This is a genomic window from Streptomyces sp. NPDC041713 (assembly GCF_055591085.1).
Genome location: NZ_JBVIZY010000003.1, coordinates 733003 through 790042 on the forward strand (window position 1 = coordinate 733003; position 57040 = coordinate 790042).

Genomic DNA, 57040 nt, shown 5'->3' on the forward strand with positions numbered 1-57040 from the left:
AGCCGCCCCGGATGAGTTCGATGACGGAGGAGAGGGGGAGCAGCTCGCAGACGGAGGCCAGCTTGTCGGGCATGACCTCGAGGGGGACGAAGAGCCCGGACCCGAGCATCGACACGAAGATCAGCGGCAGGCTCATGACCTGCGCGGACTCCGTCGACCTGCTGAAGCTCGCGGTGACGGCGGCCAGCGCGGTGAACATGACGAGGCCCATGAGGATGCCGAGGACGACGAGATGGGGCGCGCTGGGGGCACCGGCGTCCAGGAGCACGGCGCAGCCCACGGCGAGGACCAGGCTCTGCACGATGCCGATGGAGACCGACGGCAGCGCGGCGCCCGCGAGGATCTCCGGGTCGCGCAGCTCGCCGGTGCGCAGCCGCTTCAGGACGAGCTCCTCGCGCCGTGCGGTGTAGACGGCGGTCAGCGCGGAGTAGACGGCGAAGAGCAGGGAGAAGCCGAGGGCGGCCGGCAGGACGACGGTCCCGACGTCGAGCCCGGTGCCTTCCAGGTCCATGTCGGTGGCGGTCTGCTTCATGGTGACGGGAATGATGAACGGCACGAACAGCGCCGCGAACAGCGTCCCCTTGCTGCGCAGGAGCAGGGTGAGCTCGGCGCGGGCCAGCGCCCGCATCCGCTGCGCCGGGGTGGTCGGGGCCGGGGTGGTCGCGGCCGGGGTGGTCGCCGTGAGGGTGCTCATACCGTCATCTCCTTCATCTCCTTCTCGCCGGTGCCGTGCTCCGCGTCGCGGGCGATGCGCAGGAACGCCTCCTCCAGGGAGGCGGCCCGTACGTCGAGCCCGGCCAGTTCGACGCGTGCGTCCCTGGCCCACAGCAGCAGTTCGGTGGCGGTGCGCTGCAGTTCGCCGGTGCGCATCCGGATGCGGCGTCCGGTGACCTCGTGCCCGCTCACGCCGAGTGCGGCGAGCGGCGGCAGGTCGCCGGGGAGGTATCCCTCGGGCAGTTCGAAGGAGACGTGCGAGGGCTGGGCGGCGACGACGTCGGCGACGCGTCCCTCGGCGGCGATGCGCCCCTCGTGCAGGATCGCGAGCCGGTCGGCGAGCTCCTCGGCCTCTTCGAGGTAGTGCGTGGTGAGCAGGACGGTCGTGCCGTTGTCGCGCAGTTCCCTGACCAACTCCCAGGTCTCGCGGCGCCCTTCGGCGTCGAGTCCGGTGGTGGGTTCGTCGAGGAAGAGCACCTCGGGGCGGCCGATGAGGGCCAGCGCGAGGTCGAGCCGCCGCTTCTCGCCGCCGGAGAGCTGCTTCACGCGGACGCCGGCCCGCCTGCCCATCCCGACGGCCTCCAGGGCCTCGGCGGCGGGCCGGGCCCCGCTGGTGCAGCCCGCCCACATCCGTACGGTCTCCGCCACGGTCAACTCGGCGGGGAAGCCGCCCTCTTGGAGCATGACGCCGATGCGCGGGCGCACCGCGGCCCGTTCGGTGTACGGGTCGTGTCCGAGCACCCGCACCCGGCCGCCGGCGGGCGCCGCGAGTCCTTCGAGGAGTTCCACGGTGGACGTCTTGCCGGCGCCGTTGGTGCCGAGCAGCGCGAAGAGCTCGCCCTGTCCCACGGAGAAGGAGACCCCTCGTACCGCCTCGAACCCGCCCCCGTACACGCGCCGGAGGTCGGTCACGTCGATCACTTGGTCCGTCATGTGTCCAGCGTCGCCGGGCCGTGGGGGCGTCGGCAGTGCGCGGTGTCACCGGCCCGCATGACAAATGTCAGACGTCGCGCCCGCGGTACGCGGGGACATGAAGAAGGCCCCGGTCGATTCGACCGGGGCCTCTCATCTGGAGCGAACGACGAGGTTCGAACTCGCGACCTCAACCTTGGCAAGGTTGCGCTCTACCAACTGAGCTACGTTCGCATTGCCTCCGACCAGCTCTCACTGATCGGCGCGTGCATCAGCTTACCGCAACCGGAGGACCGGTCCGTGAGCGATGCAGAGCGGGTGACAGGAATTGCACACTGCGCCTTCCCCCTGGAAGGGGGATGTTCTACTACTGAACTACACCCGCAAGACTCCGTGAGGTCCGACCCTTCGGCCGCGCCCCTCGGCGTGCTCCAGACTTTAGCCGACCGGGAGGGGTGCAGCGCAAGTCGGTTGCCGCCGGGGGCGCGGGCGGGGTGGCCGGCGGGGTCAGTTGGCGGCCTCGAAGGCCTCGTAGACCTTCTTCGGGATGCGGCCGCGGGGCGGCACGTTCATCTGGTGCGACCGGGCCCAGGCGCGGACCGCCGACGGGTCGGGGGAGATCGCCGTGTGCCGGAACGCGATCCCGGACCTGGACTGCTTGCGGGCCGCCTCCAGGTACGGGGCGAGGGCCGTGCGCAGTTTCTTCGCATTGGTTTGGCTGAGGTCGATCTCGTACGACGTTCCGTCAAGACCGAACGCGACCGTTTCCGCCGCTTCCCCGCCGTCGATGTCGTCAAAGAGAGTGACCACGACACGTTGCGCCACGAATATCGGTCCCTTCGCGCGGCTCTACCGCCTTGACATGCGGTGATGCCGACTGCACGGATGTTTTGGGCAAAGTATCGACTATTGCCATTTCCTTTGTACAGTGCCCGGCATTGCATTGTGAAGCCTGTCCTAATACCTCCGCGTGTCAGGCTCCAATGACGAGGCGTGATCTTTCATGGATTCATCGTGAAGGTTCTCGCTTCGAAACCGGTTCTGATGCCGGAACGTGACCGTCATCTCGTAGGTTGCTACGAATCTACGCGAGTAGAAATTTTGTGCCGGTAGTCTGAAGGAACCTGCTCAGCGCCTTGCGGCAGCACACGCCAGCACCACACACCGGGAGTGCCAGTGGCACGCGTCGTAGTCGACGTCATGCTCAAGCCGGAGATCCTCGACCCCCAGGGCCAGGCGGTGCAGCGTGCACTGCCGCGCCTCGGTTTCCAGGGGATCTCCGACGTACGTCAGGGAAAGCGCTTCGAACTCGAGGTGGCGGGGCCGGTCGACGCCCCCACCCTCGCCCGTATCCACGAGTTGGCGGAAACCTTCCTCGCCAACACCGTGATCGAGGACTTCGTCGTAAAGGTCGAAGAAGCGGAGAAGGCCGAGGAGGCCGCGAAGTGACTGCTCGAATTGGAGTCGTCACTTTCCCCGGAACCCTCGACGACCGCGACACCCAGCGCGCCGTCCGCGTCGCCGGCGCCGAAGCCGTGCCGCTGTGGCACAAGGACAAGGATCTCAAGCAGGTCGACGCGGTGGTGCTGCCGGGCGGGTTCTCCTACGGCGACTATCTGCGGGCCGGTGCCATCTCGCGTTTCTCCCCGGTGATGGAGTCCGTCATCGAGCAGGCGAAGGCCGGAATGCCGGTGCTCGGCATCTGCAACGGCTTCCAGGTGCTCACCGAGACGCACCTGCTGCCCGGCGCGATGCTGCGCAACAACCACCTGCACTTCATCTGCCGCGAGCAGAAGCTGCGGGTGGAGAACGGATCGACCGCCTGGACCGCCGACTACACGGCGGGTCAGGAGATCCTGATCCCGCTGAAGAACATCGACGGGCAGTACACCGCCGACGAGCGGACCCTGGACATGCTGGAGGCCGAGGGCCGCGTCGCCTTCCGCTACCTCGACGGCAACCCCAACGGCTCGCTCCGTGACATCGCCGGCATCACCAACGAGGCGGGCAACGTCGTCGGCCTCATGCCGCACCCCGAGCACGCGGTCGAGCCGCTGATCGGGACCGGCCGCACCGACGGCCTGGGATTCTTCACCTCGATCCTGAAGAAGCTGGTCAACGCATGACTCTGGACACCGTCAAGCACGCGGCCGAGACGCCCGACGTCAAGCTCCCCTGGGCCGAACTGGGCCTGAAGGAGGACGAGTACGAGCGCGTCCGCGAGATCCTCGGCCGCCGCCCGACCGGCGCCGAGCTCGCCATGTACTCCGTCATGTGGTCCGAGCACTGCTCGTACAAGAGCAGCAAGGTCCACCTGCGCCAGTTCGGCGAGAAGGTCCCCGAGAACGACGCGATGCTCGTCGGCATCGGCGAGAACGCCGGCGTCGTCGACGTCGGCCAGGGGTACGCCGTCACCTTCAAGGTCGAGTCGCACAACCACCCCTCCTACGTCGAGCCCTACCAGGGCGCGGCCACCGGTGTCGGCGGCATCGTGCGCGACATCATCGCGATGGGCGCCCGCCCGGTCGCGGTCGTGGACCCGCTGCGGATGGGCGCGGCCGACCACCCCGACACCAAGCGGGTGCTGCCCGGCGTCGTCGCGGGCATCGGCGGCTACGGCAACTGTCTGGGCCTGCCCAACATCGGCGGCGAGCTCGTCTTCGACGCCTGCTACCAGGGCAACCCGCTGGTCAACGCCGGTGCCATCGGCGTGATGCGGCACGAGGACATCCACCTCGCGAAGGCCTCGGGCCCCGGCAACAAGGTCATCCTGTACGGGGCGAGGACCGGCGGCGACGGCATCGGCGGCGCCTCGATCCTGGCCTCCGAGACCTTCGACGACAGCAAGCCGAGCAAGCGCCCGGCCGTGCAGGTCGGCGACCCCTTCCAGGAGAAGCTCCTCATCGAGTGCACCCTGGAGGCCTTCGCCGAGAAGCTCGTCGTCGGCATCCAGGACCTGGGGGCCGCCGGACTCTCCTGTGCCACCAGCGAGTTGGCGTCCAACGGCTCCGGCGGCATGCGCGTCGAGCTGGACGACGTGCCGCTGCGCGACTCCACGCTCACCCCTGAGGAGATCCTCATGAGTGAGTCGCAGGAGCGCATGTGCGCGGTGGTCGAGCCGGAGAAGGTCGAGCGCTTCCTCGCGATCTGCGAGAAGTGGGACGTCATCGCCACCGTCGTCGGCGAGGTCACCGACGGCGACCGCCTGGAGATCTTCTGGCACGGCGAGAAGATCGTCGACGTCGACCCGCGCACGGTCGCGCACGACGGCCCGGTCTACGAGCGCCCGTACGCCCGCCCGTCCTGGCAGGACGCCCTCCAGGCCGACGACGCGAACAAGCTGGCCCGCCCGGCGAGCGCGGCCGAGCTGCGCGAGCAGGTCCTCAAGCTGGTCGCCGCCCCGAACCAGGCCGCCAAGTCCTGGGTCACCGACCAGTACGACCGCTTCGTGCAGGGCAACACCGTGCTCGCGCAGCCCGAGGACTCCGGGATGATCCGGATCAACGAGGAGACGGGGCTCGGCGTCGCCATCGCCACCGACGGCAACGGCCGGTTCGCGAAGCTCGACCCGTACAAGGGCGCGCAGCTCGCGCTCGCCGAGTCGTACCGCAACGTCGCCGCGTCCGGCGCCAAGCCGCTCGCGATCTCGGACTGCCTGAACTTCGGTTCGCCCGAGGACCCGGACGTCATGTGGCAGTTCGCCGAGGCCATCCGCGGCCTCGCGGACGGCTGCCTGGAGCTGGGCACCCCGGTCACCGGCGGCAACGTCTCGCTCTACAACCAGACCGGTGAGGCGGCGATCCACCCGACGCCGGTCGTCGCCGTGCTCGGCGTGATCGACGACGTGGCCCGGCGCACGCCGATGGCGTTCAAGGAAGAGGGCCAGCTCCTCTACCTGCTCGGTGACACGCGCGAGGAGTTCGGCGGTTCGGCCTGGTCGCAGGTGGTCCACGGGCACCTCGGCGGGCTTCCGCCTGAGGTCGACCTTGCGCGCGAGAAGCTGCTCGCCGAGATCCTCATCTCGGCCTCGCGCGACGGCATGATCGACGCCGCGCACGACCTGTCCGACGGCGGTCTGGTGCAGGCCGTCACCGAGTCGTGCCTGCGCGGCGGGAAGGGCGCGCGCCTCGTCGTGCCGGACGGCCTGGACGCGTTCACCTTCCTGTTCTCCGAGTCGGCGGGGCGCGCGGTCGTCGCCGTGCCGCGGAGCGAGGAGCTGCGCTTCACCGACATGTGCGGGGCGCGGGGTCTGCCGGTGCGCCGCATCGGTGTGGTCGACGGTGACGCCGTCGACGTGCAGGGCGAGTTCACGCTGCCGCTGAGCGAGCTGCGCGCGGCGCACGAGGAGACGATCCCCGGGCTCTTCGCCTGACGGTTCACCGTCGTGGCCCCCGTTCGGACCTGGTCCGGGCGGGGGCTTCGACGTTTCCGGGCGCCGGGGGGGGCAGTGGGGCTTGCACGAGATTACGTAATTACGTAATCTCGCACTCATGGATCTGGAAGAGCGCGTCGCCGAGCTCGAACGGCGCATGGCGGAGCTGGAGAGCGCGGGTCCGGCCGCGCCCGCCGTGGGCGAGGGCGACTTCTGGGCCCTCGAGGCCCTGAAGGCCCGGCACCCGGTGACCGACGACGCCGACGGCGCCGTCCTGTTCACCGGCTCGGTGCGGGTGCCGACGGGGCATCGGTACGACTGGCAGTACGGGCAGCTCACGGAGGCGCTGTTCGAGGGCGAGTGGTCGGACGCCGCCGAGTCGTTCGCCGCGCTCGGCCATCCCGTACGGCTGCGGCTGTTGCGGGAGATCCTCGGCGGACTGCGCACCGCCGCCGAACTGGCCGCGCTCGACGACGTCGGCACCACCGGCCAGATCTACCACCACCTGCGCCAACTGACCGCCGCCGGCTGGCTGCACACCACCGAGCGCGGGCGGTACGAGGTCCCGGCGGGACGGGTGGTGCCGCTGCTCGTGGTGCTCACGGCCGCGCGCCCCGTCACCTGACCGCCGTCACCTGATCACCGTTTCCTGATCACCGTTGTACGAGCCTGATCACCGTTGTACGAGGGGGAAGTCATGTCAGAAGGACGCCGCAAGCTCGCCGCAGTGGCCCAGCACGCGCTGTGGGTGGTCTTCTTCGTCCAGATCGTCGTCAGGTTCGTCGCGGACCTGCCGTACGGCTACTGGGTGAGCTGGCTGCCCGCGATCGGCGCGATCGCCATCGGCCTCGTGAACTCCCGCGCCGCCCGCCGCCGCATCGACCGCGCGCCCCGGACCCCGGTCGAGGTCGAGCCCCCGGTCACCGGCCGCTGGTCCGCGCTCAACAGCCCCGCCGACAAGGTGCCGAGCCACGGCACGCACAACTTCGGGCAGAGCTACGCCATCGACATCACGGCCGAGCCCGCGGAAGGCCCGGCCCGGCCCGTCCCCGTCTGGTTCTGGCCCGTCGCCCGGCGCGGCGCGGCGTACCCGGCGTTCGGGGCGCCGCTGTACGCGGTGGCCGACGCCACGGTCGTGCACGCCGAGGACCGCCAGCGCGACCACCTCAGCCGCAGCTCTCTCCTCGGGGTGCTGTACTTCTGGCTGGTCGAGAGCATCGGGCGGACCGTCGGCGGGCCGCGCCGCGTCGTCGGCAACCACGTCATGCTCGACCTCGGCGAGGGCACGTACGCGGTGTACGCCCACGTCCGGCAGGGCTCGCTCGCGGTACGGGCGGGGGACGAGGTCGTCGCCGGGCAGCGCATCGGCCACTGCGGGAACTCCGGCAATTCCACCGAACCGCACCTGCACTTCCAGCTGATGGACGGCCCCGACCTGGCCACCGCGCGGGGCGTGCCCTTCACCTGGCGCGGGGTCGGGGTGCCCGCGAGCGGCGAGGTGTTCACCGTTGCCGGGGAAGCCGCAGCGCGAGAGCGGTCCCGAGCAGCATGACCCCGGCGCCGCACAGGAACACGGTGTCGGTGGCGTCGACGTAGGCCCGTACGGCGGCGGCGTGGGCGCTCCCGGTCAGGCCGGGCAGGGCGCCGATGTCGCCGCCGGGGCCGTTCGCCGCGTACAGGCGGAGCAGGACCGTGCCGAACAGGGCGGTGCCGATCGCGTTCCCGAGGGTCTGGAAGAAGCGGATGGCCGTCGTCGCGACGCCCAGCTGGTGGGGCGGGGCGGAGTCCTGGGCGAGCTGGATGAGCTGTCCGATCAGCTGGCCGAACCCGGCGCCGGCCAGCAGGAGTTCGGCGCGGATCAGCCAGAGCGAGGTGTCCGGGCCCACGGTCGCGAGGAGCCCGAAGGCCACGGCGGCGGTCGCCGTGCCGCTGACGGTGAACGTCCGCGCGGACCAGCCGCGCGCGGCGAGCCGGCCCGAGAGCAGTCCGACGGCGGTCATGCCGGCGGCCATCGGCAGCAGATAGAGCCCGGCCGACGAGCTGGACACGCCCCGGGCGATCTGCAGGTAGACCAGCACGTAATAGATGACGCACATCATGGCGGCGCCGGTCAGGCCCTGGATGGCGAAGCCCCGGCGCAGCTGCGGGATGCGGAACAGGGAGAGCGGAAGCACCGGTTCGGCGGCCCTGGACTGCCGCCACAGGAACAGCGCGAGGGTGGCCGCGGTCGCGGCGAGCAGGCCGACGACGACGGGCGAGGACCAGGCGTACTGCTTGCCGCCCCAGTCGGTGACCAGGAGCAGCGCCACGGAGAAGGCGGCGGCGAGCGCGGCCCCCGGGTAGTCGACGGCGCGGCGCACGGCGGGGCGGCGCGGCAGCCGCAGGACGACGGCGGACGCGGCGAGGACCGCGATGCCGACGGGCAGGTTGACGTAGAAGATCCAGCGCCAGTTCGCGTGGTCGGCGAGGAGGCCGCCGAGCCACGGGCCGAGCGCCATGCCGCCGCCCGCGACGACACCGCCGAAGCTGCCGCTCTTCGTGGATTTGCCGTCGGGCCCCTTGAGCTGGGCGAGCACCACCATCGTGACGCTCATCAGGCCGCCGCCCCCGACGCCCTGCGCGGCGCGGGCCGCGATGAGCTGGGGCATCGACTGGGCGGCGCCGCAGAGCGCGGAACCGATGAGGAAGACGGTGACGGCGGCGACGAAGATCCGTTCGGCGCCGAGCACGTCGCAGAGCTTGCCGTACAGCGGGAGCATCGCGGCGCCGGCCAGGGCGTAGGCGCTGACCAGCCAGGGGATCGCGTCGACGCCGTGGACGGGGTCGAGGTCGCGGACGATCGGCACGGTCGCGGCGGAGACGATCTGCAGGTCGAGGACGGCGAGCACGATCGTGGCGAGACAGACGACGAGGGCGACCTTGCGCCGCCCCTCGGTCAGGAGCGGGGCGGGCGGCGCGTCGGCCGGGCCGGCCGCGGCGGTGGGTGTCAGGGGCATGGCCTCACCCTGCCGGTAGAAATGTACTCAGTCAATATTTCAGCCGAGGCAAAATTTCATCCTGGTACAGTACGGCCATGGCTGAGGAAACCCTGGGGCTGCGCGAGCGCAAGAAGCGGCAGACCGCGATGCGGATCTGGCGGACCGCGCTCGACCTCTTCCTGGAGCGCGGGTACGACAAGGTCTCCGTCGTGGAGATCGCCGCCGCCGCCGAGGTCTCGAAGATGACCGTCTTCAACTACTTCGGCACCAAGGAGGACGTGCTCCTGCGCCCCATGGAGGACCACGTGGGGGACCCCGCCGACGCCGTGCGCCACCGTGCGCCCGGCGAGTCGGCGGTCGCTGCGGTCCGCCGCCAGTTCCTGGCCAAGATCGACGAACGCGACCCCTCCATCGGGCTCTCCGGGGACCCGCGCCTGCTCCAGCTGCGCCAACTGATCAGCGACACCCCCGCGTTGGCCCGCCGCGTGATGATCTTCCAGATGCGCAGCACCGAGCTCCTCACCGACGCGCTCGCCGAGGAGACCGGCGACCGGTTGATGGCGGGCATCGCCGCCCACCAGCTCACCGCGGCACGGGACGCGGTCATCCTGGAGAACCACCGCAGACTCATCGCCGGCGACAGCGTCGACGCCATGGCCGACGACTGCGCGGCGCTGGCGGGCCGCGCCTTCGACCTGGTCGAAAAGGGACTTCAGGGATACCCCGGCACCGCTTAGGGTCGGCCCCATGCCACCGGCCAAGAAGCGCATGCGCGCGTACGACTCCACCAAGATCCGCACCGCCGTGCTCACCCAGTTCGGCGCCGTACGGGAAGCGGTCGCCGGCCTCACGCCCGAGCAGCTCGCCCGGCCCACCCGGCTCGGCGACTGGACGGTCCGCGAACTGGCCGCGCACCTCGCGATGGTGCTCGGCACCGTCCATCGGTACCTCACCCTGCCGGAGCCCGCCCGGCACGAAGTCCCGCTCATGGACTGGCCGTTCGCCACGGTCGGCGCGGCCGGGCAGGTCGACCAGGACACCCGGGAACTCGCCGGGACCGCCGGCGCCGACCTCGGCACGCTCTTCGCCCGCACCCTCGCCGGCATCGAGGAGACGCTGCCCTCGGCGCCGGACACGCGCCTGGTGCCGTCCCGCTTCGGCGCCATGACCCTGGCCGACTTCATGGTCACCCGTACCGTCGAACTCATCGTCCACACCGACGACTTGAACGACGCGGTGCCGGGTCTCGACGTCCCGTACGACCGGCAGGCACTGGCCGCCTGCACCCGGCTGCTCGCGGACGCCCTCGCCCTGAAGGCGCCCGGCGCCTCGACCGAGGTGCGCGTGCCGCCCTACGCGGTCGTGCAGTGCGTCGAGGGGCCCCGGCACACCCGCGGCACCCCGCCCAACGTCGTCGAGACCGATCCGCTCACCTGGATCCGCCTCGCGACCGGGCGCACGGACTGGGCGACGGCGCGCGAGGCGGCGAAGGTGAGCGCGAGCGGGGAACGGGCGGACCTCTCGGGGCTGCTGCCGATCATGGGCTAGCGGGGCGGGGTGGGGCGGTGTCGGTGCGGCACGGCGTCGATGCGGTGCGGGACGGTGCGGCACGGCGTCGATGTCACCGCGGGCCCGATGGAACCGGGACCCCCACATGTCCCGTCACATCGTCATGCACACGCAACGTCTGACCCTCACCCTGACCGCGCTGGCCTCCGCCGGGCTGCTGCTCACCGCATGCGGCACCGAGTCCGGGACCGGCTCCGACGGCGCATCCGACGGCGACTCCGGTGGCCGTTCCGTGCAGAGCGAGCCGGGCCTCACCGGCGTGCGCTGGCACGTCGACAGCCTCACCCTGGGCGGCAAGGAACAGGACGCCCCGGCGGGCGCCTACCTCAAGATCGGCAAGGACGGGAAGGCCGGCGGCAGCTACGGCTGCAACGCGTTCGGCTCCGACGTGTCCGTCAAGGGCGACACCCTCGACTTCGGCACGCCCCGGATGACCAAGCGGGCCTGCATGGACGACGGCCGCATGAACTTCGAGAAGGACCTCGTGCACGCCCTCGGCGAGGGCAGGTTCACCGCGAAGGTCGCCGACGGCAGGATGACCCTCACCACGCCTAAGGGAGACCGCGTGAACTTCACCTCACGGCCCGCGGAACCCGACGCCCCGCTCACCGGCACCCGGTGGCAGGTGAGCGCCGTCGGCGACGGCGGCACGGCCGCGGCCCTGCCGAAGGAGATGGACGGCAAGGTCCATCTGACCTTCGGCGAGGACGGCAAGGTGCGCGGCAACCTCGGCTGCAACACCGTCACCGCCAAGGCCGAGGTGGCGAACGGCCGCATCACCTTCGGCCCGCCCACGACCACCCGCAAGATGTGCCCCGGCGAGCCGATGAAGACCGAGCGCGAACTCCTGAAGCTCTTCGACGGCAAGGCGCGGTACGAGGTGCGGCAGGACACCCTGAAGCTCACGGCCGCCGACGGCACGGTGATCAGCGCGAACGCGGCCACCAAGGACGCGAAGAAGTAACCGGAAGCAACCGCGGGGGCGCCCCCGTCTCACCCTTGCGGATAGGGCAGCAGCTCCTTCTCCGTCCGCTCCCACGCCGCCTTCAGTTCGGCGAGGAGCTCCGGCTCGCCCGCCGACCGGTCGGCCTGCTCGCGCCGGTCGGCCGTGAGGTCGAACAGCTGGTCCGGGCCGCCCTTGCCGCGGTAGTACTTCCACTTCCCGCGCCGCAGCGCCCGCTCCCCGCGCACCCGCCAGAAGAGCTCACGCTCGGCGAGCTCCGCGCCCCGCAGCAGATACGGGGCGAGGCTCGTGCCGTCCAGCGGGTGCGCGGGGTCGGGCCGGGCCCCGGCGATCTCCAGGAGGGTCGCCGTCCAGTCCGGCGTGTAGACGGGCTCGTGGCTGACCTGCCCGCCGTCGATCCGCGCCGGCCACCGCACGAGGGTCGGCACCCGGATCCCGCCTTCCTTCAGCGACCCCTTGTTGCCGGACAGCGGCCAGTTGTACGAGAAGCGCTCACCGCCGTTGTCGGAGGCGAAGAACACCAGGGTGTCCCGCTCCTGACCGGACCGCCGCAGCGCGCCCAGCACCTGCCCGACCGAGCGGTCCAGGTCCTCGACCATCTCCGTGTACTTCGCCACCGAGCCGCCGTCCTGATGCCACAGCGCCCCCTCCTGCCCCGCCTTGATCCTGCGGACGATCTCCGCGCTCTCCTCCTCGTCGCCGTCCGCGATCCACGGCCAGTGCGGGGTGGTGAAGTTGAGGTTGAGCAGCCACGGCCGGTCGTGCGCGCGCCGGATGTAGTCACCGGCGCGCTCGGTGAGGATCCGCGTGTAGTACCGCAGGTCCTTGTACTCGGCGTCGCCCTCCCTGACCGCGCCCTCGAAGAGGTCGTACTCCCCGCCGAGCCCCAGCTTCGAGTAGTACTCCAGGGCCCCGCCGAAGTTGCCGAAGAACTCGTCCCAGCCGGACTTCGTGGGGGAGTGGTCGGGCAGGTAGCCGCAGTGCCACTTGCCGATCAGGGCGGTCGCGTACCCGGCGTCGCGCAGCAGCGAGGCGAGCGTGGGGTGGTCCGGGTCGAGCCCCACCGACCGGTCGGCTATCGGCTCGGCGAGCCCGCCCTTCGTACGCCCCGGGAAGCGGCCCGTGTACAGGCTGAAACGGGTGGGCGAGCAGGTCGACGAGCCGGCGTAGGCGTCCGTGAACCGCACGCCCTGGCGGGCGAGCCGGTCCAGGTTCGGGGTCTTGATGTGCGGCGCCCCGTAGGAGGAGAGGTCGGCCCAGCCGAGGTCGTCCCCGAGGATGAAGAGGATGTTCGGCCGCTTGGCCTTCCGGGACGCGGCGGCCCGGAACGGCCGCTCCTCCTCGGCCGCGCGCGCCTCGGCGGCGGGCAGCCCGACGGCGGCGGCGGTGGCCGAGGCTCCGACGACGCCGCCGAAGGCACGCCGGGACAGCTGGTATCCGTACGAAGACACAGGGCGCTCCTGAACGGGGCGCGGCGGCACGACAGGCGGCGGCCCGCACCCGAGGGAAAGGGGAGAGGGGGAAAGGGGAAGAGCGAGAAGAAAAGGGGGTGTTCAGGCAGCGCGGCGACAGATGGCGCTCGCGACACGGACCAGGTCGACGTGGCGGCGCTCCACGAGCGGGACCGCGAGGTCTCCGGGGGGCGGCTGCATGGGCCAGGAGCCTGGCCGGGCGCCGCACCGGGTGTCAACGGAGGGGCCCGCCTGTTCACGAGGGCTTAGCACTCGGGCGCCCCACCGGCGGTTCGTCACCGTCCGTACAAGGGCTGTATCCCCAATTCGGACCAGTGGTCGATCTCGCCTACACTCGAAGACGTGCCACGTGGTGACGGTCGACTCAATCACGATCTGCTCCCCGGCGAGAAAGGCCCCCAGGACGCTTGTGGCGTCTTCGGTGTCTGGGCTCCGGGCGAAGAGGTCGCAAAGCTCACGTACTTCGGGCTCTACGCCCTCCAGCATCGGGGCCAGGAATCCGCGGGAATCGCGGTCAGCAACGGCTCCCAGATCCTCGTCTTCAAGGACATGGGCCTCGTGTCCCAGGTCTTCGACGAAACCTCTCTCGGCTCGCTCCAGGGTCATATCGCGGTCGGTCACGCCCGCTACTCGACCACCGGAGCCTCCGTCTGGGAGAACGCCCAGCCGACGTTCCGTGCCACCGCGCACGGCTCCATCGCGCTCGGGCACAACGGCAACCTCGTCAACACGGCCCAGCTCGCCGAGCTGGTCGCCGAGCTCCCCAAGGAGAACGGCCGCGCGACCCAGGTCGCCGCGACCAACGACACCGACCTGGTGACGGCTCTCCTCGCGGGCCAGGTGGACGACGACGGCAAGCCGCTGACCATCGAAGACGCCGCCATGAAGATCCTCCCGCAGGTTCAGGGCGCCTTCTCCCTCGTCTTCATGGACGAGCACACGCTGTACGCGGGCCGCGACCCGCAGGGCATCCGCCCGCTGGTCCTCGGCCGCCTGGAGCGCGGCTGGGTCGTCGCCTCGGAGTCCGCGGCGCTCGACATCTGCGGCGCCAGCTTCGTCCGCGAGATCGAGCCCGGCGAGTTCGTCGCGATCGACGAGAACGGACTGCGAACCTCCCGATTCGCGGAAGCGAAGCCCAAGGGCTGTGTCTTCGAGTACGTCTACCTGGCGCGCCCCGACACCGACATCGCCGGGCGGAACGTCTACCTCTCGCGCGTCGAGATGGGCCGGAAACTCGCCGAGGAAGCTCCGGTCGAGGCCGACCTCGTCATAGCGACCCCGGAATCCGGCACCCCCGCCGCGATCGGGTACGCGGAGGCGTCCGGCATCCCCTTCGGCGCGGGCCTGGTCAAGAACGCCTATGTCGGCCGGACCTTCATCCAGCCCTCGCAGACGATCCGCCAGCTCGGCATCCGCCTCAAGCTCAACCCGCTCAAGGAAGTCATCAAGGGCAAGCGCCTGGTGGTCGTCGACGACTCGATCGTCCGCGGCAACACCCAGCGCGCCCTGGTCAAGATGCTCCGCGAGGCCGGCGCCGCCGAGATCCACATCCGGATCTCGTCCCCGCCCGTGAAGTGGCCGTGCTTCTTCGGCATCGACTTCGCGACCCGCGCCGAGCTCATCGCCAACGGCATGACCATCGAGGAGATCGGCACCTCCATGGGCGCCGACTCCCTCTCGTACATCTCCATCGACGGCATGATCGAGGCCACGACCATCGACAAGCCGAACCTCTGCCGCGCCTGCTTCGACGGCGAGTACCCGATGGACCTGCCCGACCCGGAACTGCTCGGCAAGCAGCTTCTGGAGACGGAGCTGGCCGCAGGCCCGGCGTCCACGGCAGCGGCCGACGCGATCCGTCGCCCGTAAGACCCCCACGCAGTACGACACGAAAGTTCTCACCGTCATGTCTGAGACCACTGGTGCCAGCTACGCAAGCGCGGGCGTCGACATCGAGGCGGGCGACCGCGCCGTCGAGCTGATGAAGGAGTGGGTCAGGAAGACCCAGCGCCCCGAGGTCGCGGGCCTCGGCGGCCTCGGCGGCTTCGCCGGGCTCTTCGACGCCTCCGCCCTCAAGCGCTTCGAGCGCCCGCTGCTCGCCACCGCGACCGACGGCGTCGGCACGAAGGTCGACATCGCCCGGCAGCTGGGCGTCTACGACACCATCGGCCACGACCTCGTCGCGATGGTCATGGACGACATCGTCGTGTGCGGCGCCGAGCCGCTCTTCATGACCGACTACATCTGCGTCGGCAAGGTCCACCCCGAGCGGGTCGCCGCCATCGTCAAGGGCATCGCCGAGGGCTGCGTCCTCGCCGGCTGCTCCCTCGTCGGCGGCGAGACCGCGGAGCACCCGGGCCTGCTCGGCCCGGACGACTTCGACGTGGCGGGCGCCGGCACCGGCGCGGTGGAGGCCGACCGGCTCCTCGGCCCCGATCGCATCCGTAAGGGTGACGCGGTGATCGCCATGGCGTCCTCCGGTCTTCACTCGAACGGGTACTCGCTCGTCCGGCATGTGGTCTTCGACCGCGCCGGCTGGTCCCTGGACCGCCGCGTCGAGGAGTTCGGCCGCACGCTCGGCGAGGAGCTCCTGGAGCCCACCAAGATCTACTCCCTGGACTGCCTGGCGCTCACCCGCACCACGGACGTCCACGCCTTCAGCCACATCACCGGCGGCGGCCTCGCGGCGAACCTCGCCCGGGTCATCCCGGACGGGCTGCACGCGATCGTGGACCGCGAGACCTGGACCCCCGGCGCGATCTTCGACGTGGTCGGCACGGCCGGCCGGGTCGAGCGCCTGGAGCTGGAGAAGACGCTGAACATGGGCGTCGGCATGATGGCGATCGTCCCCGAGGAGTCGGCGGACGCGGCGCTCACCACCCTCGCGGACCGCGGCGTCGACGCCTGGGTCGCGGGCGAGATCACCGACCGCGGCGACCACGAGAGCGGCGCCGCCCTGATCGGTGACTACGCGAAGTAGGCCGGTGGGCGGTCGGTGAAGCCAGTCCCGAGGCAGCACAAAACCCGGTCCGGTGTGGTGACCACCCCGGACCGGGTGACGTGCGGTTGTCACGAGAAGTGCGAAGACTCCGTGGACAACGAATGCTGCGTTTGCAACGAGGTCAAGCGCCGCGGCGCTGCGACGACGGACCGGACTCTTCGTCCTCGTCCCCGTCGTCGTTATACAGATCCGCGTACTGGGCGTACGGGTCGTCTTCCTCGTCGTCGTCCTCGAACGGCTCGCCATTCGGCGGCTGTTGCGAAGTCGAAGCGCCCAGCTCATTGGCCAGACGCGACAGGTCAGTCCCGCCGCTGCTGTACTTCAGCTGGCGGGCGACCTTCGTCTGCTTGGCCTTTGCCCGGCCGCGCCCCATGGCTCGACCCCCTCGGATACGGGGCTCGACGGCCCCAGAGTCTTGACACGCGTTCATGATCTGGAACGGACTCTCCTCGGAGAGACCGGTCCGTAGGGCTTCCACGGTACCTGCTCCTGCGGCCATACGGTACGTCGCCCGCAGGACGCGCCTCGGCGCAGAACCCGCGAGGAGCCCCGTCCTCGCTGGTCAACTGCGATTTTAACCTCTTCTTGCCGGGCGACCCGCCGACGGGGGTGAGTCTTGTCTCCCCAAGACGTCGGCGGGGGCCCCTCGCGGCGTCGCGCGCGGCCGGAATGTCAGCTTCCGGCTCTTATCGGCACGCGTCCGCCATCCGCTGTTCGGCGATCCTGTCGGCCGCGGCGGCCGGCGGAATGCCGTCTTCCTTTGCGCGAGCGAATATGGCCAGGGTGGTGTCGAAGATCTTCGACGCCTTGGCCTTGCAGCGGTCGAAGTCGAAGCCGTGCAGCTCGTCGGCGACCTGGATCACGCCGCCCGCGTTCACCACGTAGTCCGGCGCGTAGAGGATCGCCCGGTCGGCGAGGTCCTTCTCCACGCCCGGGTGCGCGAGCTGGTTGTTGGCGGCGCCGCACACCACCTTCGCGGTGAGCACCGCCACCGAGTCGTCGTCCAGGGCGCCGCCGAGCGCGCAGGGCGCGTAGATGTCCAGGCCCGCGGTGCGGATCAGCGCCTCGGTGTCGGCGACCGCCGTCACCGACGGGTGCTTGTGGACGATCCGGGCCACCGACTCCTCGCGGACATCGGTGATCACGACCTCGGCGCCGTCCGCCAGGAGGTGCTCGACGAGGTGGTGGCCGACCTTGCCGACGCCCGCGATCCCGACCTTGCGGCCGCGCAGCGTCGGATCGCCCCACAGGTGCTGGGCGCTGGCCCGCATGCCCTGGAAGACGCCGTAGGCGGTGAGCACGGAGGAGTCGCCCGCGCCGCCGTTCTCGGGCGAGCGCCCGGTGGTCCAGCGGCACTCGCGGGCCACCACGTCCATGTCGGCGACAAAGGTGCCGACGTCGCAGGCCGTCACGTACCGGCCGCCGAGCGAGGCGACGCACCGGCCGAAGGCGAGCAGCAGCTCCTCGCTCTTGATCCGGAACGGGTCCCCGATGATCACGGCCTTGCCGCCGCCGTGGTCGAGGCCGGCCATGGCGTTCTTGTACGACATCCCGCGCGAGAGGTTCAGGACGTCGGCGACGGCCTCTTCCTCGGTCGCGTACGGATAGAAGCGGGTGCCGCCGAGGGCGGGGCCCAGGGCGGTGCTGTGGATGGCGATGACGGCCTTGAGGCCGCTGGCACGGTCCTGGCAGAGCACAACTTGCTCGTGGCCTCCCTGCTCCGAGTGGAACAAGGTGTGCAGGACGCCGTTGTCTGCTTCGGTCACTGTGGTGACTCCCGGTCGAATGGCGGCGGATGGCCGGGCTCCCGTACGGGTGGCGGGGGCCCGTTGGGCATGAGACTAAGGGCTGTCGGGCGTGACGTGGCGAAAGTCCGGTCATGGCAACCTGTGCAGTGTTTTCCAGTTGGTACGTGGGGGAGAGAGCAGCCGTGCCCAAGGTGTCATCGGTGACCGTTCCGTACGCGGCCTACCTGCGTGTGTACGAGCCGCTGGCCGCCTTCCCCGAGCCGGAGCGCGGCCACTGGGCGCGCTACGCCCGCCGCCCCGACCTGCCCACCTACCAGGACGAACTGCGGCGCTCGCTGGCCGACTTGCTGCCCACGCCGCCGGTGCCGGTGCCGGTGCACGAGAGCGGCGAGGCCTTCGTGGCCGAGGTCGACGGGGTGCTGTGCGTCTGTCCGTGGCGGACCCGGCTGCGCGGCTGGCAGGCCATGGAGGAGCTGGCCGGGCAGTTGCCCACGCCGGTCCTGGACGCGGTGATCCCCCCGGTCCTGCGCCGCCAGACGGCCGCGGACTACGAGCAGTGGCTGGCCCGCAACCCCGACGCGCGCCCCTGGATCCGTACCTCGACGTGGCAGGTGCCGCTGCACTGGTTCGTCCTCGTGGACGACGAGGAGCGGACGTACGAGGAGGGGGAGAAGGGCGGAGCGGACGGAGCGGACGAAACAGAGGGAGCGGACGGTTCGTACGGTTCGGACGGCGCCCCGCCGCTGCTGCGCTACCGCACCCCGATGGTGCAGGCCCGGCGCCGGGTCGCCCGGGGCCTGAAGGCGCTGCGCGAGGCGCTGGACGAAGGACCGCTCATCGACGGGCTGCTGGACGTCGGCCGGTGGCTGGAGGAGTTCCACCCGCGCTCCCTGGTCGAGCTCGACTACGGCGGGCTCGTGCACGCGGTGTCCGCCGAGGAGCTGGACGAGGACCACTCGGCGGCGGACGTGGCCGAGGGGATCGAGGCGCTGCGCGACGGTGACGGCGCGGCGGCCGGCGAGGCGTATGCGAGGCTCGTGGAGCGGTGGCGGGCGGTCCGGGACCTGCAGTTCGCGAACTGAGCCCCGCGGTCCGCGGCTGCCTCGGGACGTAGGTCCCGATCCGGGCTTTTATCTCAAGCGTGACGGACCGCACTTTAGTGGGCCCTTGCGCCCATCACCCCTCCTCGTGCCAAAATAGGACAAGGAGTCCGGGGAGGGCTCCTTCCGCCCAAGTACGGGCGGAATGCTCAGCATTGCACTCTATGGGGGGTCTGTTGACTCCTGATCGCTCTGTGACTGATCGTCACTGTGGCGTGACTGTCCGCTATGGCATGGTCCATCGGCTTCCGTCGGTGATGAACACCTGGGAGGGCAATTCCATCGGTTTGGCCGACGCGGCTGGACGGATGGTGTAGTTGTAGTGCCGAGGACAAGCCGTTCGTCCTATAACCGACTCGACTCGCGTCCGCCATTTCGGGCAACGCGGGTCAAGGTGCAGAATTTAGAGGAATGAACCGAGAAGGTTCGGTTCTCCCGAGGAGGCCGCTCATGACCGCTCGCACCCCTGATGCCGAGCCGCTGCTGACCCCGGCTGAGGTCGCCACGATGTTCCGCGTCGACCCCAAGACGGTCACGCGCTGGGCGAAGGCTGGCAAGCTCACGTCGATCCGCACGCTCGGCGGACACCGCCGTTACCGCGAGGCTGAGGTCCGCGCACTGCTCGCGGGCATTCCGCAGCAGCGCAGCGAGGCCTGAAGTACCGCGTAAGCAGCAGTAACTCGCACAACCCGGGCGAAGAGCACCACTACGGTCAGGCCCCCCAACCTGGCCGTACGTCCGACATTTGGCTGTACGCGACGCGGATCCCGCCCCAACGGGAGCCACGCCCGAGACACATGGGTGAGTCGTTCGATCGCGCTGGACTCCGCCGGGTCCAGCGCGATCTTTTTTGTGCGCCGAGGACGCGCTGGTGAGCGGGTCCGTGTGCGCCTCTGTCGGAGTCCGGGGGGTCCTCGGAGGGGAGTGGGGGCGGCAGTCCGGGGGGTGGTGCAATTGCACATATTAAATTGGCTTGTTGTAGGGAGGGTGTAAGTTCCGGGGTTCCCAAAACTTGTTCGGTGACACCCGTCACACGTCGGGGTGCTTGTTGCGCACGACACCCCTGCGCTAGAGGGATCGTGGCCGTGGAGAAAGGCCCTCGGCTCTCAGCCTGCCACCGCCGGGGCGGGGCGCGCGTCGGCTTTGGTCATGGGTTGGGGGGACTTTCGTCCTCGCCCGGTGCGCCGCCGACGGCCGCCTCCGCGACGAAGGCGCCCTCGGGGGCCTCCCGTTCGCCCTGGGCGGGCTGAGAGGGCTCCAGGGCGAGTCTGAGCAGTCGATGGCAGATCGGGCAGTGCCGGGTCACGTGGCGGTAGCTGGTGGCCGCGGCGAGGTGCGCGCGCAGCAGGGCACGTGTCTCGTGCCGCGCGGACGGCGAGGGGGCCGGAGAAGCGGACATGCGTCACCTCCAGGGGAGCCTCCCGCCGGCTCCCTGTTCCGGGGTACCGGTGGAATGTGACGCAGTCAAGGTTGCGGGCACGACATCGCGCCGGGGGCGGGGGTGGGAATGCGGGCGCCGGAACACGAAGAAGGGCCGCAACCCCGAGAGGTGCGGCCCTTGCATGCTGCGGCGGTCCTGACGGGATTTGCTGTGTCTGATGGCGGCTCCGCCGCGGGCGCGGCCTCCGCCGGGTACGAAGAAGGGCCGCAACCCTGAGAGATGCGGCCCTTGCATGCTGCGGCGGTCCTGACGGGATTTGCTGTGTCTGATGGCGGCTCCGCCGCGGGCGCGGCCTCCACCGGGCACGAAGAAGGGCCGCACCCCGAGAGATGCGGCCCTTCTTCTGCTGCGGTCCTGACGGGATTTGAACCCGCGGCCTCCACCTTGACAGGGTGGCGAGCACTCCAAACTGCTCCACAGGACCTTGCTCGCGGCGCTTGTTGGTGCGTTGCGCTGCGAGACAGGACTCTACAGCAGTGCAGGCCCGGCGGTCGAACTCACCCTGTGCGCTCGGCCGGTTACGGCACCGCCGCGTCGATCGCCTTCACGATGCGCTTGTCGGAGACGGGGTACGCCGTGCCCAGCGCGTGCGCGAAGTAGCTGACCCGGAGCTCCTCGATCATCCAGCGGATGTCCAGGACCTCCTGCGGGACGGGCCGCCCCTGCGGCATCTGTTCGAGCAGCCACAGGTACTCGTCGCGCATCTCCCGAACCTTCTCCATGCGCGCGCTGTCCCGCTGGACGTTGGCCGGCATCTGCTGCAGGCGCCGGTCCGCCGCCACCATGTACCGCATCAGGTCGGCCAGCCGCCGCAGCCCCGTCTCCGTCACGAAGCCCGGCTTGATGAGCGCGTTCAACTGCTCCCGCACGTCCGCGAGGTTGGCGAGCAGCGCCGGGCTCTTCGCCGACTTCAGGCGGCGCTCGCACGCCTGCCAGGCGGCGAGGACCTGCTGCACCTGCCCGACCGCCCGCACCGTCGTGTCGACGATCTCCGCGCGCACCTTGTCGAAGAGCTTGCGGTACGACTCCTCGTCCCAGACGGGCCCGCCGAAGTCCGCGATCAGCTGGTCCGCCGCGGCCATCGCACAGTCGTCGAAGAGGGCCTGCATGGAGCCGTGCGGGTTCGCCGACAGGGCGAGCTTCTGCTGGTTGCTGAGCTTGTCCGAGGCGAACTTGGCCGGATTGACGGGGATGTTGCGCAGGATGAGGCGCCGGGTGCCGCGCCACATCGCCTGCAGCTGCTCGGCCTCGGTGTCGAAGAGCCGTACGGAGACGGTGTCGCCGTCGTCCACCAGCGCGGGGTACGCCTTCACCGGCTGACCCGCGCGGCGCGTCTCGAAGACGCGCGAGAGCGTGCCGATCGTCCAGTCCGTAAGTCCGGACCGCTCGACCGCCGCGCCGCCCGACCGCTCCGCCGTCGCCGCGGCCGCCTGCGAGAGCGCCTGGCGGGCCTTCGGCTTCAGCCGGACCTTCAGGGCTTCCAGGTCCTTGTCCTCGGCGAGCTTCTTGCGCCGCTCGTCGGTGATCCGGAACGTGATCTTCAAATGGTCCGGTACGCGCGTCAGGTCGAAGTCGTCCGGCGCGACGGGCACCCCGACCATCCGCTGCAGCTCGCGCGCCAGCGTCACGTGCAGCGGCTCCTGCAGCGGCACCGCACGCTCCAGGAACGCCTTCGCGAAGTTCGGCGCCGGCACGTAGTTGCGGCGGATCGGCTTGGGCAGGGAGCGGATCAGCTCGATGACCACGTCCTCGCGCAGCCCCGGGATCTGCCAGTCGAAGCCCTCGTCGGTGACCTGGTTCAGGACCTGCAGCGGGATGTGGACCGTCACGCCGTCCGCGTCCGCGCCCGGCTCGAACTGGTACGTCACCCGGAACGTGAGCTGCCCCTGGCGCCACGCGTCGGGGTAGTCCGCCTTGGATACGCCCTGCGCCTTCTCGTTGATGAGCATCGACCGCTCGAAGTCGAGCAGTTCGGGCTCTTCGCGCTGCTTCTTCTTCCACCAGGAGTCGAAGTGGGCGCCCGAGACGACGTCCGCGGGGACCCGCTGGTCGTAGAAGTCGAAGAGCGTCTCGTCGTCGACGAGGATGTCGCGGCGCCGCGCCCGGTGCTCCAGCTCCTCGACCTCGGTGAGGAGCTTGCGGTTGGCGGCGAAGAACTTGTGGTGCGTGCGCCAGTCGCCCTCGACCAGCGCGTTGCGGATGAACAGGTCGCGGGAGACCTCGGGGTCGATCCGGCCGTAGTTCACCTTGCGGTCGGTGACGATCGGCACGCCGTACAGCGTGACCTTCTCTATCGCCATCACCGCCGCCTGGTCCTTCTCCCAGTGCGGCTCGCTGTACGTGCGCTTCACCAGGTGCTGGGCGAGCGGCTCGACCCACTCCGGCTCGATGCGCGCGTTGACCCGCGCCCACAGCCGGGAGGTCTCCACCAGCTCGGCCGACATGATGAAGCGCGGCGGCTTCTTGAAGAGCGCCGAGCCGGGGAAGACCGCGAACTTCGCGTTGCGCGCGCCGATGTATTCGTTCCGGCCGCCGCCGCGCTGCTTGGGGTCCCGCTCCTTGCTCTCCTTCGACTCCTTCACGTCCTTCATCCCGATGTGGGAGAGCAGGCCGGCGAGGAGGGAGATGTGGACGTGCTGCTCGGGGGCGTCCTCTTCGTTGAGGTGGATGCCCATCTGCTTGGCGACCGTGCGCAGCTGCGTGTAGATGTCCTGCCACTCGCGGATCCGCAGGAAGTTCAGGTACTCCGCCTTGCACATACGCCGGAAGGAGGAGGAGCCGCGCTCCTTCTGCTGCTCCCGCACGTACCGCCACAGGTTGAGGTAGGCGAGGAAGTCGCTCGTCTCGTCCTTGAAGCGGGCGTGCTGCTGGTCGGCCTGCGCCTGCTTCTCCGCCGGGCGCTCGCGCGGGTCCTGGATGGAGAGCGCGGCCGCGATCACCATGACCTCGCGCACGCAGCCGTTCTTGTCGGCCTCCAGGACCATCCGGGCGAGGCGCGGGTCGACGGGCAGCTGGCTGAGCTTGCGGCCCTGCTGGGTGAGCCGCTTCTTCGGGTCCTTCTGGGCGGGGTCCAACGCGCCCAGTTCCTGGAGGAGTTGGACGCCGTCGCGGATGTTGCGGTGGTCCGGCGGGTCGATGAAGGGGAACTTCTCGATGTCGCCGAGGCCTGCCGCGGTCATCTGCAGGATGACGGACGCGAGGTTCGTACGGAGGATCTCGGCGTCGGTGAACTCGGGGCGCGAGAGGAAGTCGTCCTCGCTGTACAGCCTGATGCAGATGCCGTCCGACGTACGCCCGCAGCGGCCCTTGCGCTGGTTGGCGCTGGCCTGGCTGATCGCCTCGATGGGCAGCCGCTGCACCTTCGTGCGGTGGCTGTAGCGGGAGATGCGGGCGGTGCCCGGGTCGATCACGTACTTGATGCCGGGGACCGTCAGGGAGGTCTCGGCGACGTTGGTCGCGAGAACGATCCTGCGGCCCGTGTGCTGCTGGAAGACGCGGTGCTGCTCGGCGTGCGAGAGCCGGGCGTAGAGCGGCAGGACCTCGGTGAACCGAAAGTTCTTCTTGTTCAGCGCGTCCGCCGTGTCGCGGATCTCGCGCTCCCCGGAGAGGAAGACGAGGATGTCGCCCTTGCCCTCGGCCTGCAGCTCCTCGACGGCGTCCGTGATCGCGGTGATCTGGTCGCGGTCGGAGTCCTCGCTGTCCTCTTCGAGGAGCGGGCGATAACGCACCTCCACCGGATACGTGCGTCCGCTGACCTCGACGATCGGCGCGTCCCCGAAGTGCCGCGAGAACCGCTCTGGGTCGATGGTCGCGGAGGTGATCACGACCTTCAGGTCCGGCCGCTTCGGCAGCAGCTGCGCGAGATAGCCGAGCAGGAAGTCGATGTTGAGGGACCGCTCGTGGGCCTCGTCGATGATGATCGTGTCGTACGCGCGCAGTTCGCGGTCGGTCTGGATCTCGGCCAGCAGGATGCCGTCCGTCATCAGCTTCACGTACGTGTCCGCGCCGACCTGGTCGGTGAAGCGGACCTTCCAGCCGACGGCCTCGCCCAGCGGGGTGTCCAGCTCCTCGGCGACGCGCTCGGCGACCGTGCGGGCCGCGATGCGGCGGGGCTGGGTGTGCCCGATCATGCCGCGCACGCCCCGGCCGAGCTCCATGCAGATCTTGGGGATCTGCGTGGTCTTGCCCGAGCCGGTCTCGCCCGCGACGATCACGACCTGGTGGTCGCGGATCGCGGCCGCGATGTCGTCCTTCTTCTGGCTGACCGGCAGCTGCTCCGGATACGTGATCACGGGCAGCCGTGAGCCGCGCTCGGCCATCCGCGCCCCGGCCTTCTCCACGTCCGCCGCGATCTCGGCGAGGACGGCGGCGCGGGCCTCGGGCTTGCGGATGCGGCGTGCACCCTCCAGCCGCCGGCCGATCCGGTGCTCGTCGCGCAGCGAGAGCTCGGACAGACGGGAGGCGAGGGTGTCGAGGGTGAGGGCGGGCTGCGTAGACATACGGGTTCCAGGATCTCACCCGCGGCTGGAGGCTGGCGAACCGATTTCTCCGGCGGGACGCCCCGGCACGTACGATTTCGCGCATGCTGTCCCGTGCGCGTGCGTCGTGGTCCCCTCTGTTGGGGGTGCTGCTCGTCGTGCTCGTGCTCGGGGTGTTCTGCGGAGGCGGGGGGTCCGCTTCGGCGGTGGCCTCTTCGTCGGCAGCGTTCTCGTCGCCGGCTTCCGCGTCGACTTCCGCGTCGGCTTTCTCGTCGGCTCCGGTGGTGACCGAAGCGACGGCAGCGATGGCCGGGGTGCCCGGGGTGTCCGGCGTGCCCGCCCCCGGCTGCGGCAAGGGGAGCCCGCAGGACGCGGATCACGTGCCGGGGACACCGGCGCGGACCGGCGCGGCGCAGGAGCTGCTGCCCGCGCTGTACGACGCGCACGCCGCGACCGGCGCGTGCGGTGTCGGCCGGCCCGTCCTGTCGATGGCGCCCGGCCGCGCGCCGCCCGCCCTCGACCCGCCCTCCCCGATGGATCTCTCGGTCCTGCGCGTGTAGGAGGCCCCTGACCTCAGGGGCCCCTTCATCGACGTACCAGTACAACAGGACAAGAGAGATCGCTCTGATGCCCAAGAACGACGACACCAAGAGCAAGAAGAGCCAGAAAAGCAGGAACGTCGCCATCGGCGCGGGCGTCGCCGTGGCCGCGCTGCTGCTCGGCGTCGCCTCGTACACCGCGACCAAGCCGGAGGGTTCCGGCAACCACACCGTGCGGGAGGAGGCCGCGGGTTCCTCCCCCGAGGCCGGCTCGCAGGAAGGCGTCTACCCCGAGCTGGAGAAGCTCGCGCGGCGCGACGCGAAGGACCCGCTCGCGCGCGGCCGCGCGGACGCGCCCGTCGTGATGGTCGAGTACGCCGACTTCAAGTGCGGCTTCTGCGGGAAGTTCGCCCGCGACACCGAGCCGGGCCTCGTGAAGAAGTACGTGGAAGACGGCACCCTGCGCATCGAATGGCGCAACTTCCCGATCTTCGGAAAGGACTCCGAGCGGGCCGCGCGCGGCGCATGGGCGGCGGGGCGGCAGGGCCGCTTCTGGCAGTTCCACGAGGCGGCGTACGCCGAGGGCTCCAAGGAGAAGGGGTTCGGCGACGACCGCCTGAAGGAGCTCGCGAAGGAGGCCGGGGTCAAGCACGTCGACCGGTTCGTCGCGGACGCGGGGAGCGACGCGGCGGGGGACGCGGTGCGCGAGGACCAGGAGGAGGCGTACGGGCTCGGCGCCGCGTCGACGCCCTCTTTCCTGGTCAACGGCCGGCCGATCTCGGGCGCGCAGCCGGACCAGGTCTTCCACCAGGCGATCGAGACGGCGGCGCGCGACGCGAAGTCGAAGCGGTCGGGGAAGGGCGAGGGACAGGGCCAGGGCCAGGGACAGGGCCAGGGCAAGGGACAGGGCCAGGGCAAGGGACAGGGCGAGGGTGGTTCGGAGTGACCGCCGATGTCGGGTACTTCGCCGCGTTCCTGGGCGGTCTGCTCGCCCTCGTCAGTCCGTGCAGCGCCCTGCTCCTGCCGGCCTTCTTCGCCTACTCGATCGACTCCGCGTCGCGCCTCGTCGCGCGGACCGGCATCTTCTACGCCGGGCTCGCGACCACGCTGGTGCCGCTGGGCGCCGCCGGGTCCTACGCCGGGCGGTTCTTCTTCGGCCACCGCGACCAGCTGGTGCTCGTCGCCGGGTGGCTGATCATCGGGCTCGGGGTGCTGCAGATCCTCGGCATGGGGTTCGCCTCACGGAAGATGGCGGAGCTCTCGGGCCGCATCCGTCCGACGACGGCCTTCTCGGTGTACGCGCTGGGGGCGGTGTACGGGCTCGCCGGATTCTGCGCCGGGCCGATCCTCGGCAGCGTCCTGACGGTGGCGGCGGTGAGCGGAAGCCCGGTCTACGGGGGGCTGTTGCTCGCCGTGTACGCGCTGGGCATGGCCGTGCCGCTCTTCCTGCTCGCGCTGCTCTGGGAGCGGTTCGACCTGGGGCGGCGCGGGTGGCTGCGGGGGCGGACGTTCCGGCTCGGCGGGCGGTCGGGGTGGCTCGGCGGGCGGCTCGGCCGGGTCGAGCTGCATACGACGTCGCTGCTGTCCGGCCTGTTCTTCGTCGGCCTCGGGGCGCTGTTCCTGGCCTACGACGGGACGACGGCGCTGCCGGGCCTGCTGGACGTGGACGACTCGTTCGCCGTGGAGCAGTGGGCCGGCGGCGTGGGCCGCGCGGTGCCGGACGCCGTGCTGCTGGTCGGGGTCGTGGTGCTGGTGGGGGTGGGGCTGGCGGTACGGGGGTGGCGGCGGCGGAGGAGAGGGGACGAGTCCGTTTCGTCGGCTGCGGAGTGATCTGAGCGGGTACTGGGCAGGTCGGAAGGTTTTACGTGGTTTAGCGTATTCGTATGCCTGATCATGAGCCGGAGCAGCAAGAGCACGAGGCGGGCGGGGCGGATGGTGCCGGGGCGCATGGTGCCCATGGGCGGGTGCCCACCCGGAGCGAGCGGTGGGACGCGTTCAAGCAGGGGCCGTTCTTGCCCGCGACCGTGCTGGTGTTCATCCTGGCGGCCGCGGCGGGGCTCTTCGCGGGCTCGTACACGTACTCCATGGCGAAGCCGACCCCCCACCACATCCCCACCGCGGTGGTGAACTCCTCGGACTCGGCGCGCGGCAAGGCGTTCCTGGAGGGCATGGAGAAGGCGCTGAACGCGTCGTTGGAGGTGCGGCGGTACGGGAGCCGGGCGGCGGCGCGCGAGGACATGGAGGAGCAGAAGGTCTTCGCGATCCTGGACGTGCCGTCGGGAACGGGTGAGTCATCCGGCGGGGCTTCCGGCAAGGTGACGCTGGACGTGTCGGGGGCGTCCGGCGCGTCCGTGGCGCAGGTGCTGGCCGAGACCGCGCCGAAGGTGGGGGAGAAGGTCGGGGTCACGGTGGCGGTGAAGGACGTGAATCCGCTGCAGGAGGGGGACCCGCGCGGGCTCGCCATCTTCTACATCTCGCTGGCGGCCGTGATCATCGGCTTCGTCGGGGCGATCCAGCTGAGCGTGCACGCGCGCGGGCTGAATCCGGCGGAACGGATCGGGTTCACGGTGCTGTATGCGCTGCTCGGCGCGTTCGTCATCGCGGCGGTGGTGGACTGGTGGCTGGGGGCGCTTGATCTTCCGTTCGTGGAGTCGTGGCTGATCCTGGCGCTGACGATGTTCACGTCGGGGATGGTCTTCACGATGTTCAACACGTTGTTCGGGCGGTGGGCGATGATTCCGACGTGGGGGCTGATGGTGCTCCTGGGGAACCCGTCGTCGGGCGGCGCGGTGTCGTGGCCGTTGCTGCCGTCGGTGCTGGGGCACATCGGGCAGTGGCTGCCGCCGGGGGCGTCGGTGAACGCGCAGCACACGGCGGTGTACTTCGGCGGCCACCAGCATGCGTTCCCGTTCCTGGTGCTGGCGGGCTGGGCGCTGCTGTCCAGCACGGTGTTCTGGGTCTGGCGCCACAGACACCCGGGGGGCCGGGCGAACGCGCCGGCCCACGCGGGGGCGTAGGCGGCTGCGCTTCGGGGTGGTCGGGGGGTGCGGGGCGGCTTGGGCTGGGGTCTGCGCCTCTTGCCCGTCGTTGGGTGCGGGGCGTTTCGGGCGGGCGCCTGCGCCTTCGCTTCGTCTGTGGGTGCGGGGCCGCGGGGGTATGTGCGTACTCGCCATCCACTGTTCGCCACGCCTCGCGGACAACATTGCTATTGCTGGCTCGGTGCTCCGTGCGCACATACCCCCACGTCCCCTCCCGTCTCGTACGCGGGTGACGGCCCGGCGGGGGCGACTACCCAAGCCCCCAGCCAGCGAGCCTCCCCCGCCCACCCACCCGCCCCTACCCCCACCCTGCGTCGCGGGGTGAACGGGTGGGTGGGGGGGGAGGCATCCGCCGCGGAGCGGCGGGACTGGAGCCAGGCAGGAGAGGGAGGCAGAGGGAAGAGGCGCCCCCGCCCGTGCGTGGCCCCGAGAGGGGTGCTTCGGGCGGCGTCGCGCCGGGGGAAACGCAGAAGCCCCGCCGGGACCGGCGGGGCTTCTGGAAGAGGTGGCTGGGGCCGGGATCGAACCGGCGACCTATCGCTTTTCAGGCGATCGCTCGTACCAACTGAGCTACCCAGCCACGCGATCCGCGAGGAATCGCAAGCGGTCCTGACGGGATTTGAACCCGCGGCCTCCACCTTGACAGGGTGGCGAGCACTCCAAACTGCTCCACAGGACCAAGCAATGTGCGAGCACCAGTCTCGCACAGGTGTTGCGTGCCCCCAACGGGATTCGAACCCGTGCTACCGCCTTGAAAGGGCGGCGTCCTGGGCCACTAGACGATGAGGGCTAAGAGGCCCGCCGTGTGCGCCTTGCAGCGCGTCGGGGACGTGAGAAGCATATGGGATGCGGGGAGCTATCGCCAAAACGGTTTACCGGGAGGGGGTGGAGGGCGTCGGCGAGGTGGGCGCCCCGGGGCGGTTCTCCCGGGGGAGATGGCGGCTGACCTCCGCCTTCGTCAGGCCGAGCCCGCCCAGTTCGATCTCGTCCCAGGCCTGCAGCCGCTTGCTCGTACGGTCCAGGTAGAGCACGGACGCCTGCACCGGGTCGGGGTACTTCCCCTCCACCGCGCGCAGCCCGCTGCCGCCCGTCGACCCCTCCACGCGCAGCCGCGTGCCGCCGTCCAGGACGTCCATGTCCCGGCGGTGCACGTGGCCCGCGAGGGCGAGTGGCACCTCGCCGTCCGTCTCCCGGGCCGCCGTGGGGTTGTGCGCGATCGCCACGTCGACCGGGGTCCCGGCCGCCCGCTCGGCGCGGAGTGCGGAGGCCAGCCGTATCCCCGCCATGTGTTCGACCGCCTCGCCCTCGGCCCGTACCGAGCGGTCGGGGGTGTACTGCGGGTCGCCGATGCCCGCGAGGCGCAGGCCGGCGATCGACACGGCCTTGCCGTCGTCCAGTACGTGCACGTTCTTCAGGCGCTCCAGATAGCTCTGGGTGGTCCGAGAGTCGTGGTTGCCGCGCACCCACACGTAGGGCGCGCCGAGGTCCTCGATCGGGTCGAGGAAGCCGTTCTCGGTGGCCGAGCCGTGGTCCATGGTGTCGCCCGAGTCGACGATGACGTCGATCTCGTACTGCTCGACGAGGGACGAGATGATCTTCCAGCTGGCCGGGTTCAAGTGGATGTCGGAGACGTGCAGGACCCGCATCGTGGTGGGGTCCGGCCGGTACGCGGGGAGCGTGGACGTCGCGTCGTACAGCTTGGTCACGTTGGTCACCAGGCGCGCCAACTCCTGCTGGTAGACGTCGAATTCGCTCACGATGCTGCGGGCGTTGCCGACGACCGAGGGGGCACTGCTGAGCAGGCCGGAGAACTTCGGTTCGAGGACGGACTTGGGGTTCCAGGTGGCGTACGCGACCGTGCCGGACGCCGCGAGCAGGGCGAGGGCCAGACCGCCGGCGGCCAGGGCGCGGCGCGGGCGGCGGTAGACGGCGAGGCCGAGCGCCGTCGCGCCGGAGACGACGGCGACGCAGGAGCGCACGGCGAGGTCGAGCGTGCCGTGGCCGACGTCGTCCGCGACCTCCTCCTGCAGGCCGGAGAGGCGCTCGGGGTGGTCGACCAGGGCCCGCGCGCGCACCGGGTCGAGGCGGTCCACGTCGACGTCCAGGCGGAGCGGGGCGACGTGCGAGCGGAGTTCCAGGGCGCCGAGCGGCGAGACGTTGATCTTCGTGCCGCCGGACACGGACGGGCGCAGGGTCATGCGGGTGTCCATCGGGCCGACCGGGGCGCGGACGCTGCCGACGATGAGGAGGCCCAGCCAGGCGCCGAGGACGACGACCAGGATCAGGCCGAGGGCGCGGGCGTAGGGATGCGGGGGGCTGGTCAGCTCGCTGGTGGGGTGGGCGCGGCGAGCGCGGTAGTGGCCTGCGAGGGCGGCGCCCGCCCTGCGCACGCCCCGGGGGACGACCGTGAAGTCGCGGGCCATTGGTCCCGTATGCCCAATTGGCGCGTCAGGTATGCCGGGACGGCAGCGGCGGCGTGGCCGACAATGGGGGAGTGCTGGAGATGACGCGCGAGGAGTTCGAGGAACTGGTCGGCGAGGCGCTCGACCGGATTCCGCCGGATTTGACGCGGCTGATGGACAACGTCGCCGTCTTCGTCGAGGACGAGCCGCCCTCCGACGACCCCGAGCTGCTCGGGCTCTACGAGGGGACGCCGCTGACCGACCGGGGCGAGTGGTACGCGGGTGTCCTGCCGGACCGCATCACCATCTACCGCGGTCCGACGCTGCGGATGTGCGGCTCGCGCGAGGAGGCCGTCGCCGAGACGGAGATCACGGTGGTGCACGAGGTGGCGCACCACTTCGGGATCGACGACGCGCGGCTGCACGCGCTCGGGTACGGGTGAGTCGGACGGGGCGCGGCGGTTGGGTGATGGGTCATGGTGCGTGGCGGCTGGGTGGCCCGGGTCGGGTGAGGCGAGTGGGGCCGGTGCCGGGCGTGGGCAGTGCGGGCCGGGGGCGGTGCTGGGCGTGCGTCCGGGCGTGCGTGCGTCCGCCCTGATGTGCGGGCGCCGTGGCGGGCCTCAGGGGGGTTGCCGTCCGTGTCCTCTTGCGGGCCGCGGGAGTTGGGCAGGGCGTCTCGATTCTCAGCGCCTCAGGAGGTGCTCGGCCGTGCGCCAGTTCTACGTTCCCGTCCGTTGGGCCGCGGTCGCGGTGGCCGTGGCGGCGACCGCGGGCTGCATGAGCGTCAGTGACGACGGGCACGCCCCGGGCCCCGGCCGGTCCGCCGGGCACCGCGGCGGTGCGGCCGCGCCCGACGGCGGCCCCGTGACGCAGGGCGGTGACGTCGAGGGCGGGGACGAGCTCGGCAAGGACGGCGCGAAGGGCGACGGGAAGGGCAAGGGGAAGGGCAAGGGCAAGGGGCGCGGGAAGGGTGGCGCGGCCGGCGGGGGCGAGTCCGAGCAGGGCGGTGCCAAGTCCGCGGCGTCGTCCCGGGCCTCGGCCTCCGCGAAGCCGCCGAAGGCCGGCGGGCCGGGGAAGCCCACGCCCACCCGGCCGCGGCCGACGCCGACCCGGACGACCCCGGCGCCCGATCCGCCGAAGCCCACCCCGACCCCGACGCCGGACCCGACCACGCCCGAGCCGTCCTCCTCGGCGCACGAGGGGTCCGGGGGGCAGGACGCGCAGCTGCAGCGGCGGAACGCGGAGATCGTGGTGCGGGAGCCGTCGCCCGAGGCGGGGCCCAGGTAGTTCCGGGTTGCGGGGCCTGGCCCCGTCGGCCCCGGTAGTCCCGGGTTGCGGGGCCCAGGTAGTCCCGGGTTTCCGGCCCCCGAAAAGGGGGCGGTTTGCCATCTGGGGTGGGGGGTGCGTATGGTGGTAGATCGTTTGATCCCATTTGCCCGGCGCCGACACAGAAGAGCGCCGCGTGGCGCGTACTCTCCCTTGCCGTGGCTGACCGCATAGAGGCGGTCCATTGCGAAATCACGGAGTTGACGGGCGCGTGCCGAGACTCCGGAAGGTTTCGCATTTCGCATGTCCATTTCCAGTTCTGACAACGCCGTCCTGCCCGAGAACGAGATCGTCGAGGCCGTTGCGGCCGCCGAGGCCGTCGAGGCTCCCGCGACCGTCGAGACCGTAGAGGTCGCCCAGGCCGCCGAGACCGTCGAGGCCCCGGCCGCCGAGTCCCCGGCCGTCGAGGCGCAGGACGACGCCGAGGTCACCGCCGAGGCCGCCCCGGCCGACGCCGAGGCCGACGCCGACGCCGAGCCCGAGACCACCTTCGGAGACCTCGGTCTGCCCGAGGGCATCGTCCGCAAGCTCGCGCAGAACGGCGTGACCACCCCCTTCCCGATCCAGGCCGCGACCATCCCGGACGCCCTGGCCGGCAAGGACATCCTCGGCCGCGGCCGCACCGGCTCCGGCAAGACCCTCTCCTTCGGTCTGCCGATGCTGGCGACGCTGGCCTCCGACGGCCGCACCGAGAAGAAGAAGCCCCGCGGCGTCATCCTGACCCCGACCCGCGAGCTCGCGATGCAGGTCGCGGACGCCCTCCAGCCGTACGGCGACGTGCTCGGCCTGAAGATGAAGGTCGTCTGCGGCGGTACGTCGATGGGCAACCAGATCTACGCCCTGGAGCGCGGCGTCGACATCCTCGTCGCCACCCCGGGCCGGCTGCGCGACCTCATCAACCGAGGCGCCTGCTCCCTGGAGAACACCCAGATCGCCGTCCTCGACGAGGCCGACCAGATGTCGGACCTGGGCTTCCTGCCCGAGGTCACCGAGCTGCTCGACCAGGTCCCCGGCGGCGGCCAGCGCATGCTGTTCTCGGCCACGATGGAGAACGAGATCTCCACGCTGGTCAAGCGTTACCTGAACAACCCGGTGACGCACGAGGTCGACAGCGCCCAGGGCAACGTCACGACCATGACGCACCACATCCTCATCGTGAAGCCGCGCGACAAGGCTCCGGTCACGGCCGCCATCGCCGCCCGCAAGGGCCGCACGATCATCTTCGTCCGCACCCAGCTGGGCGCCGACCGCATCGCCGAGCAGCTCTGCGACTCGGGTGTGAAGGCCGACGCGCTGCACGGCGGCATGACGCAGGGCGCTCGTACGCGCGTTCTGGAGGACTTCAAGAAGGGCTACGTCAACGCCCTCGTCGCCACCGACGTCGCCGCCCGCGGCATCCACGTCGACGGCATCGACCTGGTCCTGAACGTGGACCCGGCCGGCGACCACAAGGACTACCTGCACCGCTCCGGCCGTACGGCTCGCGCGGGCCGCAGCGGCACGGTCGTCTCCCTCTCGCTGCCGCACCAGCGCCGCCAGATCTTCCGCCTCATGGAGGACGCCGGCGTCGACGCCAGCCGCCACATCATCAACGGCGGCGGCACCTTCGAGCCGGAGGTCGCCGAGATCACCGGCGCCCGCTCCATGACCGAGGTGCAGGCCGACTCCGCGGGCAACGCCGCGACCCAGGCCGAGCGTGAGGTCAAGGACCTCACCAAGGAGCTGGAGCGCGCGCAGCGCCGCGCCGCCGAGCTGCGCGAGGAGGCCGACCGCCTCACCGCGCGTGCCGCCCGCGAGCGCGGTGACGACCCGGAGGCCGCCATCGCCGAGGCCGCTGCCGCCGCCGAGGCGGTCGTCGAGGCCGCCGTCGCGTCGGTGCCGGAGCAGCCGGCCCCCGCCGCCGAGCGTTCCTCCTCGTACGAGAACCGCCGTCCGCAGCGCGACGAGCGCGGCAACTACGAGCGTGACCGTCGCGGCGACAACCGCGGTGGCGGCTTCAGCCGTGACCGTCGGGACGACAACCGTGGCGGCGGCTTCAACCGTGACCGTCGCGACGAGCGTCGTGACGACCGTGGCGGCCGTTCCTTCGAGCGCCGTGACGACAACCGCGGTGGCGGCTTCAACCGTGACCGTCGTGACGACCGTGGCGGCCGTTCCTTCGAGCGCCGTGACGACAACCGTGGCGGTGGCTTCAACCGCGAGCGTCGTGACGACCGTGGCGGCCGTCCCTTCGAGCGCCGTGACGACAACCGCGGTGGCGGCTTCAGCCGTGACCGTCGTGACGACAACCGCGGTGGCGGCTTCCGCCGGGACGACAACCGCGGCGGCAGCAGCTTCCGTCGCGACGACCGCCCCTCCGGTGGCCACCGCGGCAGCGACCGTCCCTTCAACCGCGACCGCCGCGACGACCGCCCCGCGGGCGGCGCCCGCTCCGGCGGCCACGACCGCCCGTCGTTCAACCGCGACCGTGACCGCTCCGGCACCGGCACCGGCTCCTTCGGCCGCCGCGACGACAAGCCGCGCTGGAAGCGCAACGGCTGAGCGAACGCCGAGCCGCTGAACTGATCCACCCGAAGGGCCCGCACGACACCACGTCGTGCGGGCCCTTCGGCGTGTGCGGGGTGCGCCGTCCGGCGATGCCTGTGTCGATGTCAGTACCCGCTGTTACCTTCGGAGTTGATCGGAGTGGGGGCCCGGTGGGGAGCGGGCCGACAGGGAGGGGAATCTGTGATGCGTCATGCCTTCGCGCGCTGCGCGTTAGCCGTCGTGCTCGGTTCATCGGCGGTCGTCGCCACGCCATGGATGGCCGCGGCGGCGGAGAACCGCCCGCCGGACCAGCCGACGCGGGCCGATCTGCGGACCGGCGACGCCCCGTGCGCGTCCGGCGCGGACCGGGCGTACGTACGGCGTGCGCCGGTCCTGAGCGCGACGCTGCGCGACCCGGACCCGGTGCCGCTGCCGTCCAGGGCGCGGCTGACGGCCGAGTTCGAGGTCGCCTGGCAGGACGCGGCGGGGGAGCGTCAGGTGCGGACGGGCCGGACGGGACCTTCGTACATCGACCGTCCCGAAACCTGGACCGTCCCCGAGGACGTGCCGGCGGCCACCGAGGTGAGCTGGCGGGTGCGGGCCTTCGACGGCACGGCGTGGGGGCCGTGGAGTTCCGACGGGACCACGGGTACCTGTGCGTTCGTCGTGGACAAGGAGAAACCGGCGCGGCCCTCGGTGTCGTCGGCCGCATACCCGGACGACGGCAAGTGGCACGACGGCGTGGGCGTGCGGGGTACGTTCGAGGCCGCCTCCGCGTCGCCGGACACGGCGAAGTACGTCTACACCTTCATGGGGGACACGCCGGAAACCGTCGTGCCCGAACGGCTCGGTGGTCCGGTCGCGTTCAGCCGGCTGCCCGAAAGCCCGGGTCCGACGTCGGTCACGGTCGAGGCCGTGGACCGCGCCGGGAACCGGAGCGAGCAGGCGACGTACCGGTTCCGCGTGGACGAGGGCAGCAAGCCGGTCGCCCACTGGAAGCTGGCCGATCCCGCGGGGTCCACCGAGGCGTCCGCCGAAGCGGGCGACAGGCCCGCAGTGGCGGGTGGCGGTGTCACCTTCGGTGCGGAGGGGCCGGCTCGGACGACGGTGGATCGCGCGACGGAGCTGGACGGTTCGGCCGGCGCGTATCTGTCGTCGGGCGCCCCGGCGGTGGACACCGGCAAGGCCTTCTCGGTGAGCGCCTGGGTGCGGCCCGACGAGGTGGACGGGGCCATGGCCGCGGTGAGTCAGGACGGCACGGGCACGGCCGCCTATCGCCTCGGGACCGACGGCGACGGGGCGTGGTCCTTCGCGCTCGGCGGGCCGGGCGGCACGGTCGTGCGGGCGAAGGGCGGTACCCCGGAGAGCGGGGAGTGGGCGCACCTGACCGGTGTGTACGACGCCGGGGTGAAGACGGCGGCACTGTATGTGAACGGCCGTCGCGTCGACTCGGTGGAGGATGCCCCGGCACCCGCGGGAAGCGGCGCCGCCCAGATGGGCCGGGCCCTGGGAGCGGCCGGGCAGGGGTCGAACTGGAACGGCCGGATCGCCGACGTACGGGCGTGGGGCAGGGTCGTCGTCCCGGAGGAGGCGGCGGAACTCGCCGGGCGCGAGGCCGTGCACACGGGGCACTGGCGGTTCGACGAGGCGGCCGGGAGAACCAGTCCCGAGCAGGGCGGCGGGCAGCCGATGAGACTGGGCGGTGACGCCCTGATCCGCCACGACGACCAGACCTGCGACCCGCTGGACCCGGAGTGCGGCCCCGGCAACCCGCCCATCGTGGGCGAGGGCGAGCTGGTCCTCGACGGTGACGGCGATTTCGCGGCGACCGACGGCCCGGTCGTGGCCACGGACGACAGCTTCTCGCTGGCGGCGCACGTGCGGATCGACCCGGCCGCGGAGAACGGCACGATGACGCTTCTCTCGCTGCCGGGCGAGAACACCGGCCTCGCCACTCTGCGGTACGCACCGGAGCGCCGGGCATGGGAGCTGACCCTGGCTCACGAGGACCGGGCGGGTGCGGAGACGACCACGTTGAAGGCCGACGGGGCGCGGCGCGGGGCGCCGCAGCATCTGGCGGTGGTGTACGACGACGGGGCCGACGAGGTGCTGTTGTACGTCGACGGCTCGGTGCGGGCGCGGGCGCCGTTCCACCACATGTGGCGGGCCGCGGGCGGGCTGCAGGCCGGGCGGGCCCCGGTGGCGGACGGCTGGGGCGAGTTCCTGACCGGCGCGGTGGACGATGTGCACGCCTTCGCGGGGGCGGTGAGCGAGCGGGAGGTGTCGGCGATGGCCGTCGAAGGCTGACGCCTCGGGTCGCGCCGGCTGGTGTGGGGACGGATGTGGCCCGGACGGATTTGGTCGAGCCCCGCGCATGTCGTGCCCCCGGCGAGGGAATCGCTGGGGGCATGACAAAAGACTCGGCCGGGGAGGTCGACTCCCCGCCACCACCACCCGGCGCCGGTTCCGACGAGGAGCGGCTCGCTCAGCTCGGTTACAGCCAGGTCCTCGCGCGGCGCATGTCCGCGTTCTCCAACTACGCCGTCTCGTTCACGATCATCTCGGTGCTCTCCGGGTGCCTGACCATGTATCTGTTCGGGATGAACACCGGCGGGCCCGCGCTCATCACCTGGGGGTGGGTCGGGGTCGGGCTGATGACGCTGTTCGTCGGGCTCGCCATGGCCGAGATCTGTTCCGCGTACCCGACCTCCGCCGGGCTCTACTTCTGGGCGCACCGGCTGGCGCCGGCGCGGTCCGCCGCCGCGTGGGCGTGGTTCACGGGGTGGTTCAACGTGCTGGGGCAGGTCGCCGTGACCGCCGGGATCGACTTCGGGGCGGCGTCCTTCCTCGGCGCGTACCTCAACCTGCAGTTCGACTTCACCGTCACCGAGGAGCGCACGATCCTGCTCTTCGCCGCGATCCTCGTCCTGCACGGACTGCTCAACACCTTCGGCGTGCGCATCGTCGGGCTGCTCAACAGCATCAGCGTGTGGTGGCACGTGGGCGGCGTCGCCGTCATCGTCGGCGCGCTCGCGTTCGCGCCGGACTCGCATCAGTCGGCGTCCTTCGTCTTCACGGAGTTCGTGAACAACACGGGGTGGGGCAGCGGGCTGTACGTCACCCTCATCGGGCTCCTGATGGCGCAGTACACCTTCACCGGCTACGACGCCTCCGCGCACATGACCGAGGAGACCCACGACGCCTCGACCGCCGGCCCCAAGGGCATCGTCCGCTCCATCTGGACCTCCTGGATCGCGGGGTTCGTGCTGCTGCTCGGCTTCACCTTCGCCATCCAGTCGTACGAGGGGGCCCGCGGCTCGGCGACGGGTGCGCCGCCCGCCCAGATCCTCCTCGACGCGCTCGGGGCGACGGCCGGCAAACTGCTCCTGCTCGTCGTGATCGGCGCGCAGCTCTTCTGCGGCATGGCGTCGGTCACCGCCAACTCCCGTATGATCTACGCCTTTTCGCGGGACGGCGCGTTGCCGTTCTCGCACCTGTGGCACACCGTCAGCCCGCGCACGCGGACCCCGGTCGCCGCGGTCTGGCTGGCCGCGCTCGGCGCGCTGGTGCTCGGCCTGCCGTACCTGATCAACGTCACGGCGTACGCGGCGGTGACCTCGATCGCGGTCATCGGGCTCTACATCGCGTACGTCGTGCCGACGCTGCTGCGGCTGCGCAAGGGCGACGCCTTCGAGCGCGGGCCGTGGCACCTGGGGCGCTGGTCGCGGCCGGTCGGCGTGGTCGCGGTGGCCTGGGTCGGCGTGATCACCGTCCTCTTCATGCTGCCGCAGGTCTCGCCGGTCACCTGGGAGACGTTCAACTACGCCCCGATCGCCGTCCTCGTCGTCCTCGGCTTCGCGGCGGCGTGGTGGCTGGCGTCGGCACGGCACTGGTTCCTCAACCCCGACCACGCCCGCACCCGGGCCCGAGTCGCGGCCCGCGCGGGCCTTCCGGAACCCCTGGATCCGTAACCGGTACGGCCCTCGACGGCGATACCCGATCGGATGGCGCGGCCCGTCCCGCTATGCTCGGGGGTGCACCGACGGGGACCGTTAGCTCAATTGGCAGAGCAGTGGACTTTTAATCCATTGGTTGTGGGTTCGAGTCCCACACGGTCTACGGCTCAGGCCCAGGTCAGATGACGTCTGATCTGGGCCTGTGGTGCATCTTGACGGTGAAGGGGCGGACATCATGGACTGGCGTCGGTTCGCGCTGCAGATGGCGTCGATGGCACGTGATCTTCTGGCGCAGGATTCGGTCGACGCCACGCTGCGGCAGATCAGCGCGTCGGCGGTCGATCTGGTGGACGGCTGCGACGCGGCGGGCATCCTCGTCATCCGGGGCGGCAGGGTGGAGACGCTGGCCGCCACCGCGCAGCTCGTCGTCGACAGCGACCGGCTGCAGGAGCAGCTCGGCGAGGGCCCCTGTTTCGACGCCGCGCGCAAGTCGGTGGGCGAGCGGGTCTTCCGTATCGCCGACATCACCCGGGAACAGCCCCGCTGGCCCGCCTACGCCCCGCGCGCCCGGGCGCTCGGCGTCGGCAGCATGATGGGCTTCCTGCTCTTCACCGAGGACGAGGACCTGGGCGCCCTCAACCTCTACTCGTCCCGTACGGGCGCCTTCACGGAGGCCAGTGAGGTGGCCGGCTGGCTGTTCGCCTCGCACGCCGCGGTCGCGTTGTCCAACGCCCGCGACCACGCCCAGCTGAAAGAGGCGATGAGCACCCGGCACACCATCGGCGAGGCCATGGGCATCCTCATGGGCCGGCACCACATCGCGGAGGACGCGGCGTTCGACGTGCTGCGGCGGTACTCGCAGGAGAACAACCTGAAGCTGCGCGACGTGGCTCGGCGGGTCTGCGAGGAGGGCGGGGTGGAGTGACCGGGCGCCGCCCCGCGCACCCCGTTCGCGCGGCTCCCCCGGCTCTCTGCTGAACCGGAGGAACCTGGCCGGGGCAGCCCTCTAGAGGAACGCCGCTGGTCCCCGGCCTGCCCACCAGGTCCCCCTCTCAGCGCACCTCACACCTCGCGCCTACGAGGACGTGCGGACCGCCGCGACCTCGAACTCCACGGTCACCTTCGAACTGACGACGAGCGTGTCCACGGGGTTGGCGCGCACGCCCCAGTCCTTGCGGTCGAGGGTGGCGCTGCCCCGGAAGCCGACGCGGAGCCCGCCCTGCGCGTCGCGCTCGCCGCCGGTCGTCTCGACGTCCAGGGTGAGCGGCCGGGTCGTGCCGCGCAGCGTCAGGTCGCCGGTGACTCGGAAACGTACGCCGTCCACCTGCTCCACCCCGGTCGAGGTGAAGGTGATGTCGGGGTGGCCGGCGGCGTCCAGGAACTTCTTGCGCAGCGGGTCGTCGCGCATCTTGTTGCCGGTCTGCAGGCTCCGCGACCGGATGGTGAGCCGGATGCCGGACTTCGCCGGGTCGTCGCCGTCGAGGTGCGCGCTGCCCTCGAACTCCTCGAACTCACCCCGTACTTGGGGCCCCACGGAGTGCTTGCCGATGAACCCGAGCCGGGTGCGGCCGGTGTCGAGGACGTACTCGCCGCTCAGCTCACTGAGCTCGGTGATGGTCGACATGCTTGGTCACTCCTGGAAGGGAAGAGGCGGTGAGCGTGCGGTGCAACCGGTCACGGGAGAAGGCGTCGCGTCCCGCCCCGACGATACCGCCGCGGCCCACCCCCACCAGGGTCCCTCCAGCGGCGGCCGACTCGGGGTCAAGTGGGGGCGCCGTGCCCCTCCCGGCGTCAGGTGAGCGCGTTGTGCCCTCCCGGGGGCAGGTGGGGAGCGCCGCGCCCCTCCTGTGGCCGCCGTGGTGTTGACTGGCCGACTTCCGCCGCACCTCTGGAGGGATCGCAGTGCCGCAGCCCGAGTCGCAGGCCGACCACCGGCCGCATCCGCAGGCCCCCCGTCCGCCGCGGGGCCGGCCACCACGACTCGGCGTCGTCGTCATCACCATGGGCAACCGCCCGAGTGAACTCGACGCCCTCCTCGCGTCCGTGGCCTTCCAGGACGTGCCGCCGCACCGCGTCGTCGTCCTCGGCAACGGCTCGCCCCTCCCCGAACTGCCGCCGATCCCCGGCACGTTGACGAAGATCGAGCTCGACGAGAACCTCGGTTGCCCCGGTGGCCGCAACGTGGCCATCGAGCGGCTGATGGAGTTCGGCGACGTGGACGTCGTCGTGGAGCTGGACGACGACGGGCTGCTCGTCGACAGCGACGTCTTCCGCCGGATCCGGGACCTGTTCGCCGCCGACCCGCGCCTGGGCATCGCCGGGTTCCGCATCGCCGACGAGACGGGCGAGACCCAGCGGCGCCACATCCCCCGGCTGCGCGCCGACGACCCCATGCGGCGCGGTCTCGTCACCGCCTTCCTCGGCGGCGGGCACGCCTTCTCCGCCGAGATGCTGGTGCGGACCGGGACCTGGCCCGCCCAGTTCTTCTTCGGACACGAGGAGACCGACCTCGCCTGGCGGGCCGTCGACGCCGGCTGGAAGATCCTCTACGAGCCGGCCCTGCTGCTCCAGCACCCCAAGACCTCCCCGGCCCGGCACGCGGTCTACCACCGCTACACCGCGCGCAACCGCGTCTGGCTGGTCCGGCGCCGCCTTCCGCTCCCGCTGATCCCCGTCCACCTCGGCATCTGGACGCTCCTCACGGTGGCCCGCACGCGCTCGCTGTCCGGCCTTCGGGCCTGGGCCGCTGGCTTCGCCGAAGGGCTGCGGACGCCGTGCGGCGGGCGCAGGCCGATGCGGTGGCGCACGGTGTGGCGGCTGACGCGACTGGGGCGGCCACCGGTGATCTGAGCCGCGCCGGGACCCAACTGGTTGCCACCCCTCTCGGGGCCCCACGCCCCCGAACGGAGCATTCCGGTCGGCGGAGGTGGGGTGGGCGGGACACGCTGGACTGCCGGGGCGGTGGGACCGTTCCCGGGTGGATTCGGAGGTGCAGCAATGGGCGCAGCCGTGCGTCGCACGGGGCGGCGGGTGGTCTGTCTGCTCGTCGTGCCTCTTCTCGTCCTCGCCGCGGGCTGCGGGAGTGGTCAGGGAGGCGGGGCGGGCGCTCGTACGACCGCCGCGCGCCCCCTCGACCTGCCGTTCACGCACCCCGGCGTCCTCGTCGGCAAGGAGCAGCTCGACCGGGTGCGCGCGCACGTCCGGGCGGGGGAGCAGCCCTGGGCCAAGGCCTTCGAGCAGATGCGGGGCAGCAGGTTCGCGGCGGACGACTACAAGCCGACCCCGTACCCCGTCGTCGAGTGCCCGCCCGACACCCGCCCCGGGCAGGGCTGCGTCGAGGAGCGTGAGGACGCCCTCGCCGCGTACACCCAGGCGCTGCTCTGGAACATCACCGGCGACCGCGCGCACGCCAAGAAGGCCGTGCAGATCATGGACGCCTGGTCGAAGGTGATCACCGGGCACACGGAGGCCAACGCCGGGTTGCAGACCGCGTGGGCCGCGACCTCCTGGGCGCGCGCCGCCGAGGCCGTGCGCTACACCTACGACGGCTGGAACGACGGCTCGCTGCTGCGGTTCGAGCGGATGCTGCGCAACGCCTACCTGCCCCAGGTCAGGGACGGTTCCGCCGACTTCAACGGCAACTGGGACCTGGTGATGGCCGACGCCACCATGTCGATGGCCGTCTTCCTCGACGACCACGCCACGTTCGAGAAGGCCGTGCACCACTTCCGCACGCGCGTGCCCGCGTACTTCTATCTGGAGTCCGACGGGAAGCTGCCCGTCTCCCCGGAGGGCAGCGGCATCGACACCGCCCCCGAGCTGCGGAGGTACTGGTTCGGGCAGGGCACCTTCGTCGACGGCATCTCCCAGGAGACCTGCCGCAACTTCAAGCACGCCAGTTACTCGCTGGCCGCCACCGCGCACATGGCGGAGACCGCCCGCCACCAGGGCGTCGACCTGTACGGGGAGGTCCAGGACCGGCTGCGGGCCGCCTTCGAGTTCCACTCCCGGTACCAGCTGGGCGAGAAGGCGCCGGGCTGGCTCTGCGGCGGCCGGGTGCAGCGCGACATGGGGCCCGACACGGAGGTCGGCCTCAACCACCTGCGGGGACGGCAGCATCTGGACATGCCGCAGACCCAGCGGTTCACCGAGCAGCGGCGTCCCGAGGGCACGGACGGGCTCTTCGTCGCCTGGGAGACGCTCACGCACGCGGACAACCCGTAGGGGGCGCCGGGTGCCCGTAGGGGCGGCCGTAGGAGCGGCTCCGGCGGCCGCGGGGAAGTGGTTCGACGCACCCCTCCGCATGGCGTAGTGTTGTGTTCACCGACGCGGGGTGGAGCAGCTCGGTAGCTCGCTGGGCTCATAACCCAGAGGTCGCAGGTTCAAATCCTGTCCCCGCTACTGAAGGCCCAGGGCCGGAAGCATCAGCTTCCGGCCCTGGGTTTTTTTTCGGGTCCCTTGCCCCCAGCCCTCGTGCTCCCCTACGGGTTTCGCCGGCCCCGTAACCCGGTCGGCCCGCACCGGCTCGCCCCCGCTCCCCTCCGGGGGAACCCTGGACGGAGCGCGGTGATGGGCGCGGAGTCGGCGGGAGACAAGCGGTGGGGCAGCGAGGCGGAACCGGCGACAGGGGTGCCACCGCGCACGAGCGGACGTTCGTCCGCGCGCTCCCCCTGCTGCTGCTCCTCGTCGGGGTCGTGTACGACGTCTCGACCCCGCCCGAGTTCACCGCCGCGCCCCTCTTCACGGCCGCCCCGCTGATCGCCGCCCCCTTCTACTCGCTCCTGAGCACCGTCCTGACCGGCGCCGCCGCCACCGCCGCCGTCCTCGTCCTGCACGTCGGGAACGTGAGCAGCAGCCACGTGGAGGCCGTCACCGAGGTGCTCACCGTGGTCACCGTCGCGGCCCTCGCGATCGTCATCAACCGCGTCGTGCGCCGCGGCAACGACCGGCTCGCCAACGCACGTTCCATCGCCGAGACGACCCAGCGCGCCGTGCTGCCCGAGCCGGACCCGCGGATCGGCGGGCTCGACATCGCCGCGCGGTACGAGGCCGCGCAGGCAGACGCCTTCATCGGGGGGGATCTGTACGCCGTGCAGGACACCCCGCACGGGGTCCGGCTCATCGTCGGCGACGTACGAGGCAAGGGCATGGGCGCGGTCGCCGCGGTCGCCGTCGTCATCGGCGCCTTCCGGGAGGCCGCCGAGCAGGAGGCCACCCTGGAGGCCGTGGCGCAGCGCCTGGAGCGGGCGCTGGCCCGCGAGGGCACCCGGCGCGACGGCCTCGACGCGTTCGAGGGCTTCACCACCGCCGTCCTCGCCGAGTTCCGGCACGCCGACGGCCGGGTACGGCTGATCAACCGGGGGCACCCGTCCCCGCTGCTGCTGCGCGGCGACGGGCGGCTGTGCGTCATGTCGGCGAGCGAGCCCGCGCTGCCGCTCGGCATGGGCGATCTCGGCATCTGGCCGGACCGGGCCGACGAGACCGAGTTCCCGCCCGGCGCGACGCTGCTCTTCTACACGGACGGCCTGTCGGAGGCGCGGGACGCGGCGGGGGAGTTCTACGATCCCGCGACCCGGCTCGGCGGGCGGATCTTCCCCGGGCGCGGGGGCCCGCGGGCGCTGCTCGCCGCGCTCGCGGAGGAGGTGCGGCGGCACACCGGGGGCCGGATGACGGACGACATGGCGTTGCTCGCGGTGCGCCGGCCGGTCGCCGGGGATCCCGACGTCACCACCGGTGACTGAAGTGCACCGCTCCGCATAACAACTGACGTACTGTCAAGGGAATGTGAAATTCCGGTGTGGACCAAGGCGGGGCCAACTCGCCCCGTTCCGCCCCCGCGTGTCCCGGTACGTACAGCCGATCGGCGTTAACGATCAACCGGAACAGCTTGGAATACCGACCCGCTGTCTATTAACGTTCGATAACGCAGCGCGGTCGTCCCAGCCGTCACTAGAGGCGGCTCCGCGCGCACGCGCCTAATCCCGCAAGGGAGCCGGGGAACCACTAACTTGGGGTGAATCGGACCTCTGCCGCGCCTGCACGCATGCCTCGAACCAGTCATGCGCGCACACGTCGGCAGCTGCCCGTAGGAGACCTTCCTGCTCCGAACCCGTCAGCTAACCCGGTAGGCGAGAAGGAAGGAAAGGAGTGCGCCCCAGTGGCGTCCAACCGGCCTGCCCCCCAAGCCGTGTACATACCGAATGACGACGACTTCGGCGGGTACGACGAGGACTCCTTCGAGGAGTGGAACCCCACCGAGGATTCCGTCCGGCCCGTCCGCGGCAGGCACCGTGTGCACAAGAAGGGCGGCGGCGGGCTCGCCCGCAGCTCCACCGTCCTCGGCGTGGGCGTCATCGCCGCCGTCGGCGCGGGCGGCATCGCCACCGCGCAGGAAGGCAAGCCGCCGGTCTCCATATCGATGCCCGACCTGCCGGGCGTGGACGCCGTCGCCGACTCGCTGCCCGAGGCCAAGTCCCTGCCGGGCGTGGGCTCCTTGCTGGCCGACGACTCCTCCGACGCCACGACGACCGTCGCCGCGTCCGCCCCGCTCACCGCCGCCGGCGTCAGCTCCGTCGACGCCGAGCAGGGCACCACCGACGCGGGCGAGGCACTGCGCACCCGCATCATGCAGCAGGCCGAGAACCAGCAGCACCAGGCGGACGCCGCCGTACGGACCGCCGCCGAGGACGCCGCCGTCAAGAAGGCCGCCGAAGAGGCCGCCGCCCAGCAGAAGGCCGCCGAGAAGAAGGCCGACGCCGAGGCCGCCGCCAAGAAGCAGAAGGCGGAGGAGGCCCGCAAGGCCAAGGCCGAGGCCGCGCGCCTGGCCAAGCTCGCCAAGAGCTACGCCATCCCGACCTCCTCGTACACCCTCACCTCGCACTTCGGCGACGCCGGCGCCATGTGGTCCTCCGGCCACCACACCGGCCTCGACTTCGCCGCGCCGACGGGCACGCCGCTCAAGGCCGTGCACACCGGCACCGTCAAGGAGGCCGGCTGGGCGGGCGCGTACGGCTACCGCACCGTGCTCGAACTCGAGGACGGCACGGAGGTCTGGTACTGCCACCAGTCCTCGCTCAATGTCAGCGCGGGCCAGAAGGTCACCACCGGCGAGGTCATCGGCCGCGTCGGCGCGACCGGCAACGTCACCGGGCCGCACCTCCACATGGAGGTCCACACGCCCGACGGCACCGGGATCGACCCGCTCGGCTGGCTGCAGGGCAAGGGCCTGAATCCCTGAGGTATCCCTGAGGTATCCCTGAGGTCCGCGCCCCTGCGGTCCGGGTCTCCGCGGTCCGGGTCTCCGTACTCCGGCGGTCCTGGCGACATCCCCCCGACGCCAGGGCCGCCGGTCGGTCCGGTGGTGCGTGCACGGAATTCCGTTTCCGGTGTGCTTGTTGAGGAACGCATGACTTATCTGCGTACGCTCGGCTCCTCCGACCTCGAGGTCTTCCCGCTCTCCCTGGGCGGCAACGTCTTCGGCTGGACCGCCGACCGGGCCGCCTCCTTCGCCGTCCTCGACGCCTACACCGCCGCGGGCGGCAACTTCATCGACACCGCCGACGTCTACTCGGCCTGGGTGGACGGCAACCAGGGCGGTGAGTCCGAGACCCTCGTCGGCGAGTGGCTGGCCGAACGCGGCAACCGCTCCGACGTCGTCATCGCCACGAAGGTCGGCGCCCACCCCGAGTTCAAGGGCCTCTCCCCGGCCACCATCAAGGGCGGCATCGACGCGTCGCTGCGCCGCCTCGGCACCGACTACATCGACCTCTACTACACGCACTACGACGACCCTTCGGTCCCGGTGGAGGAGATCATCGGGACGCTCGACGGGCTGGTGCGGGACGGCAAGGTGCGCGCCATCGCCGCCTCCAACATCACCCCCGAGCGGCTCCAGGAATCCCTCGACCTCTCCGACCGCGAGGGGCTCGCGCGCTACGTCGCGCTGCAGCCGCACTACAACCTCGTCTCCCGCGACACCTACGAGGGCCCGCTCCAGGAGGTCGCCTCGCGCGCCGGCATCGCGGCCGTCCCCTACTACGCGCTCGCGTCCGGCTTCCTCACCGGCAAGTACCGTCCGGGCGCGAAGGTGGAGAGCGCCCGCAGCGGCGGGGTCGCACAGTACGTGGGCAGCGAGCGGGGCGAGCGCGTCCTGACCGCGCTCGACGAGATCGCCGAGGCGCACGGGGCGCAGGTCGCGACCGTGGCGCTCGCCTGGCTGGCCGCGCAGCCCACGGTGGCGGCGCCGATCGCCTCCGCGCGCACGGTCGAGCAGCTGCCGGCGCTGCTCGCGGTGGCGGACCTTGAGCTGACGCCGGCGGAGATCGCCCGGCTGACGGCCGCGTCCGCCTAGGACACGACCTAGGAGCGGTAGGGGTTGTACGCGCCGTACGGGGTGGGCCCGTACGGGGTGGGCCCGTACGGGGCGGCGGGGACGGGCGTCCCGTAAGGGGGGTGGCCGTACCCGCCGGAGGCCCCGTACGACCCGTAGGGGCCGGGTGGCAGCGGTCGCATCACCGGTGCCGTCGCCTGCGCCGCGTACGCCAGCGCGGGGCGGGCCGGCTCGCGCCGCTCCCAGAGTTGTTCGAGGAGTTCCCGCTCGCGGGCCACGAAGTCGGCCCCGGCCCGGCCGCGCCGGCCCCGGTGGCGCAGCAGCGCCAGCGACGTCGCGTACATCTGGTACTCGGCGACCGTGCGGGACGCCGCCTTCCCCCAGGTGTACGCGGCGTAGTCGCGGGCCAGCGCGCGGGCGCGCATCGAGCCCAGCGCGTACGGCTCGGGCGGGGTGAGCCAGCCCGCCGCCACGTACGCGGGCAGCTCCGCGCGGATCGTGCGCAGCTCGCGCTGCCGGGCCCAGATCGCGAGCCACGTCAGCAGGCCGAACGCCGGGAGCATGAACGCCGCGTACACGGTGAAGAAGCCGTACTGCCCGAAGACCGCCGAGCCGTTCCACAGGGCGTGCATGCCCATCGCGAGCAGTAGTCCGGCGAGCGGGAGCAGCGTGCGGAGCAGATGGCGGCGCTCGGCGGCGAACGCGGCGAAGCCGAAGCCGATGCCGGTCAGGACCGTGAACAGCGGGTGCGCGAACGGGGACATGACGACCCGTACGAAGAAGGTCGCGGCCGTCACGGAGGCGAGGCCGCTCTCCCGGCTGAGCTGGTCGGTGACGAAGGCGTTGCCCAGATAGAGGATGTTCTCGGTGAACGCGAAACCGGTCGCGGTCACCCCGGCGATGACGACGCCGTCGACGAGCCCCGTGAAGTCGCGCCGGCGGAAGAGGAAGACGAGCAGGATGGCCGCGGCCTTCGCGCTCTCCTCGACGATCGGCGCGATGACGGTGGCGCCGAGGGTGTCGGCACCGGTGGGATCGGCGGTGGCGGTGGCTATCCAGCGGATCGCGAAGCTGTTCGCCACGATCGCGACGAGGGCGGCCGCGCAGGCGCCCCAGGAGAAGGAGAAGAGGAGGTTCCGCCAGGGTCCCGGCTGCACCCGGTCCAGCCAGCGGAACGCGGCGACGAGCAGGGGTACGGGCACGACCGCGAGGCCGAGTCCGACCAGGAAGCCCTCGGTGCCGGTCTGCTCCCGGACCAGGGCGAGGATGACCAGGCCGGAGAGGGCGAGCAGGGTGACGAGCGCGGCTCCGCGTATCGCGCGCCGCTGCCACCAGCGGACGCGGCGCAGCTCCCCCGGGGCGGGCGCCTCGGGGGGTATCGGATACGGGGAACTGGTGGCCACGTCGTTGACCCTAACGAGGGATGGGGGTGGCCGCGACGGTGCCTCAGTTCTCCGGAGCGGACTCGGTGCTTCCGCTTCCGCTCGGCGGGTGCGCGGTCCGGCGGAACAGCAGGTCGTGGACGACGTGGCCCTTGCCGAGGCCCTGGCCCTCGAAGCGGGTGAGGGGGCGGAAGTCGGGGCGCGGGGCGTATCCGCCGTCTTCCCGGGTGTTCTCGAAGTCGGGGTGCGCGGTGAGCACCTCGAGCATCTGCTCGGCGTACGGCTCCCAGTCGGTCGCGCAGTGCAGGATCGCGCCGGGCTTGAGGGAGGGCGCGGCCAGGGTCAGGAACTCCGGCTGGATCAGGCGGCGCTTGTGGTGGCGGGCCTTGGGCCAGGGGTCGGGGAAGTAGACGCGCAGGCCGTCGAGGGAGGCGGGGGCGAGCATCTCGCGGAGCAGGATGATCGCGTCGCCGTTGGCCACGCGGACGTTGCGGAGGCCGCCCCGCTCCGCGAGGCCGAGGAGGTTGCCCTGGCCGGGGGTGTGCACGTCGACGGCGAGGATGCCGGTGTCCGGGTCGGCGGCGGCCATCTGCGCGGTGGCCTCGCCCATGCCGAAGCCGATCTCCAGGACGACGGGCTTGTCGGAGGGCTTCTCGCCGTCCCCGAAGAGCTCGGCCAGGTCGAGCGTGCGCAGCCCGTCGATGTCGAGGCCCCACTGCGGCCACAGCCGGCGCAGCGCGTCGCCCTGGCTGGTGGTCACCCGGCTGCGCCGGGGCTGGAAGCTGCGGATCCGCCGCTCGTGGTGCGATCCGGCCGGGTCGGGCGAGGGCCCACCGGGGAACCGGGGCGGGGCCTGGGGGCGGCCACCGGGCCGGGAGGCGCCGGCGGGGGAGGCGCCCGCGGAGGAGACGCCCGCGGGGGAGGCGCCCGCTTCGCTCGGCGACGGAGCTTCGGCGCTCGGCGACGGGGCTTCGGGGGTGTGGGGTGAGTCAGACACAGTGCGGCAATTTTACGGGGCGGCGGGGGGTGGGGTGGGGCGAGCGTCTGCCGGCCTCTCCGGATGCCTGAGGGTCCAGCCCCGCGCCCTGCGCGCCCGTGCCCCGCGCCGCGAGACCTGGGCCCGAGCCCGAGCCGCACCCGGCTCCCTACGCCACGGCCCCCTGCAGCGCCGCCAAGGCGCGGCGGGCGACCTCCCTGCCGATCGGGAGGGACGCCGTGGCCGCCGGGGACGGGGCGTTCAGTACGTGGACCGTGCGGGCGCCCTCCCGTATCAGGAAGTCGTCGACCAGCGTGCCGTCGCGCAGGACCGCCTGGGCGCGGACGCCCGCGGGGGACGGGATCAGGTCGTCCGGGCGGACCGCTGGCAGCAGCCTGCGCACCGCCGTGGTGAACGCGGCCTTGGAGGCGGAGCGGCGCAGCTCGCCCACCCCGTACCGCCAGTGGCGGCGGGCTATGTGCCAGGAGCCGGGCCAGCCGAGGGTCCCGGCGAGCTCGCGGGGGCGCACGACCGACCAGCTGTACCCCTCGCGGGCCAGCGCGGGGACCGCGTTCGGCCCCACGTGGACGCCGCCGCCGACGCCGCGCGTGAGGTGGACGCCGAGGAACGGGAAGGCCGGGTCCGGCACCGGATAGACGAGGCCGCGCACCAGCTCGGGGCGGGCCAGGTCGAAGTACTCCCCGCGGAACGGCACGATCCGCATGCCCGGGTCGTCGCCGGTGCGCCGCGCGACCTCGTCGCAGTGCAGCCCCGCGCAGTTCACCAGGACCCGGCCGCGGACGATCGCGCTGTCGGCGGTGCGCACGGCCACGCCGCGGTCGGGGCGGCGGTCGATGCGGACGGCGTCGCCCGCCGCGCCGTACCGGATCTCGGCGCCGGAGGCTTCGGCCAGGCGGGCCGCCACCGCGCCGTAGTCACAGATGCCCGTCGTGCCGACGTGGATGGCGGCGAGGCCGCGGACCTCCGGCTCGTGCTCAGTGATCTGGGCGGGGCCCAGCTCGCGGACCGGGATGCCGTTCTCCCGGCCGCGCTGGACCAGGGCGTGCAGGCGGGGGAGCTCCTCGCGCTCGGTGGCGACGATCAGCTTGCCGGTGACCTCGTGCGCGATGTCGTACTCCGCGCAGAACTTGATCATCTCGGCGGCGCCGCGGACCGCGAACTTCGCCTTGAGCGAGCCGGGGCGGTAGTAGATCCCGCTGTGGATCACCCCGCTGTTGCGGCCCGTCTGGTGGCGGGCCGGGCCCGGCTCCTTCTCCAGGACGGTGATCCGGGTGCCGGGCGCCGTGCGCGAGAGGGCATACGCCGTCGCCAGACCGACGATCCCGCCGCCGATCACCAGCACGTCGCAGTCGTACGTCACCATCGTCACCGCGCCTCACCTCCCACCACAGATAGTGCCCTGCGCCACTGACAACGCCGCCAAACCTCGGGCGCCGGATCCTTCCGCACCGCTCCGCGGCGGTTCACGTGGGCCCGGCCCCCCGTTAACCCGGCGGCGGGCGGGGGCAGGGACGGGTGCGGAGTGGTGGTGGTGGAGGTCACGGGCCCGCGGTCCTACGCCGGGGCGACCAGCAGCGGCCGGGCCCGCTCGCGGAGCTCCACCACCCGCGGCTCGTCCCCGTACGGCTCCAGGCGGTGCAGCAGGTCCTTCACGTACTCCGTGGTCCGCGCGGACGAGATGCGCCCGGCGACCTCAAGGGCCCGGGTGCCCTGCTCGCACGCCGCGTCGAGGTTCCCGGACTCCAGCTCGGCGACGGCCGACACCACCAGGCGCAGGCCGTGCGAGCGCACGAACTCCTCGGTGGGGCGGGACAGCGCCTGCTCGGTGAAGCGGCGCACCTGGCGGGGCGCCTTCAGGTCGCGGTAGCACTCGGCCGCGTCGGCGGCGAAGCGGTCGTATCCGTAGAAGCCGAGCCAGGACGGGTCGTTGTCGCCCTCCCTTGCGCGCTCCAGCCACCCCTCGGCGGCCCGCAGCGCCGCGCCCGCCGCCGCCGCGTCGTTGGCCCGCGCGTGGGCGCGCGCCTCGACGAGCCGGAAGAAGCTCATGGTGCGGGCGGTGGCCAGGCCCCTGTTCCGCTCCAGGGCGGCCTGCGCGAGGTCGACCCCCTCGTCCCCGAAGCCGCGGTACGTCGCCTGCAGGGACATGGACGCCAGTACGTACCCCCCGAGGGGGACGTCGGCCGCCGCGCGCGCGAGGCGCAGCGCCTGGATGTAGTAGCGCTGGGCGGCCTCCTGCTGGCCCGTGTCGAAGGCCATCCACCCGGCGAGGCGGGTCAGCTCGGCGGACGCGCCGAAGAGCGCGCGGCCGACCTCGTCGGAGTACGAACCGAGCAGCAGGGGCGCCGCCTCGACGCGCAGGCACTCGGGGACCATCGAGGACCGCCAGTCGCCGCCGCCGTACTTGGAGTCCCAGCGGCGGGCGTCCTCGGCGGCCTCCCGCAGCTTCAGGACGTCGCTGTGGCCGACCTTCATGGGCGCGCCGTCCTCGGCGTGCGCGAGCTCGCGCGCCGCCTCCCGGGAGACGTCGCGGGCCACGGAGCTGTCGGCCGGGGTTATCAGCCAGCGCGAGGCGGGCGTGGCGTAGGCGCTCACGGCGAAGGAGCCGGCCAGCGACTGCCAGATGCCGCCGGTGCCCGCGCGGCGGCCCGCCAGGTCGAGGCGGTACAGCTCGGTCGCGGACTTCACCGCGGCCCCCACGTCGCGCGGGAAGGCGAGGCCCACCTCGGGCGCCGGGTCGGCGTCGGCGAGGCCGATCTCGTGCAGCGGGACCGGGCGGCCGAGCTTCTGTCCGATGGCCGCCGCGATCAGGTGGGGCGCGGCGCCCTGGGGCACCATGCCCTTGGAGACCCAGCGGGCCACCGATGTCTTGTCGTAACGGAGCGTCAACCCGCGTTGTGCGCCGAGGTCGTTGACCCGGCGGGCGAGTCCCGCATTGCTGATTCCCGCGAGGGCGAGAACGGTGCCGAGTTTTTCGTTCGGCCCGCGTTGCTCCCTGGACATGCGCCACCCCTCGACACAGACGGCTGCCGGGCAGTGGCTGGACCGCGCGGCATTCGTGCTGCGTTCCCCCGGGGGCAGTGGCACCCTCGGCCGGGACCCGTGGCGTGTGCCACGGCACCTCGGCCGCGCCTCCGCGCACCGTGGTCCGGGCGTGCTGCCCGGGCCCCCGCGCGCAGTGGCCGGAATAGCGGCCGCAAGAGCGTTTGGCCGATCCTCCAGGTATATGCCTCCGCGAAAACATCAGCACACACAGCGTAGTTCGCCGCATCCCAAGCGTTAAGAGGCGCAGTTCCGGATGGCGGGATTGTTGCCCGTGCCCGAGCGCTTCGATGCCTCGGCGTGCTCCCGCCGTGTGGCCGTGCGCCCGTCCGTGCGCTCTTCTCCGGCCATGACGGGAGCGCTTCCATGGAGGATGCGTGGGTCGGCCCGCTGCGCTGGAGTCAGTGGGCTGGGGGACACCGCCGCCTCCATCCCCGCGGGCGGCGGACCGGTCCGGGAGGCGAACACCGCCTCCCGGGCTGTGGGTTGCCGTCGAACGGTTCCGGCCTGGGCGCATCCCAGGCCGATTTGGCCGAAAAGCACCCACGTACAGAAGGGAACAATTCGCTCGTCACCCCGGTGTGTGCGCCGGGGCGCGCGTGCCGCGTGCGCCGTGGACGCGGGGCCTCCGCACGGCGCCTTTCCGCGCGGGACCTTCATTGTGCCCTTCAACCACCGCTCTCCTCAGGCGCGTTCGCCGGGGCGCAAGCGACTCCGCAGGCCTTCCCGTGCGCCTCCTTCGTGGCAGCATGGGACCCCAGTTCTTCGGTGCACCGGTTCTTCGGCGCACTGGTCGGCCGGTCCTGCGGCGAGCCTCGCCCGCGGGCCGTCCACAGCCTGTGGAGGCGGCGATGCGGTGGTTGGTGGGGTGGAGCAGTACCACCGCGAGATCCTCGGCCCTCGGCTCGGCCGGAGCCACCGGTGACGACGGCGAGACCGTGCACCCGGTGGGCTCGCAGCTCCTGTGGGGCGACCCGGATCCGCTCTGGGCGGTGGGCGACTGGCGCGCCGACGAAGTACGGACAGTGACGGCCGACGAACAGACCCGCATCGCGGTGCTCGGCACCTGCGGCGCGTCCGACGAGGAACTCCGCGTCGGCCTCGTCGCCGCCCGCGGCGGCGCCCTGCGCCATCTCACCGCCTGGTCCGGGAGTTACACCGCGGTCGTCCAAGTCGGCCGCCGCGTCATGATCGCCGGCGACCTCGCGGGCGCCCGGCCCGTCTTCCACACCGCCTGGGCCGGCGGCACGGCCTACGCGACGGCCGCCCTGCCGCTGGCCGACCTCATCGAGGCCCACCTGGACATCGGCCACCTCGCGGCCCTGCTCGCCGCCCCCGACGTCCCCGAGGCGCTGCACGACTCGACCCCCTACCAGGGCGTACGGCGCGTGCCACCGGGTCACGCGCTGATCCTGCGCGCGGGCGCACGGGAGATCGCCGGGTACGAACCGGTGGCCTCGCTCGCCGTCGCGGCGCCCCCGGGCGACGCCGCCGGCGCGGTGGACGGCGTGCGGGACGCGCTCGTCGAGGCGGTACGCGCCCGCCTCACCGCCCCCCGCCACGTCCCCGGCACGGACGTCGACCCCGGCCCGGTGCCCGGCATGGGCCCCGCCGAACGGCGCGCGGCCCGCGGCATGCCGGTGCCCGGCATCGGGGCCGACCTCTCCGGAGGGCCCGCGTCCGGCACCCTCGCCCTCCTCGCGGCCGGACTGCCCGGCATGCCCGGCACCGTCCTCGGCCACGGCACGGGCGCGGGCGAGCGCCTCCTCGCCGTCACCTTCAACGACCTGGCCGTCGACGGCCGCGAGGCCGAACTGGCACGGGCCGGCGCCATCGCCGCCAACCCCCGCCTGCACCACGTCGTCGTCGCCGCGGGCGAGGAGGCCCTGCCCTACGCCGATCTGGACGGGCCCCTGACGGACGAGCCCAGCGCCGTCCTGGTCTCCGCCCAGCGCCACCGCGCCCGGCTCTCCTCGGGCAGCGCCGACCACTTCACCGGCTACGGCGCCCGGCAGGTCCTGGACGCCCACCCGGCCCGCCTCGCCGACCTCCTGATGGACCGCAAGCGCCGCCACCTGGTGCGCCCCGTCGCGGCGCTGGCGAAGGCCGACGGTTCGGTCCTTGTCCCCGCGCGCGTGTACGGCGCCGCGCGCAAGCTGGCCCGTATGCCGCACCGCGCGGGCGTCGATTCGCTCGCCGACCGGCTGCTGCACCGCACCTTCGACGAGCCCGCCGGAGCGCTGGGCGCGTCGCTCGCCGCCCTCACGTGGGCCAGACCGGGCCCGGCCGCGCGCTGGCTGACCGGTGAGGCCCTCGCTGAAGTATCGGTTCGCCTCCAGGACAGGACGATGCGCCCCGGCGGACCGGGCCAGCGCCCCGGGGAGTTCCGCGCGCGGGCGGCCCTCGCCCGGCACGCGGCGGACCTGCGCGTCCTGGAGCAGGCGGCCGAGGTGCGCTTCCAGCGGCTGCACGCGCCGTTCCTGGACAACCAGGTCGTCCGCGCCTGCCGCGCGCTGCCCGAGGCGCTGCGGGTCCAGCCCGGGGCGCGGGCCGCGATCCTGCGCACGGTCCTGGAGGGCGCCGGGGTCACCGAACTGCCGTCCGGGTGGGGCGCGCCGTCCCACGCGTCGCACACGGCCGTCGCCCGTACCGGCATCCGCGTGGCCGTCGACGACCTGATCGCCCTCTTCGACACGCCGCTGCTCGCCCAGGCGGGCCTGGTCGAGGCCCGCGTCGTCCGCAAGGCGCTGCGCTCGGCAGCGGAGGGCGAGCCGCTCCCGCTGGACGGCCTCGCCGACCTGGTCTCCACCGAACTGTGGCTGCGGCGACTGCTGTCGCGGAGGGGAACGTGCTGGACGGGAACTCCGGCACGCCAACGAGCGGTCCCCACGGGGAGCGTGGTTCCGCAACGGGGCGCCCTGGGGGCGGGGCGCAGGCCGTCCAGTGGGGCGCCGGCGGTGTGAGGAGGGCGTGCGGGGCCCTGAGGTGGCGTCGCACGCGGGCGCGCCGTCGTGGGGCTGTTGCCCGGCTCTCCCTCGGTTCTCGTCCGGCTGTCGTGCGGGGCTGTCGTTCCCGCGCCACGCTCCGGAGAAGAAAGCAGGCGCCACGGCGCGCTCCACCGAGGAGAATGACGTGGTGCGGTACAGAATCCTGGGCGCCACCGAGGCGTACGACGACAGCGGCGCGCCCCTGCCCGTAGGCGGCCAGCGGCTGCGGGCCCTGCTCGCCGCGCTCGCGCTGCACGCGAACCGCACGGTCACCGTCACCACCCTCATCGACGAGGTCTGGACGGACGACCCGCCGGCCGACGCCACCGCCGCACTCCAGGCCCTCGTCGGCCGCCTGCGCCGCGTCCTGGGCAAGGACGCCGTCGTCTCGGTCCCCGGCGGCTACCGCCTGGCCGTCGCCCCGGACGACGTCGACCTGCACCGCTTCGATCGGCTCGTGCGCGAGGGCCGGGCCTCCCTGGACGGCGGCGACCCGGATGCCGCCGCCCGCACCCTGCGCGACGCGCTCGCCCTGTGGCGCGGTCCCGCCCTCGCCGACCTGCCCGACGACGGCGCCGCGGCGCGCTCCGACGCCCTGCGCGCCGAGGCCGTCCGCGCGCGGATCGAGGCGGACCTGCTCCTGGGCCGCGCCCCCGATGTCGTACCGGAACTGCGGGCGCTCACCGCCACCCAGCCGTACGACGAGACGCTGCGCGCCCTGCTGATCCGCGCCCTGCGCGACGCCGGGCGCGGGGCCGACGCCCTCGCCGCGTACGAGGAGGCCCGCCGCGCCCTCGCCGACGGACTCGGCGCCGATCCGGGGCCGGAACTGCGGGCTCTGCACGCGCAGTTGCTCGGGGGGCCGGGTGTGGGGGCGGACGTGGGGGCGGGTGCGGTGCCTGGCGCGGTAGCGGGCGCGGCTTCGGGGGCGGGCTCGGGCTCGGGTGCGGGTGCGGGTGTGGGCTCGCGGGGCGAGAGGGTCGCCTTTTCGGGAGAGGGGCCCGGCTCCTCGGGAGAGCGGAACGGCTCCGTGCGCACAGGTGCGGGCCGCACCACGCCCACCGCCCCCGCCGGCCACACCCCCCACCCCTCACCGGCCTCCCGCCCCGCCTCCGCCCCCGCCGAGCGGAACGGGAACATCCGTGGCCGTTTGACGTCTTTCGTCGGGCGGGAACCAGAACTCGCCGCCATCCGTTCGGACTTGCACAGGGCCCGCCTCGTCACCCTCACCGGACCGGGCGGCTCCGGCAAGACCCGCCTCGCCGAGGAAGCCGCCGCCGGTCATCCGCAGGCATGGCTGGCCGAGCTCGCCCCGCTCGACCATCCGAAGGCGGTGCCCGGTGCTGTCGTCAGCGCGCTCGGCCTGCGCGAGACCGTGCTGATGACCAGCGAGCTGACCGCGCCGCAGGACGACCCGGTCACCCTGCTCGTCGAGCACTGCGCCCAGCGCAGCCTGCTCCTGCTCCTTGACAACTGCGAACACGTGATCGGGGCCGCCGCCGAGCTGGCCGAGACCCTCCTCACCCGCTGCCCGGGTCTCACCATCCTCGCCACCAGCCGCGAACCCCTGGGCGTACCGGGCGAGTCGGTGCGCCCGGTGGAGCCGCTCCCGCCCGACCCGGCACACCGCCTCTTCACCGAGCGGGCGGTGGCGGTGCGGCCCGGCTTCGACCCCGGGGAGGACGCGGCGGCCGTCGCCGAGATCTGCCGCCGTCTCGACGGCCTGCCGCTCGCCATCGAACTGGCCGCAGCCCGCCTGCGGTTGCTCGC

At 72.0% G+C, this 57040-nt stretch carries 45 protein-coding genes, 8 tRNA genes and 1 riboswitch (2 of these 54 running past the window's edge); of the genes, 31 read left to right on the plus strand and 22 right to left on the minus strand.

Annotation, left to right across the window (positions count from 1 at the left end; genetic code table 11):
- From ACZ6CV_RS12960 to ACZ6CV_RS12980, 5 genes are all read right to left on the minus strand, one after another.
- On the minus strand, positions 1 to 694 hold the 5' portion of the coding sequence (locus ACZ6CV_RS12960) for an ABC transporter permease (RefSeq protein ID WP_469250826.1). 116 nt of this gene lie to the left of the window's left edge; 694 of the gene's 810 nt are visible here — the first part of the coding sequence; its start codon is at positions 692 to 694; the stop codon falls past the left edge of the window.
- A complete protein-coding gene (locus tag ACZ6CV_RS12965; protein ID WP_469250827.1) occupies positions 691 to 1647 on the minus strand; it encodes an ABC transporter ATP-binding protein in 957 nt (318 codons plus the stop codon). The genes ACZ6CV_RS12960 and ACZ6CV_RS12965 overlap by 4 nt, the downstream gene beginning before the upstream one ends.
- Positions 1648 to 1784: 137 nt before the next feature.
- A tRNA-Gly gene (locus ACZ6CV_RS12970) sits at positions 1785 to 1860 on the minus strand.
- 79 nt (positions 1861 to 1939) lie between these two features.
- Positions 1940 to 2011: transfer RNA gene (locus ACZ6CV_RS12975), tRNA-Gly, on the minus strand.
- A gap of 122 nt (positions 2012 to 2133) precedes the next feature.
- On the minus strand, positions 2134 to 2451 hold the full coding sequence (locus ACZ6CV_RS12980) for a histone-like nucleoid-structuring protein Lsr2 (protein ID WP_362375026.1): 318 nt from the start codon (positions 2449 to 2451) through the stop codon (positions 2134 to 2136).
- Positions 2452 to 2802: 351 nt separating this feature from the next.
- Here ACZ6CV_RS12980 and purS point away from each other — a divergent pair, with 351 nt between their 5' ends.
- The 5 genes from purS (at position 2803) to ACZ6CV_RS13005 (ending at position 7550) form a co-directional block, all read left to right on the plus strand.
- On the plus strand, positions 2803 to 3075 hold the full coding sequence (gene purS / locus ACZ6CV_RS12985) for a phosphoribosylformylglycinamidine synthase subunit PurS (RefSeq protein WP_469250828.1): 273 nt from the start codon (positions 2803 to 2805) through the stop codon (positions 3073 to 3075).
- Positions 3072 to 3752: a phosphoribosylformylglycinamidine synthase subunit PurQ gene (gene purQ, locus ACZ6CV_RS12990; protein WP_358710115.1), complete on the plus strand. Its 681-nt coding sequence runs from the start codon at positions 3072 to 3074 to the stop codon at positions 3750 to 3752. Before purS ends, purQ begins: the two co-directional genes overlap by 4 nt.
- Entirely contained in the window at positions 3749 to 5998 is a 2250-nt protein-coding gene (gene purL / locus ACZ6CV_RS12995) for a phosphoribosylformylglycinamidine synthase subunit PurL (protein ID WP_469250829.1), read from the plus strand. Before purQ ends, purL begins: the two co-directional genes overlap by 4 nt.
- Positions 5999 to 6116: 118 nt before the next feature.
- Positions 6117 to 6623 (plus strand): ArsR/SmtB family transcription factor, encoded by a 507-nt coding sequence (locus ACZ6CV_RS13000; RefSeq protein WP_469250830.1) that lies wholly within the window; start codon positions 6117 to 6119, stop codon positions 6621 to 6623.
- A 72-nt stretch (positions 6624 to 6695) separates the two neighbouring features.
- Complete coding sequence (locus ACZ6CV_RS13005; protein WP_469250831.1) at positions 6696 to 7550, plus strand: M23 family metallopeptidase; 855 nt, start codon at positions 6696 to 6698, stop codon at positions 7548 to 7550.
- Here the strand turns inward: ACZ6CV_RS13005 and ACZ6CV_RS13010 are convergent.
- The gene (locus ACZ6CV_RS13010) at positions 7501 to 8994 is read right to left on the minus strand and encodes an MFS transporter (RefSeq protein ID WP_469250832.1); all 1494 of its coding nucleotides are present in this window, start codon (positions 8992 to 8994) and stop codon (positions 7501 to 7503) included. The genes ACZ6CV_RS13005 and ACZ6CV_RS13010 overlap by 50 nt on opposite strands.
- Before the next feature lie 77 nt (positions 8995 to 9071).
- Between ACZ6CV_RS13010 and ACZ6CV_RS13015 the strand changes: the two genes are divergently transcribed.
- From ACZ6CV_RS13015 to ACZ6CV_RS13025, 3 genes are all read left to right on the plus strand, one after another.
- Positions 9072 to 9713, plus strand: a complete 642-nt coding sequence (locus tag ACZ6CV_RS13015; protein ID WP_469250833.1) for a TetR/AcrR family transcriptional regulator — start codon at positions 9072 to 9074, stop codon at positions 9711 to 9713.
- Positions 9714 to 9723: 10 nt separating this feature from the next.
- Positions 9724 to 10524: a maleylpyruvate isomerase family mycothiol-dependent enzyme gene (locus ACZ6CV_RS13020; protein ID WP_469250834.1), complete on the plus strand. Its 801-nt coding sequence runs from the start codon at positions 9724 to 9726 to the stop codon at positions 10522 to 10524.
- A gap of 106 nt (positions 10525 to 10630) precedes the next feature.
- Positions 10631 to 11509 (plus strand): META domain-containing protein, encoded by an 879-nt coding sequence (locus ACZ6CV_RS13025; RefSeq protein ID WP_469250835.1) that lies wholly within the window; start codon positions 10631 to 10633, stop codon positions 11507 to 11509.
- A gap of 29 nt (positions 11510 to 11538) precedes the next feature.
- Here ACZ6CV_RS13025 and ACZ6CV_RS13030 read toward each other — a convergent pair whose 3' ends face one another.
- Together ACZ6CV_RS13030 and ACZ6CV_RS13035 are read right to left on the minus strand one after the other, a co-directional pair.
- On the minus strand, positions 11539 to 12960 hold the full coding sequence (locus ACZ6CV_RS13030; RefSeq protein ID WP_469250836.1) for a sulfatase family protein: 1422 nt from the start codon (positions 12958 to 12960) through the stop codon (positions 11539 to 11541).
- Between the two features lie 102 nt (positions 12961 to 13062).
- Positions 13063 to 13161 carry a putative leader peptide gene (locus ACZ6CV_RS13035; RefSeq protein WP_355814676.1) on the minus strand — a complete coding sequence of 33 codons (99 nt, stop codon included), beginning with the start codon at positions 13159 to 13161 and terminating at the stop codon, positions 13063 to 13065.
- 162 nt (positions 13162 to 13323) lie between these two features.
- On the opposite strand from ACZ6CV_RS13035, the gene purF reads away from it, so the two are divergent.
- Together purF and purM are read left to right on the plus strand one after the other, a co-directional pair.
- On the plus strand, positions 13324 to 14850 hold the full coding sequence (purF, locus tag ACZ6CV_RS13040) for an amidophosphoribosyltransferase (protein WP_362374999.1): 1527 nt from the start codon (positions 13324 to 13326) through the stop codon (positions 14848 to 14850).
- Between the two features lie 37 nt (positions 14851 to 14887).
- Complete coding sequence (gene purM, locus ACZ6CV_RS13045) at positions 14888 to 15961, plus strand: phosphoribosylformylglycinamidine cyclo-ligase (RefSeq protein ID WP_469250837.1); 1074 nt, start codon at positions 14888 to 14890, stop codon at positions 15959 to 15961.
- A 142-nt stretch (positions 15962 to 16103) separates the two neighbouring features.
- Here purM and ACZ6CV_RS13050 read toward each other — a convergent pair whose 3' ends face one another.
- Complete coding sequence (locus ACZ6CV_RS13050; RefSeq protein ID WP_362374997.1) at positions 16104 to 16355, minus strand: DUF3073 domain-containing protein; 252 nt, start codon at positions 16353 to 16355, stop codon at positions 16104 to 16106.
- Between the two features lie 313 nt (positions 16356 to 16668).
- Entirely contained in the window at positions 16669 to 17748 is a 1080-nt protein-coding gene (locus tag ACZ6CV_RS13055) for a Leu/Phe/Val dehydrogenase (protein ID WP_469250838.1), read from the minus strand.
- 164 nt (positions 17749 to 17912) lie between these two features.
- Between ACZ6CV_RS13055 and ACZ6CV_RS13060 the strand changes: the two genes are divergently transcribed.
- Entirely contained in the window at positions 17913 to 18812 is a 900-nt protein-coding gene (locus ACZ6CV_RS13060; protein ID WP_469250839.1) for a DUF8083 family protein, read from the plus strand.
- Between the two features lie 468 nt (positions 18813 to 19280).
- Positions 19281 to 19487, plus strand: coding sequence for a developmental transcriptional regulator BldC (gene bldC / locus ACZ6CV_RS13065; RefSeq protein ID WP_003949541.1), 207 nt, complete (start codon positions 19281 to 19283; stop codon positions 19485 to 19487).
- A gap of 490 nt (positions 19488 to 19977) precedes the next feature.
- Here the strand turns inward: bldC and ACZ6CV_RS13070 are convergent, their stop codons facing one another.
- The 3 genes from ACZ6CV_RS13070 to hrpA all read right to left on the minus strand — a co-directional run bounded on the left by ACZ6CV_RS13070 (position 19978) and on the right by hrpA (position 24770).
- The gene (locus ACZ6CV_RS13070) at positions 19978 to 20229 is read right to left on the minus strand and encodes a DUF6274 family protein (RefSeq protein WP_469250840.1); all 252 of its coding nucleotides are present in this window, start codon (positions 20227 to 20229) and stop codon (positions 19978 to 19980) included.
- 391 nt (positions 20230 to 20620) lie between these two features.
- Positions 20621 to 20695, minus strand: a tRNA-Asp gene (locus tag ACZ6CV_RS13075).
- Between the two features lie 94 nt (positions 20696 to 20789).
- Positions 20790 to 24770: an ATP-dependent RNA helicase HrpA gene (gene hrpA, locus ACZ6CV_RS13080; RefSeq protein ID WP_469250841.1), complete on the minus strand. Its 3981-nt coding sequence runs from the start codon at positions 24768 to 24770 to the stop codon at positions 20790 to 20792.
- A 263-nt stretch (positions 24771 to 25033) separates the two neighbouring features.
- Between hrpA and ACZ6CV_RS13085 the strand changes: the two genes are divergently transcribed.
- From ACZ6CV_RS13085 to ACZ6CV_RS13100, 4 genes are all read left to right on the plus strand, one after another.
- Complete coding sequence (locus tag ACZ6CV_RS13085; protein ID WP_469250842.1) at positions 25034 to 25309, plus strand: hypothetical protein; 276 nt, start codon at positions 25034 to 25036, stop codon at positions 25307 to 25309.
- Positions 25310 to 25376: 67 nt separating this feature from the next.
- Complete coding sequence (locus ACZ6CV_RS13090) at positions 25377 to 26234, plus strand: DsbA family protein (protein ID WP_469250843.1); 858 nt, start codon at positions 25377 to 25379, stop codon at positions 26232 to 26234.
- Positions 26231 to 27118: a cytochrome c biogenesis CcdA family protein gene (locus ACZ6CV_RS13095; RefSeq protein WP_469250844.1), complete on the plus strand. Its 888-nt coding sequence runs from the start codon at positions 26231 to 26233 to the stop codon at positions 27116 to 27118. Before ACZ6CV_RS13090 ends, ACZ6CV_RS13095 begins: the two co-directional genes overlap by 4 nt.
- 53 nt (positions 27119 to 27171) lie before the next feature.
- Positions 27172 to 28305, plus strand: coding sequence for an ABC transporter permease (locus tag ACZ6CV_RS13100; RefSeq protein WP_469250845.1), 1134 nt, complete (start codon positions 27172 to 27174; stop codon positions 28303 to 28305).
- A 527-nt stretch (positions 28306 to 28832) separates the two neighbouring features.
- Here the strand turns inward: ACZ6CV_RS13100 and ACZ6CV_RS13105 are convergent.
- The 4 genes from ACZ6CV_RS13105 to ACZ6CV_RS13120 all read right to left on the minus strand — a co-directional run bounded on the left by ACZ6CV_RS13105 (position 28833) and on the right by ACZ6CV_RS13120 (position 30749).
- Positions 28833 to 28906, minus strand: a tRNA-Phe gene (locus ACZ6CV_RS13105).
- A 24-nt stretch (positions 28907 to 28930) separates the two neighbouring features.
- Positions 28931 to 29005: transfer RNA gene (locus tag ACZ6CV_RS13110), tRNA-Asp, on the minus strand.
- 38 nt (positions 29006 to 29043) lie between these two features.
- Positions 29044 to 29116: transfer RNA gene (locus ACZ6CV_RS13115), tRNA-Glu, on the minus strand.
- An 82-nt stretch (positions 29117 to 29198) separates the two neighbouring features.
- Positions 29199 to 30749, minus strand: a complete 1551-nt coding sequence (locus ACZ6CV_RS13120; protein ID WP_469250846.1) for a metallophosphoesterase family protein — start codon at positions 30747 to 30749, stop codon at positions 29199 to 29201.
- A gap of 71 nt (positions 30750 to 30820) precedes the next feature.
- On the opposite strand from ACZ6CV_RS13120, the gene ACZ6CV_RS13125 reads away from it, so the two are divergent.
- The 7 genes from ACZ6CV_RS13125 (at position 30821) to ACZ6CV_RS13155 (ending at position 39461) form a co-directional block, all read left to right on the plus strand.
- Complete coding sequence (locus ACZ6CV_RS13125; protein WP_469250847.1) at positions 30821 to 31171, plus strand: metallopeptidase family protein; 351 nt, start codon at positions 30821 to 30823, stop codon at positions 31169 to 31171.
- Positions 31172 to 31436: 265 nt separating this feature from the next.
- The gene (locus tag ACZ6CV_RS13130) at positions 31437 to 32015 is read left to right on the plus strand and encodes a hypothetical protein (protein ID WP_469250848.1); all 579 of its coding nucleotides are present in this window, start codon (positions 31437 to 31439) and stop codon (positions 32013 to 32015) included.
- Positions 32016 to 32297: 282 nt separating this feature from the next.
- On the plus strand, positions 32298 to 34595 hold the full coding sequence (locus tag ACZ6CV_RS13135; RefSeq protein WP_469250849.1) for a DEAD/DEAH box helicase: 2298 nt from the start codon (positions 32298 to 32300) through the stop codon (positions 34593 to 34595).
- A gap of 225 nt (positions 34596 to 34820) precedes the next feature.
- Positions 34821 to 36887 (plus strand): laminin G domain-containing protein, encoded by a 2067-nt coding sequence (locus ACZ6CV_RS13140; protein WP_469250850.1) that lies wholly within the window; start codon positions 34821 to 34823, stop codon positions 36885 to 36887.
- A gap of 101 nt (positions 36888 to 36988) precedes the next feature.
- Entirely contained in the window at positions 36989 to 38551 is a 1563-nt protein-coding gene (locus tag ACZ6CV_RS13145; protein ID WP_469250851.1) for an amino acid permease, read from the plus strand.
- A gap of 75 nt (positions 38552 to 38626) precedes the next feature.
- Positions 38627 to 38699 (plus strand) — tRNA-Lys (locus ACZ6CV_RS13150).
- 72 nt (positions 38700 to 38771) lie between these two features.
- Entirely contained in the window at positions 38772 to 39461 is a 690-nt protein-coding gene (locus ACZ6CV_RS13155) for a GAF and ANTAR domain-containing protein (protein WP_469250852.1), read from the plus strand.
- A gap of 150 nt (positions 39462 to 39611) precedes the next feature.
- On the opposite strand, the gene ACZ6CV_RS13160 is transcribed toward ACZ6CV_RS13155, so the two are convergent.
- Positions 39612 to 40160, minus strand: a complete 549-nt coding sequence (locus ACZ6CV_RS13160; protein ID WP_469250853.1) for a YceI family protein — start codon at positions 40158 to 40160, stop codon at positions 39612 to 39614.
- A 377-nt stretch (positions 40161 to 40537) separates the two neighbouring features.
- Here ACZ6CV_RS13160 and ACZ6CV_RS13165 point away from each other — a divergent pair, with 377 nt between their 5' ends.
- From ACZ6CV_RS13165 to ACZ6CV_RS13190, 6 genes are all read left to right on the plus strand, one after another.
- Positions 40538 to 41386 carry a glycosyltransferase family 2 protein gene (locus ACZ6CV_RS13165; RefSeq protein ID WP_469250910.1) on the plus strand — a complete coding sequence of 283 codons (849 nt, stop codon included), beginning with the start codon at positions 40538 to 40540 and terminating at the stop codon, positions 41384 to 41386.
- Positions 41387 to 41533: 147 nt separating this feature from the next.
- Positions 41534 to 42760 carry an alginate lyase family protein gene (locus ACZ6CV_RS13170; protein ID WP_469250854.1) on the plus strand — a complete coding sequence of 409 codons (1227 nt, stop codon included), beginning with the start codon at positions 41534 to 41536 and terminating at the stop codon, positions 42758 to 42760.
- A gap of 103 nt (positions 42761 to 42863) precedes the next feature.
- Positions 42864 to 42937 (plus strand) — tRNA-Met (locus ACZ6CV_RS13175).
- Between the two features lie 197 nt (positions 42938 to 43134).
- Positions 43135 to 44277 carry a PP2C family protein-serine/threonine phosphatase gene (locus ACZ6CV_RS13180; RefSeq protein WP_469250855.1) on the plus strand — a complete coding sequence of 381 codons (1143 nt, stop codon included), beginning with the start codon at positions 43135 to 43137 and terminating at the stop codon, positions 44275 to 44277.
- A 221-nt stretch (positions 44278 to 44498) separates the two neighbouring features.
- Positions 44499 to 44682, plus strand: a riboswitch (cyclic di-AMP (ydaO/yuaA leader).
- A gap of 11 nt (positions 44683 to 44693) precedes the next feature.
- Complete coding sequence (locus ACZ6CV_RS13185) at positions 44694 to 45773, plus strand: M23 family metallopeptidase (protein WP_469250856.1); 1080 nt, start codon at positions 44694 to 44696, stop codon at positions 45771 to 45773.
- A gap of 168 nt (positions 45774 to 45941) precedes the next feature.
- The gene (locus ACZ6CV_RS13190) at positions 45942 to 46886 is read left to right on the plus strand and encodes an aldo/keto reductase (RefSeq protein ID WP_469250857.1); all 945 of its coding nucleotides are present in this window, start codon (positions 45942 to 45944) and stop codon (positions 46884 to 46886) included.
- Positions 46887 to 46894: 8 nt separating this feature from the next.
- Here ACZ6CV_RS13190 and ACZ6CV_RS13195 read toward each other — a convergent pair whose 3' ends face one another.
- The 4 genes from ACZ6CV_RS13195 to ACZ6CV_RS13210 all read right to left on the minus strand — a co-directional run bounded on the left by ACZ6CV_RS13195 (position 46895) and on the right by ACZ6CV_RS13210 (position 52244).
- Positions 46895 to 48268, minus strand: a complete 1374-nt coding sequence (locus ACZ6CV_RS13195) for a PrsW family intramembrane metalloprotease (protein ID WP_469250858.1) — start codon at positions 48266 to 48268, stop codon at positions 46895 to 46897.
- 43 nt (positions 48269 to 48311) lie between these two features.
- Entirely contained in the window at positions 48312 to 49244 is a 933-nt protein-coding gene (gene trmB / locus ACZ6CV_RS13200) for a tRNA (guanosine(46)-N7)-methyltransferase TrmB (RefSeq protein WP_469250859.1), read from the minus strand.
- A 148-nt stretch (positions 49245 to 49392) separates the two neighbouring features.
- On the minus strand, positions 49393 to 50607 hold the full coding sequence (gene lhgO, locus ACZ6CV_RS13205) for an L-2-hydroxyglutarate oxidase (RefSeq protein WP_469250911.1): 1215 nt from the start codon (positions 50605 to 50607) through the stop codon (positions 49393 to 49395).
- Positions 50608 to 50798: 191 nt separating this feature from the next.
- The gene (locus ACZ6CV_RS13210; protein ID WP_469250860.1) at positions 50799 to 52244 is read right to left on the minus strand and encodes an MFS transporter; all 1446 of its coding nucleotides are present in this window, start codon (positions 52242 to 52244) and stop codon (positions 50799 to 50801) included.
- An 890-nt stretch (positions 52245 to 53134) separates the two neighbouring features.
- On the opposite strand from ACZ6CV_RS13210, the gene ACZ6CV_RS13215 reads away from it, so the two are divergent.
- Positions 53135 to 55246, plus strand: coding sequence for an asparagine synthase-related protein (locus tag ACZ6CV_RS13215; protein WP_469250861.1), 2112 nt, complete (start codon positions 53135 to 53137; stop codon positions 55244 to 55246).
- 172 nt (positions 55247 to 55418) lie between these two features.
- Positions 55419 to 57040, plus strand: partial view of an AfsR/SARP family transcriptional regulator gene (locus ACZ6CV_RS13220; protein ID WP_469250912.1) — the beginning only. It continues 1852 nt past the right edge of the window; 1622 of the gene's 3474 nt are visible here — the first part of the coding sequence; it begins with the start codon at positions 55419 to 55421; its stop codon lies beyond the right edge, outside the window.

Bases quoted from the DNA above. Each gene is read 5' to 3' on its own strand.
- ACZ6CV_RS13155 (WP_469250852.1), top strand. From the start codon at position 38,772: ATGGACTGGCGTCGGTTCGCGCTGCAGATGGCGTCGATGGCACGTGAT.
- purM (WP_469250837.1), top strand. From the start codon at position 14,888: ATGTCTGAGACCACTGGTGCCAGCTACGCAAGCGCGGGCGTCGACATC.
- ACZ6CV_RS13190 (WP_469250857.1), top strand. From the start codon at position 45,942: ATGACTTATCTGCGTACGCTCGGCTCCTCCGACCTCGAGGTCTTCCCG.
- ACZ6CV_RS13135 (WP_469250849.1), top strand. From the start codon at position 32,298: ATGTCCATTTCCAGTTCTGACAACGCCGTCCTGCCCGAGAACGAGATC.
- hrpA (WP_469250841.1), bottom strand. From the start codon at position 24,770: ATGTCTACGCAGCCCGCCCTCACCCTCGACACCCTCGCCTCCCGTCTG.
- ACZ6CV_RS13145 (WP_469250851.1), top strand. From the start codon at position 36,989: ATGACAAAAGACTCGGCCGGGGAGGTCGACTCCCCGCCACCACCACCC.
- ACZ6CV_RS12965 (WP_469250827.1), bottom strand. From the start codon at position 1,647: ATGACGGACCAAGTGATCGACGTGACCGACCTCCGGCGCGTGTACGGG.
- ACZ6CV_RS13015 (WP_469250833.1), top strand. From the start codon at position 9,072: ATGGCTGAGGAAACCCTGGGGCTGCGCGAGCGCAAGAAGCGGCAGACC.
- ACZ6CV_RS13050 (WP_362374997.1), bottom strand. From the start codon at position 16,355: ATGGGGCGCGGCCGGGCAAAGGCCAAGCAGACGAAGGTCGCCCGCCAG.
- ACZ6CV_RS13035 (WP_355814676.1), bottom strand. From the start codon at position 13,161: ATGCAGCCGCCCCCCGGAGACCTCGCGGTCCCGCTCGTGGAGCGCCGC.
- bldC (WP_003949541.1), top strand. From the start codon at position 19,281: ATGACCGCTCGCACCCCTGATGCCGAGCCGCTGCTGACCCCGGCTGAG.
- ACZ6CV_RS13000 (WP_469250830.1), top strand. From the start codon at position 6,117: ATGGATCTGGAAGAGCGCGTCGCCGAGCTCGAACGGCGCATGGCGGAG.
- ACZ6CV_RS13100 (WP_469250845.1), top strand. From the start codon at position 27,172: ATGCCTGATCATGAGCCGGAGCAGCAAGAGCACGAGGCGGGCGGGGCG.
- ACZ6CV_RS13070 (WP_469250840.1), bottom strand. From the start codon at position 20,229: ATGTCCGCTTCTCCGGCCCCCTCGCCGTCCGCGCGGCACGAGACACGT.
- ACZ6CV_RS13025 (WP_469250835.1), top strand. From the start codon at position 10,631: ATGTCCCGTCACATCGTCATGCACACGCAACGTCTGACCCTCACCCTG.
- ACZ6CV_RS13010 (WP_469250832.1), bottom strand. From the start codon at position 8,994: ATGCCCCTGACACCCACCGCCGCGGCCGGCCCGGCCGACGCGCCGCCC.
- ACZ6CV_RS13160 (WP_469250853.1), bottom strand. From the start codon at position 40,160: ATGTCGACCATCACCGAGCTCAGTGAGCTGAGCGGCGAGTACGTCCTC.
- lhgO (WP_469250911.1), bottom strand. From the start codon at position 50,607: ATGGTGACGTACGACTGCGACGTGCTGGTGATCGGCGGCGGGATCGTC.
- ACZ6CV_RS13005 (WP_469250831.1), top strand. From the start codon at position 6,696: ATGTCAGAAGGACGCCGCAAGCTCGCCGCAGTGGCCCAGCACGCGCTG.
- ACZ6CV_RS13215 (WP_469250861.1), top strand. From the start codon at position 53,135: ATGCGGTGGTTGGTGGGGTGGAGCAGTACCACCGCGAGATCCTCGGCC.
- ACZ6CV_RS13165 (WP_469250910.1), top strand. From the start codon at position 40,538: ATGGGCAACCGCCCGAGTGAACTCGACGCCCTCCTCGCGTCCGTGGCC.
- purL (WP_469250829.1), top strand. From the start codon at position 3,749: ATGACTCTGGACACCGTCAAGCACGCGGCCGAGACGCCCGACGTCAAG.
- ACZ6CV_RS13210 (WP_469250860.1), bottom strand. From the start codon at position 52,244: ATGTCCAGGGAGCAACGCGGGCCGAACGAAAAACTCGGCACCGTTCTC.
- ACZ6CV_RS13120 (WP_469250846.1), bottom strand. From the start codon at position 30,749: ATGGCCCGCGACTTCACGGTCGTCCCCCGGGGCGTGCGCAGGGCGGGC.
- ACZ6CV_RS13170 (WP_469250854.1), top strand. From the start codon at position 41,534: ATGGGCGCAGCCGTGCGTCGCACGGGGCGGCGGGTGGTCTGTCTGCTC.
- ACZ6CV_RS13020 (WP_469250834.1), top strand. From the start codon at position 9,724: ATGCCACCGGCCAAGAAGCGCATGCGCGCGTACGACTCCACCAAGATC.
- ACZ6CV_RS13090 (WP_469250843.1), top strand. From the start codon at position 25,377: ATGCCCAAGAACGACGACACCAAGAGCAAGAAGAGCCAGAAAAGCAGG.